This window comes from Fibrobacter sp. UBA2449, assembly GCF_002342555.1.
Classification (GTDB): domain Bacteria; phylum Fibrobacterota; class Fibrobacteria; order Fibrobacterales; family Fibrobacteraceae; genus Fibrobacter.
Window position 1 is genome coordinate 146,343 of record NZ_DDQF01000006.1, and the last position, 57,671, is coordinate 204,013.

50 protein-coding genes (1 of these 50 only partly in view) are annotated in these 57,671 nt (G+C 55.3%); 22 read left to right on the plus strand and 28 right to left on the minus strand.

Features of this window, described 5'->3' with window-relative positions; genetic code table 11:
* Window positions 1-788, minus strand: a 788-nt coding sequence (locus tag B4B27_RS03995; protein WP_290723903.1) for an amino acid ABC transporter substrate-binding protein, incomplete at its 3' end; no start/stop codon positions are given.
* Window positions 789-979: 191 nt separating this feature from the next.
* On the opposite strand from B4B27_RS03995, the gene B4B27_RS04000 reads away from it, so the two are divergent.
* Together B4B27_RS04000 and B4B27_RS04005 are read left to right on the plus strand one after the other, a co-directional pair.
* Window positions 980-1,198 carry a hypothetical protein gene (locus B4B27_RS04000; protein ID WP_072811069.1) on the plus strand — a complete coding sequence of 73 codons (219 nt, stop codon included), beginning with the start codon at window positions 980-982 and terminating at the stop codon, window positions 1,196-1,198.
* Window positions 1,195-1,599 carry a putative toxin-antitoxin system toxin component, PIN family gene (locus B4B27_RS04005; protein ID WP_290723907.1) on the plus strand — a complete coding sequence of 135 codons (405 nt, stop codon included), beginning with the start codon at window positions 1,195-1,197 and terminating at the stop codon, window positions 1,597-1,599. The genes B4B27_RS04000 and B4B27_RS04005 overlap by 4 nt, the downstream gene beginning before the upstream one ends.
* Window positions 1,600-1,772: 173 nt before the next feature.
* Here the strand turns inward: B4B27_RS04005 and B4B27_RS04010 are convergent, their stop codons facing one another.
* Genes B4B27_RS04010 through B4B27_RS04030 form a run of 5 tightly spaced genes read right to left on the minus strand, consistent with a single transcriptional unit; the run spans window position 1,773 to window position 7,882 of the window.
* Window positions 1,773-2,549 carry a succinate dehydrogenase/fumarate reductase iron-sulfur subunit gene (locus B4B27_RS04010; protein ID WP_073054923.1) on the minus strand — a complete coding sequence of 259 codons (777 nt, stop codon included), beginning with the start codon at window positions 2,547-2,549 and terminating at the stop codon, window positions 1,773-1,775.
* Window positions 2,549-4,462 (minus strand): fumarate reductase/succinate dehydrogenase flavoprotein subunit, encoded by a 1,914-nt coding sequence (locus B4B27_RS04015; RefSeq protein WP_073114345.1) that lies wholly within the window; start codon window positions 4,460-4,462, stop codon window positions 2,549-2,551. The genes B4B27_RS04010 and B4B27_RS04015 overlap by 1 nt, the downstream gene beginning before the upstream one ends.
* A 17-nt stretch (window positions 4,463-4,479) precedes the next feature.
* Window positions 4,480-5,322, minus strand: a complete 843-nt coding sequence (locus B4B27_RS04020; RefSeq protein ID WP_290723916.1) for a succinate dehydrogenase cytochrome b subunit — start codon at window positions 5,320-5,322, stop codon at window positions 4,480-4,482.
* 36 nt (window positions 5,323-5,358) lie between these two features.
* Window positions 5,359-5,811 carry a nucleoside-diphosphate kinase gene (ndk, locus tag B4B27_RS04025; protein WP_072797367.1) on the minus strand — a complete coding sequence of 151 codons (453 nt, stop codon included), beginning with the start codon at window positions 5,809-5,811 and terminating at the stop codon, window positions 5,359-5,361.
* A gap of 40 nt (window positions 5,812-5,851) precedes the next feature.
* Window positions 5,852-7,882 (minus strand): peptidyl-prolyl cis-trans isomerase, encoded by a 2,031-nt coding sequence (locus tag B4B27_RS04030; protein ID WP_290723919.1) that lies wholly within the window; start codon window positions 7,880-7,882, stop codon window positions 5,852-5,854.
* Between the two features lie 192 nt (window positions 7,883-8,074).
* On the opposite strand from B4B27_RS04030, the gene B4B27_RS04035 reads away from it, so the two are divergent.
* Entirely contained in the window at window positions 8,075-11,983 is a 3,909-nt protein-coding gene (locus tag B4B27_RS04035) for a hypothetical protein (protein WP_290723921.1), read from the plus strand.
* A complete protein-coding gene (locus B4B27_RS04040) occupies window positions 11,980-13,857 on the plus strand; it encodes a BamA/TamA family outer membrane protein (RefSeq protein ID WP_290723923.1) in 1,878 nt (625 codons plus the stop codon). The genes B4B27_RS04035 and B4B27_RS04040 overlap by 4 nt, the downstream gene beginning before the upstream one ends.
* Window positions 13,858-13,869: 12 nt before the next feature.
* Here B4B27_RS04040 and B4B27_RS04045 read toward each other — a convergent pair whose 3' ends face one another.
* From B4B27_RS04045 to B4B27_RS04085, 9 genes are all read right to left on the minus strand, one after another.
* Entirely contained in the window at window positions 13,870-14,754 is an 885-nt protein-coding gene (locus tag B4B27_RS04045) for an ABC transporter ATP-binding protein (RefSeq protein ID WP_290723925.1), read from the minus strand.
* 16 nt (window positions 14,755-14,770) lie between these two features.
* Window positions 14,771-15,469, minus strand: a complete 699-nt coding sequence (locus B4B27_RS04050; protein WP_290723927.1) for a hypothetical protein — start codon at window positions 15,467-15,469, stop codon at window positions 14,771-14,773.
* 119 nt (window positions 15,470-15,588) lie between these two features.
* A complete protein-coding gene (locus B4B27_RS04055; protein WP_290723929.1) occupies window positions 15,589-16,296 on the minus strand; it encodes a fibrobacter succinogenes major paralogous domain-containing protein in 708 nt (235 codons plus the stop codon).
* A 145-nt stretch (window positions 16,297-16,441) separates the two neighbouring features.
* Complete coding sequence (locus tag B4B27_RS04060; RefSeq protein ID WP_290723931.1) at window positions 16,442-17,080, minus strand: fibrobacter succinogenes major paralogous domain-containing protein; 639 nt, start codon at window positions 17,078-17,080, stop codon at window positions 16,442-16,444.
* Between the two features lie 90 nt (window positions 17,081-17,170).
* Complete coding sequence (locus B4B27_RS04065) at window positions 17,171-17,935, minus strand: fibrobacter succinogenes major paralogous domain-containing protein (RefSeq protein WP_290723933.1); 765 nt, start codon at window positions 17,933-17,935, stop codon at window positions 17,171-17,173.
* 79 nt (window positions 17,936-18,014) lie between these two features.
* Window positions 18,015-18,932, minus strand: coding sequence for a fibrobacter succinogenes major paralogous domain-containing protein (locus B4B27_RS04070; RefSeq protein WP_290723935.1), 918 nt, complete (start codon window positions 18,930-18,932; stop codon window positions 18,015-18,017).
* 14 nt (window positions 18,933-18,946) lie between these two features.
* The gene (locus B4B27_RS04075) at window positions 18,947-19,870 is read right to left on the minus strand and encodes a fibrobacter succinogenes major paralogous domain-containing protein (RefSeq protein WP_290723937.1); all 924 of its coding nucleotides are present in this window, start codon (window positions 19,868-19,870) and stop codon (window positions 18,947-18,949) included.
* Between the two features lie 117 nt (window positions 19,871-19,987).
* Complete coding sequence (gene glyA / locus B4B27_RS04080; RefSeq protein WP_173384296.1) at window positions 19,988-21,271, minus strand: serine hydroxymethyltransferase; 1,284 nt, start codon at window positions 21,269-21,271, stop codon at window positions 19,988-19,990.
* Between the two features lie 106 nt (window positions 21,272-21,377).
* Window positions 21,378-22,934: a hypothetical protein gene (locus B4B27_RS04085; protein ID WP_290723942.1), complete on the minus strand. Its 1,557-nt coding sequence runs from the start codon at window positions 22,932-22,934 to the stop codon at window positions 21,378-21,380.
* Between the two features lie 312 nt (window positions 22,935-23,246).
* On the opposite strand from B4B27_RS04085, the gene B4B27_RS04090 reads away from it, so the two are divergent.
* Genes B4B27_RS04090 through B4B27_RS04145 form a run of 12 tightly spaced genes read left to right on the plus strand, consistent with a single transcriptional unit; the run spans window position 23,247 to window position 36,225 of the window.
* Window positions 23,247-25,388, plus strand: coding sequence for a RelA/SpoT family protein (locus B4B27_RS04090; protein ID WP_173365870.1), 2,142 nt, complete (start codon window positions 23,247-23,249; stop codon window positions 25,386-25,388).
* Complete coding sequence (locus tag B4B27_RS04095; protein ID WP_173382528.1) at window positions 25,385-25,975, plus strand: hypothetical protein; 591 nt, start codon at window positions 25,385-25,387, stop codon at window positions 25,973-25,975. Before B4B27_RS04090 ends, B4B27_RS04095 begins: the two co-directional genes overlap by 4 nt.
* Window positions 25,976-25,984: 9 nt before the next feature.
* Window positions 25,985-26,365 (plus strand): NADH-quinone oxidoreductase subunit A, encoded by a 381-nt coding sequence (locus B4B27_RS04100; RefSeq protein WP_173365872.1) that lies wholly within the window; start codon window positions 25,985-25,987, stop codon window positions 26,363-26,365.
* Window positions 26,356-27,615, plus strand: a complete 1,260-nt coding sequence (gene nuoB, locus B4B27_RS04105) for an NADH-quinone oxidoreductase subunit NuoB (RefSeq protein WP_290723946.1) — start codon at window positions 26,356-26,358, stop codon at window positions 27,613-27,615. The genes B4B27_RS04100 and nuoB overlap by 10 nt, the downstream gene beginning before the upstream one ends.
* A complete protein-coding gene (locus tag B4B27_RS04110; protein WP_173382530.1) occupies window positions 27,612-28,763 on the plus strand; it encodes an NADH-quinone oxidoreductase subunit D in 1,152 nt (383 codons plus the stop codon). The genes nuoB and B4B27_RS04110 overlap by 4 nt, the downstream gene beginning before the upstream one ends.
* A gap of 3 nt (window positions 28,764-28,766) precedes the next feature.
* Window positions 28,767-29,888, plus strand: a complete 1,122-nt coding sequence (locus B4B27_RS04115; protein WP_173382531.1) for a complex I subunit 1/NuoH family protein — start codon at window positions 28,767-28,769, stop codon at window positions 29,886-29,888.
* A 13-nt stretch (window positions 29,889-29,901) separates the two neighbouring features.
* Window positions 29,902-30,375 carry a 4Fe-4S binding protein gene (locus tag B4B27_RS04120; RefSeq protein ID WP_173365876.1) on the plus strand — a complete coding sequence of 158 codons (474 nt, stop codon included), beginning with the start codon at window positions 29,902-29,904 and terminating at the stop codon, window positions 30,373-30,375.
* Window positions 30,375-30,983 carry an NADH-quinone oxidoreductase subunit J gene (locus B4B27_RS04125; RefSeq protein ID WP_290723952.1) on the plus strand — a complete coding sequence of 203 codons (609 nt, stop codon included), beginning with the start codon at window positions 30,375-30,377 and terminating at the stop codon, window positions 30,981-30,983. Before B4B27_RS04120 ends, B4B27_RS04125 begins: the two co-directional genes overlap by 1 nt.
* On the plus strand, window positions 30,980-31,285 hold the full coding sequence (gene nuoK, locus B4B27_RS04130; RefSeq protein ID WP_173365877.1) for an NADH-quinone oxidoreductase subunit NuoK: 306 nt from the start codon (window positions 30,980-30,982) through the stop codon (window positions 31,283-31,285). The genes B4B27_RS04125 and nuoK overlap by 4 nt, the downstream gene beginning before the upstream one ends.
* A complete protein-coding gene (gene nuoL, locus B4B27_RS04135; RefSeq protein ID WP_290723957.1) occupies window positions 31,278-33,233 on the plus strand; it encodes an NADH-quinone oxidoreductase subunit L in 1,956 nt (651 codons plus the stop codon). Before nuoK ends, nuoL begins: the two co-directional genes overlap by 8 nt.
* 7 nt (window positions 33,234-33,240) lie before the next feature.
* Window positions 33,241-34,779: a complex I subunit 4 family protein gene (locus tag B4B27_RS04140; RefSeq protein ID WP_290723960.1), complete on the plus strand. Its 1,539-nt coding sequence runs from the start codon at window positions 33,241-33,243 to the stop codon at window positions 34,777-34,779.
* Between the two features lie 3 nt (window positions 34,780-34,782).
* Window positions 34,783-36,225: an NADH-quinone oxidoreductase subunit N gene (locus B4B27_RS04145; RefSeq protein ID WP_173382534.1), complete on the plus strand. Its 1,443-nt coding sequence runs from the start codon at window positions 34,783-34,785 to the stop codon at window positions 36,223-36,225.
* Window positions 36,226-36,292: 67 nt separating this feature from the next.
* On the opposite strand, the gene B4B27_RS04150 is transcribed toward B4B27_RS04145, so the two are convergent.
* From B4B27_RS04150 to B4B27_RS04165, 4 genes are all read right to left on the minus strand, one after another.
* Window positions 36,293-37,030 carry an FISUMP domain-containing protein gene (locus B4B27_RS04150; protein ID WP_290723964.1) on the minus strand — a complete coding sequence of 246 codons (738 nt, stop codon included), beginning with the start codon at window positions 37,028-37,030 and terminating at the stop codon, window positions 36,293-36,295.
* 47 nt (window positions 37,031-37,077) lie between these two features.
* On the minus strand, window positions 37,078-40,953 hold the full coding sequence (gene purL, locus B4B27_RS04155; protein WP_290723966.1) for a phosphoribosylformylglycinamidine synthase: 3,876 nt from the start codon (window positions 40,951-40,953) through the stop codon (window positions 37,078-37,080).
* A gap of 203 nt (window positions 40,954-41,156) precedes the next feature.
* Window positions 41,157-41,726, minus strand: coding sequence for a hypothetical protein (locus B4B27_RS04160; protein WP_290723969.1), 570 nt, complete (start codon window positions 41,724-41,726; stop codon window positions 41,157-41,159).
* Between the two features lie 12 nt (window positions 41,727-41,738).
* On the minus strand, window positions 41,739-42,293 hold the full coding sequence (locus tag B4B27_RS04165) for a hypothetical protein (RefSeq protein WP_290723971.1): 555 nt from the start codon (window positions 42,291-42,293) through the stop codon (window positions 41,739-41,741).
* A 148-nt stretch (window positions 42,294-42,441) separates the two neighbouring features.
* Here B4B27_RS04165 and B4B27_RS04170 point away from each other — a divergent pair, with 148 nt between their 5' ends.
* The 3 genes from B4B27_RS04170 to B4B27_RS04180 are packed head-to-tail and all read left to right on the plus strand — an operon-like array spanning window position 42,442 to window position 44,702.
* A complete protein-coding gene (locus tag B4B27_RS04170) occupies window positions 42,442-42,948 on the plus strand; it encodes a hypothetical protein (RefSeq protein WP_290723973.1) in 507 nt (168 codons plus the stop codon).
* 15 nt (window positions 42,949-42,963) lie between these two features.
* The gene (locus B4B27_RS04175; protein ID WP_290723975.1) at window positions 42,964-43,953 is read left to right on the plus strand and encodes a glycosyltransferase family 2 protein; all 990 of its coding nucleotides are present in this window, start codon (window positions 42,964-42,966) and stop codon (window positions 43,951-43,953) included.
* Window positions 43,950-44,702, plus strand: a complete 753-nt coding sequence (locus B4B27_RS04180) for a glycosyltransferase family 32 protein (RefSeq protein ID WP_290723977.1) — start codon at window positions 43,950-43,952, stop codon at window positions 44,700-44,702. The genes B4B27_RS04175 and B4B27_RS04180 overlap by 4 nt, the downstream gene beginning before the upstream one ends.
* On the opposite strand, the gene B4B27_RS04185 is transcribed toward B4B27_RS04180, so the two are convergent.
* From B4B27_RS04185 to B4B27_RS04210, 6 genes are read right to left on the minus strand one after another with little or no spacing between them, the layout of a single operon-like run.
* Window positions 44,691-45,656 carry a glycosyltransferase family 2 protein gene (locus tag B4B27_RS04185; protein WP_290723979.1) on the minus strand — a complete coding sequence of 322 codons (966 nt, stop codon included), beginning with the start codon at window positions 45,654-45,656 and terminating at the stop codon, window positions 44,691-44,693. The genes B4B27_RS04180 and B4B27_RS04185 overlap by 12 nt on opposite strands.
* Window positions 45,641-46,909, minus strand: coding sequence for an O-antigen translocase (locus tag B4B27_RS04190; protein ID WP_290723981.1), 1,269 nt, complete (start codon window positions 46,907-46,909; stop codon window positions 45,641-45,643). The genes B4B27_RS04185 and B4B27_RS04190 overlap by 16 nt, the downstream gene beginning before the upstream one ends.
* A 2-nt stretch (window positions 46,910-46,911) precedes the next feature.
* Window positions 46,912-47,514 carry an acyltransferase gene (locus tag B4B27_RS04195; protein WP_290723983.1) on the minus strand — a complete coding sequence of 201 codons (603 nt, stop codon included), beginning with the start codon at window positions 47,512-47,514 and terminating at the stop codon, window positions 46,912-46,914.
* The gene (locus tag B4B27_RS04200; protein WP_290723985.1) at window positions 47,498-48,649 is read right to left on the minus strand and encodes a DegT/DnrJ/EryC1/StrS family aminotransferase; all 1,152 of its coding nucleotides are present in this window, start codon (window positions 48,647-48,649) and stop codon (window positions 47,498-47,500) included. The genes B4B27_RS04195 and B4B27_RS04200 overlap by 17 nt, the downstream gene beginning before the upstream one ends.
* Window positions 48,649-49,083: a sugar 3,4-ketoisomerase gene (locus B4B27_RS04205; RefSeq protein ID WP_173381894.1), complete on the minus strand. Its 435-nt coding sequence runs from the start codon at window positions 49,081-49,083 to the stop codon at window positions 48,649-48,651. Before B4B27_RS04205 ends, B4B27_RS04200 begins: the two co-directional genes overlap by 1 nt.
* Window positions 49,080-49,493, minus strand: a complete 414-nt coding sequence (locus tag B4B27_RS04210; RefSeq protein WP_290723988.1) for a sugar 3,4-ketoisomerase — start codon at window positions 49,491-49,493, stop codon at window positions 49,080-49,082. The genes B4B27_RS04205 and B4B27_RS04210 overlap by 4 nt, the downstream gene beginning before the upstream one ends.
* Window positions 49,494-49,554: 61 nt before the next feature.
* On the opposite strand from B4B27_RS04210, the gene B4B27_RS04215 reads away from it, so the two are divergent.
* Window positions 49,555-50,523, plus strand: coding sequence for a GNAT family N-acetyltransferase (locus B4B27_RS04215; RefSeq protein WP_290723990.1), 969 nt, complete (start codon window positions 49,555-49,557; stop codon window positions 50,521-50,523).
* 25 nt (window positions 50,524-50,548) lie between these two features.
* Here the strand turns inward: B4B27_RS04215 and B4B27_RS04220 are convergent, their stop codons facing one another.
* Window positions 50,549-51,481: a fibrobacter succinogenes major paralogous domain-containing protein gene (locus B4B27_RS04220; protein ID WP_290723992.1), complete on the minus strand. Its 933-nt coding sequence runs from the start codon at window positions 51,479-51,481 to the stop codon at window positions 50,549-50,551.
* 324 nt (window positions 51,482-51,805) lie between these two features.
* Between B4B27_RS04220 and metX the strand changes: the two genes are divergently transcribed.
* Complete coding sequence (metX, locus tag B4B27_RS04225; RefSeq protein WP_290723994.1) at window positions 51,806-53,602, plus strand: homoserine O-acetyltransferase MetX; 1,797 nt, start codon at window positions 51,806-51,808, stop codon at window positions 53,600-53,602.
* 2 nt (window positions 53,603-53,604) lie between these two features.
* The gene (locus tag B4B27_RS04230) at window positions 53,605-54,486 is read left to right on the plus strand and encodes a YicC/YloC family endoribonuclease (RefSeq protein WP_290723996.1); all 882 of its coding nucleotides are present in this window, start codon (window positions 53,605-53,607) and stop codon (window positions 54,484-54,486) included.
* A gap of 68 nt (window positions 54,487-54,554) precedes the next feature.
* On the opposite strand, the gene B4B27_RS04235 is transcribed toward B4B27_RS04230, so the two are convergent.
* Both B4B27_RS04235 and B4B27_RS04240 read right to left on the minus strand, forming a co-directional pair.
* Window positions 54,555-55,415, minus strand: a complete 861-nt coding sequence (locus B4B27_RS04235; RefSeq protein WP_290723998.1) for a hypothetical protein — start codon at window positions 55,413-55,415, stop codon at window positions 54,555-54,557.
* A gap of 2 nt (window positions 55,416-55,417) precedes the next feature.
* Window positions 55,418-57,671, minus strand: the 3' portion of a protein-coding gene (locus B4B27_RS04240) for a C25 family cysteine peptidase (protein ID WP_290724000.1). 1,826 nt of this gene lie beyond the right edge of the window; 2,254 of the gene's 4,080 nt are visible here — the last part of the coding sequence; the start codon falls outside the window, past its right edge — the gene reads right to left on this strand; its stop codon occupies window positions 55,418-55,420.

Consider the following 57,671-nt stretch of genomic DNA (forward strand, 5'->3'; position numbering starts at 1 on the left):
TTGCCGAACCACTTGGCAGAGATTTCGTCGAACTTGCCGTCGGCCTTCATGGCAGCCAGGGTGGAATTCACGGCATCACGCAGGGCCTGGTCCTTCTTGCGGAAACCCACGGCATAGACTTCGTCGGAGAGGCCTTCCTCGAGTACCGTGTAGTCCTTCCCATTCGTCACAATCCAGTACTTGGCCACGATTTCGTCCAGGAACACGGCGTCGACACCGCCCTTGTCCAAATCCATGAGCGCCGTCTGGTTGTCGTCAAACGGGACGATTTCCTTGGCGGCCTTGCCCGCTTCGGAAGCATCCAAAAGCTTCTGGGCGGTAGAGCCGTTCTGCACGGCAATCTTCTTGCCGGCAAGGGCCGCGAGATTTGCAAGAGCCTTGTCCTTCACCGTGAAAATCATGCGGTTCTTGAGGTACGGGTCGCTCAGGTTCATGGCCTTTGCGCGGGCGCTGTCCACGCTCATGCCGTTCCAGATGCAGTCAATCTTGCCGGTGTTCAGTTCCTGTTCCTTCGCATCCCACGAAATCGGCTGCGTCTTGAGCTTCACGCCCAGGCGCGCGCAGACTTCGGTAGCGAGGTCGATATCGAAACCCACGATGTTGTTATCCTTGTCGCGGAAACCCATCGGCGGGAAGGAATCGTCGAGACCGAGCACAAACTCGCCCGCCGCCTTCACCTTGTTCAGGGATTCATCGGCCTGAGTCTTGGATTCCGCCTTCTGGTCGTTGCAGGCAGAAAGAACCGCGGCACATGCAAACGCCGCAAACATCGCTAAAAGCTTTTTCATCTTGAAGTCCTCTTTTTTGATTTACAAGAGAAATATAGAAAAAGGGCCGCATTCTAGTGAATACGGATAATCAAGCAGCCCTTTTATTTAACGCCTGAATGATTCGCTTTTTATTCACCAAAACAGGAGTTTCAAGGCGAATTGGGTTGGCATATCAATTTTGAATAATGTATATTATGGGGGAGGTTTATATGGAAGTTCTGAACCCGACACAGCTACATCTTCTAAAGATGTTCTCTTTCGCCAAGGATTCTGAGTCTTTGGAAGAAATTCGTGTTGCCCTGATGGATGTCTTTGCCAAGAGGGTTGAAAAAGACATGGACGATCTTTGGGATTCCGGCAAATGGGACAATAAAAAGAACGAAGCTGTCTTATGCGAACACTTGCGAACTCCCTATAAAGCAGTATGAGAATTGTTCTCGACACCAATTGCCTTCTAGCCTCTCTTTCCAAAAGAGGGGCTTACTATAATGTTTGGAAAGGTTTGCTAGAAGGAAAATACACTCTTTGCGTATCCAACGAAATTCTTGAAGAATACGAAGAGATTATCGCACAAAAAACCACACCCGTCATTGCACTAAATGTCGTTCAAGCCCTTTTAAATGCACCTTCCGTTGAATTAATCGACGCTTTTTTCAGATTTGAGTTGATTCAAAAAGACCCTGATGATAACAAGTTCGTTGATTGCGCCATCGCAGGAAACGCTACATACGTCGTTTCGAATGACGCTCATTTCGACATCCTTAAAGAAATTGACTTTCCGAAATTAATCTTGAAAAATCTGCAAGAATTTTCTGCAATGCTACAATAAGCAGAATCGTTATACTACGCAAAAAGGGCCGCATCGCTGCGGTCCTTTTTATAATGTTGGTCTGGATCCTTCGACTCCGAGGCTACGCCTCTTCGCTCAGGATGACTTGCTCAAAGGCCTGAAGCCCCACACCTCAAAGGGAGCGAAGCGACCGACCTCATACCTCACACCTCTTAGTCCTTCCCGTACACCTTTTCAGCGTAGGTCACGGTAGCGCCGAGGTATTCGCGGTTCATCTTGGCGATGTAATCCACGGTGATACCCTTCGGGCATGCGGCCTGGCATTCGTAAAGGTTCGTGCAGTTGCCGAAGCCTTCCTTGTCCATCTGGGCGACCATGGCCAAGACGCGCTTCTTCGCCTCGACCTTGCCCTGCGGCAAGAAGCTGAGGTGAGAAACCTTGGCAGATACGAACAACATAGCGGATGCGTTCTTACAGGCGGCCACGCAGGCACCACAACCGATACAGGCGGCAGCGTCGAAGGCGCGGTCGGCATCGGCCTTGGGAACCGGAATCGTGGAAGCTTCAGGAGCGGCACCGGTGTTCACAGAAATGAAACCGCCAGCCTGGATGATGCGGTCGAATGCAGTACGGTCCACGGCGCAGTCACGGATAACCGGGAATGCGGCGGCGCGCCACGGTTCGATCACGATGGTGTCGCCATCCTTGAACTTGCGCATGTGAAGCTGGCAGGTAGTCGTTGCATGGTCAGGACCGTGCGGCATACCGTTGATGACGAGAGAGCACATGCCACAGATACCTTCGCGGCAGTCGTGGTCGAAAGCGAAGCCTTCCTTGCCCTGCTTCATCTGTTCTTCGTTCACAATGTCGAGCATTTCCAAGAAGGACATGTCCGGAGAAACATCGTTGATCTTGACAGTTTCGAACTGTCCCTTGGTCTTGGCATCCTTCTGACGCCAAATCTTCAAAGTCAAATTCAGTCCGCTCATTATTTGTAGCTCCTAGTAGCAAGGTGGACGTTATCAAAGGTAAGAGGTTCCTTGGAGAGTTCCGGTGCGACACCGTCGCCCTTGTACTCCCAGGCACCCACGTAGCAGAAGTTTTCGTCATCGCGCTTTGCTTCGCCTTCCGGAGTCTGGCTTTCTTCACGGAAGTGGCCACCGCAAGATTCTTTACGATGGAGAGCGTCGAGAGTGAGGACTTCGGCGAATTCGAGGAAGTCAGCAACGCGGCCAGCACGTTCGAGGTTCTGGTTGAAGGAACCTTCGGAGCCGAGCACGTTGACGTTTTCCCAGAATTCGGCACGAAGGGCCGGAATCTTCTCGAGGGCGGTCTTGAGGCCGGCCTCGTTACGGGCCATGCCCACGTATTCCCACATGATGTTACCGAGTTCACGATGGATATCGTTGACCGTGCGGTGACCCTTGATGGAGAGGAGCTTGTGGATGCGTTCTTCGGTCTGCTTCTTGCAGTCTTCGAACGCGGCATCGGATTCGGAAACCTTCTCGAGCTTGGTGCCCGCGAAGTAGCCGCCGATGGTGAACGGAATGACGAAGTAACCGTCGGAGAGGCCCTGCATAAGAGCAGAAGCGCCGAGGCGGTTTGCACCGTGGTCGGAGAAGTTGGCTTCACCGAGAACGAAGCAGCCCGGAATCGTGGACATCAGATCGTAGTCCACCCAGAGGCCGCCCATGGTGTAGTGGATGGCCGGGAAGATGCGCATCGGGACCTTGTACGGGTCTTCGTCGGTGATCTTCTCGTACATCTGGAAGAGGTTGCCGTACTTGGCAGACACGCCGGCAACGCCCATACGCTGGATAGCGTCGGCGAAGTCGAGGTAAACGGCCTGCTTGGTGGAACCCACGCCGAGGCCAGCATCGCAGACCTGCTTGGCGTTACGGGAAGCCACGTCACGCGGAACGAGGTTACCGAAGCTCGGGTACTTCTCTTCGAGGTAGTAGTAACGATCTTCTTCCGGAATCTGGTCCGGGCTGCGAGTGTCGCCCGCCTTGCGCGGAACCCAGATACGGCCGTCGTTACGGAGAGATTCACTCATCAAGGTGAGCTTCGACTGCAGGTCGCCGTGGCGAGGAATGCAAGTCGGGTGAATCTGCGTGTAGCAGGGGTTAGCGAACAGGGCGCCGCGCTTGTAGGCACGGAAAGCAGCCGTCACGTTGGAACCCTGGGCGTTGGTAGAAAGGTAATAGACGTTACCGTAACCGCCGGTGCAAAGGCAGACAGCGTCACCCACGTGGCTTTCGAGTTCGCCAGTGATGAGGTTACGGACGATGATACCGCGAGCCTTGCCGTCGATCACGACGAGGTCCATCATTTCGCGGCGGGGGAACATCTTCACCTTACCGGCGGCAACCTGGCGCATGAGGGCCTGGTAGGCACCGAGCAAGAGCTGCTGACCCGTCTGACCACGGGCGTAGAACGTACGGGAAACCTGCGTACCACCGAAGGAGCGGTTGTCGAGGAGGCCACCGTATTCACGACCGAACGGAACACCCTGGGCCACGCACTGGTCGATGATGAGGTTAGAGTTTTCGGCCAAGCGGTGCACGTTGGCTTCGCGAGCGCGGAAGTCACCGCCCTTCACGGTATCGTAGAACAGACGGTAAACGGAGTCGCCGTCGTTCTTGTAGTTCTTGGCAGCGTTGATACCACCCTGGGCGGCAATGGAGTGTGCGCGACGGGGGCTATCCTGGATGCAGAAAGACTTTACGTTGTAACCAAGTTCGGCAAGGGATGCAGCGGCAGAAGCACCGGCAAGGCCAGTACCAACCACGATCACGGTGAACTTACGCTTGTTGGCGGGGTTCACGAGCTTGAGTTCGAACTTGTGCTTGGTCCACTTTTCTTCGATGGAACCACCGGGGATTTTAGAATCAAGAATCATTAGTGGGCTCCTTAAAATTATGCGTTAAAAGAAACTTCGACGGTGCCGACAGAAGGAATCACGAAAGAAGTCTTGGCGGCTTCCTTGGCCTTCTGCTGTTCATACTGCTGCTGGAGTTCATGAGACTTGGTGCGCAGGGCTTCCGTTTCGGGCTGGTTAGCGAGGTAGAAGGCGGCGATAGCGGTGATACCGAAACCGGCAGCAACGACAACACTGTAGATGATGCCGCAGACATCGATAATCGGGGTCCACTTCTGGTGAGCAATGCCCATGGTCTGGAAAGCAGAAGAAATGGCGTGGAACAGGTGCATGCCGATAACGAACATGCTGATCACGTAGAACACAGCCCAGAAGGGGTTGGCGAACATGTCGATAGTGGTGAGCCACATGTCGCGGACGATTTCGCCCTTGTCGTTCAGGTACAGGTAGTGTTCGCCGAACTTGAGCATCATGAGGTGCTGGATGAGGAAGCCGAGGATGAAGAGGCCGGACCAGATCATGGTGAAGGTCGCGAAAGTCTTCTTGCCCTTACGAGCGTTGACTTCGTAGTCGATTCCACCACGGGCCTTCTTGTTCTCGATCTTCAGCGTAACCGCGAGGAAGATATGGAGAGCGAAGCAAGCCACCAGGCCGAGTTCGACGAGATAGATCAGCTTAATCGGGAAGTGGAGCGGATTGAACCCGGTCAGGAACTCGGTGTAGGCGTTGTAGGACGCCTGGGCCGAAGCCTGATCGAAATTCAGAAGCTGGAAGTTACCACACATGTGGCCGAAGATGAACAGGGCGAGTGCCGCACCGGTGCATCCCATGATCTGCTTCTTACCGATGGAGGAGGTAAGATACTTGATGATCCATTGCATTGAGTTGTGTCTCCTTGAGGGGTTTTTGTTTTAAACTTAGAGGACGCAGCAAGCCTTGAGGCTCGGCATTTCGTAAGCGTAGCGTTCGTCTTCCTTGAACCAGAAGTCCAGTTCGCGCTTGGCGGATTCAGGACTGTCGGAGCTGTGCACGACGTTTTCGGTCATGGAAGGGGCAAAATCGTAGCGGAGGGTACCGGGTTCCGCCTTGGCCGGATTGGTTGCACCGTTGATAGCGCGAACCTTGGCAATGGCATTTTCGCCGCCGAGGGCGAGCATCACGGACGGGCCCTTGGTCATGTAGGCTTCGAGTTCCGGGAAGAACGGCTTTTCCACGTGTTCGGCGTAGAAACCGCGAGCATCGGCAGAGGTCATCTGGTGCATCTTCACGGCGCAGACGGAGAGGCCTGCAGCGATGTAACGGTCGATAATGCGCCCAATGAGGCCGGACTTGACGGCATTGGGCTTGATCATTGCAAATGTCATTTCCATAGTAGGTACCCTTTTTTGAAAGTATGAGAAATATAGATAATTATGGTTCTGCCTCGATCTTTTTCATCAGGTCTTCGGCGAGTTTTCCGCCCGACTTGATGTTGTCGACGAGCCAATCGACGGATTCCTTCAGTTCGCTGTTGGGGAAACGCTTCTGGAAATCTTCCAGAACCTCGAGCGCAAGCGTGTCCCTATGCAGGTTTTCGTTCAAAATGAACCCGCGGCTGAAAAGCGCCTTCTCGACATCGGGACTTTCGGGCCACATGTGCAAGAACACTTTGTATTCCATCTCGGCCTGGGCAAACTGCTCGGCTTCGGCCGCCAACTGCGCAATCTGGAAAGTCGCCTTCGCGAACAGGCTATCGTTATTCGGATTGTAATCGCGCACCTTCTTCCACATAGCGATGGCTGCGGAATAATTGTGGGCATTGGAGAGCGAATCCGCATCCTGTTCCATTTTCGCGACATCGGTCGTCGGGGACTTGATGTTGAGAGTCTTTCTCATGACGGTGACCTTCGCGGAATTCCACGATTCCGCGCGCATGCGTTCGATCTTGTCCTTACGGATCCGACGGATATTGTTGCTGAACGCCTGCTTACGCAAGTCGTCCCACGAGCGGTTCTTGTTGGCTTCGTAATTAGAGAAATACTCGTACTTCACGACATTCTGCGGGAACTGCAGGTAATCGCTGATGTCCTGTTTGGACTTCTCGAAGCTCGCCTGGGGATGAATAGGATTGCCGTTCTTTTCAAAGTAGGCCTTGAGCGAATCTTCCGGAAGGATAGACTCATGTTCAAGCATTTCGGAATAATGGGCCGTAATGTAGTTCACGCGCGTCTGATGGACAAACGCCCTGTATTCCCAGGACTGGTCGAGCTTAAGGGCGCGAGCCTCTTCCGCAAAGGAGAAACATTCGGCCAAGCTAGAAACGAGGCGGCTTCTCGTACGGTTAACCTTGGGAATCCCGGGTTCCTCGTCTAGAATCTGGAGGATATCCCTTTCCTTCACCACCGGAGCCCCGTTCCTGGAAACAAGCACGTAATCAGAATCCAAATCCAGATAGCCGAACGACTTCATCTGGTTGATCACCTCGCCCTTCACACGGTCGAACGGCTTGACTTCGGGAGGAATTTCACGAACAAGGTAAAAGACATGTCGACCAGGAGTCCTTGTCGTCGCAAGTACCGGAGAAATCGAGCCTTCGGGCTTTCCCGCGAACGCTGCGGCAAGACCATTTACCATGCCTATCCCATACGGGAACGAGAAGCCATCCTTCACGACTCCCACATAGCCACCGTTCGCGGCAGTCTCCTTGTTCTCGCTATGCTTTGTCGCGATTTCCTTGAACTTTTCCAGACTGGTTACGGGCTTTTTGAACAACTTAGCAAGAGCGGCGGAATCTTCCATCTGCACGTGATAGACTTCGAACGCATGCGCCGTCTTGAATTCTTCCTTATGGGCTTCATAATAACCTTCCGGATTGGGAGGGACAATCTTTTCGACGGTCACCGGAAACTTTTCCCTGATAGCCTGGGATGTCGAATCTATCATGCGGCGTTTGAATTCGCCAAGGAAGAGGAGTGTGTCGTTGTTGGCCGCAGCAAGAGCCTCGGCGGAACGGGAAAGCAGCAAGGCCTCGGCCACCTTCCCACGGACATCCAGGAACTCGACACTGCCCGTAGAATCCGCAAAATCGGCCTTGTGCAGTTCGAAATAGGAACGGAGTTCGGATTCGGGGAACAGTAGACATTCAGTCGCAAAGAAACGCTGGTAGACGACCGTAAGTAGACGTGTTTCTAGGCTCTTCGAATACGCCTTCCACTGCGATTCAAGTTCAGGATGCTCGGCGACCGCCTTGGAGACAAAAGCGGACTTCGCAAAAAGTTCGGATGCGATCCGGTCTACCTGCGGACGCCCCTCTGGGTCAAGCTTCACAGCAAGGTCCAGATCTTCGGCATAAACAGTCTCGTCACCGATCCGTGCAATGACCTCCTCGCTTCCGCCAACATTGTTGCATCCCGCGAGAGCCAGTCCCAAAAGAGCGCTTAAGAAAAGAGCTTTCCTGTTCATTAAATCCTCATAGATTTGCTTGTTTTCGACAAAATATAGTCAAAAACACCCATTGCTAAGGCCAGGCGCCACACGAGAAAAAAACAACAAAAAAGCAGATTTTGCGTAATTCGTTGACAATCAACGACTTAGAGGCGTTCAATCGAAAACTTTCATCAAGGAAATCTCCCTTATTTTCTATAATTATGCGCGTTGAAGAAACCGACTTCGACATTTCCGATAACCGCCGCAATAGTGACGGTGGTTGTAGGCGTTCTTGCCCTGAGCGCCTGGTTTGCGCGTATTGCGCTCATAACCTTCCTATCGAGCCCGCACACCTTCGGCGATGTAGAAATCACCCCCCACGGCTACAAGCTGGGCGGCCTCCTCACCCATTCCTGGGATTCCATCTCCGTCAAGACCGGCGGGAACACCTTCTCCGTCAGCAATCTCGACCTTGACATTACCGTATTCGGCGATTCCAGCAAGGTAAAGCTGAACCTCGGAAGCTTCAAGGCGGATATCCACAGCGGCACCCCCGAAAAAGCGGAAAAATCGGAACCTCCCGAACTATCGTTCCCCGAAAAGGCAAAATTCTACCTTCCCACCGAAATGTCCGTCGGCGAAATCGACATCGACATTGACAAGGGCGAAAAAACGGCCAAGCACTGGCAAGCAAAAGACCTGAGCGTCCGGAGCACAGGAACGCAGGCCGTAAAGGTCAAACTCGACGGCATCCAGGGGGACTTCGTGCAGGGGACCGGAAGCTTGGACGTCGCGGCGGACTTTTCGTCCGAAAACGTAAAGCTGAAAGGCAAGGTCAAGGTCGGAAAGGACGAAGTCAAGCTCGACGCGAGCACCCCGAAAACGAACATGGCAGCCGTAAAAACATCCGTGGAACTTGACGTCGCTGACCCGACCCAATGGATTCCCGTCAAACTTCCGCCCGCAGTCCCTGACATCGGAGCGGCCCATGTGAAGGCAACGGCAAGCCTCGACCCCAAAACGGGAAAACCCCGTTACGACGCCACCGTCCGAACGAGAGTCGGGGCATTCTGGCCGCTCATGGCCTGCAACGTCACGGCACGCATCAAGGGCGACGACCGGGACTACCACGTGGAGGCAGACCTCAACAACGACGAAGGCGGCCACATCAAGCTCGAAGGCGACTTCGACAACAACCTCAACGGAGAACTCCAGGGCCGCGTCGAATACATGAGTTCCGTCTTCGGGCCACAGATGATGCCGCTAGACATGGTCATCCATTCGCTCCACAAGCAGGGCGATATCGTGGACGCGGTCATCGAGACAAGGCAGGGTTCGGCCATCGAGGCGACGATTGACCTAAGCGGCCCCCCGAGCATCAGCTTCACCGGAGACATGTCCCCCTACGAACCGTGGGCGCTGGACTGGAACTTCGGGAACCTCACCCTCAAGAACCGGTTCAACCTCGTGGGGTCATTCAACGGCAGCAAGCTACACGTGAAAGCAAAGATTCCAAATGTCGCCTACGCCTACCACATGAAAGCCGATTCGCTCGAAGTGGAACTCGACCTCGACAAGAACGGCATCGAGTTCACTAACGGCATCATCTACACGGAAAAAGAGACATTCGACTTCTTCGGCGACGTGATGTGGACGCACGAAGAACCGCACACGTCGTGGGACGTCACGCAGCGCCACGGAGGACACGCTTTCGCCTACATCACATGGACCGATTCCATCACCATCCAGGCAAATGCGGACTCCGTCGATATCACGACCATTCCCTTCGCCGATTTCTCCATCAACGGAGACATCTACGGCGAAGTTTCCGGACGCTGGCACCACAACCTGACGGACAATGTCGGATTTCTGGACGTATTCGCCGAAGGCCGTTACGAACCGTTTGACCTGCAAGGGCGAATCCAGGCGCGACAGAACGGCGACACCATCTTCATCGACAACTTCCACGCCATCCAGGACAAGAACATGGTGGAAGCCGAAGCGACATTCGTCCTTCCGAACGATTCGAACCCGGACTTCAAGCCTACCGGCTATCTGCCAGTGCAGGTGCAGCACGCATGGGCGGCGGCAAAGAACTTCAGCATTCCCATCCTGCTCGAAGCAATGAACGACTCCACACTCTCCAGCGGCATGATCACCGGCGACATCGCATACGAAGACAGCCACGGCATGCTCGGGAACATCGACATCACGAACATCGAACTGCGCAAGATATCGAAGGACCTGATCGACATCAACAAGTTGAACATATTCGCCGAAGGCGACAAGGTCGAAGTCAATTCCTACGTAAACATCGGCAAGGGCGGATGGGCTGGCAAATCGCAGATTATCATCAACAACATTTTCCAGGACAAACGCCACGTGACCGTAGACTACAGCACAGACACCGGCGGCGACCTGAACGTCGAAGGCGACATCGACTCCGCCTTCGTATTCACGGGAAAGGCGGCCGTCGCAGGTTCCTGGTTCATTCCCGGCACCACAAGCGAAATCAAGAAGACAGACCTGCAGGCTGACATCACGGCAAACATCAAGGAAGGGCTAAAGGGAATCTCGGCAAAAATCTACAGCGACTCGACATTCTTCCAGCCTCCCAAGATGACAAGGCTCGTCCCCATCAAGTTGCGGGGCTCGCTCGAGAACGGGCTTGTCGAGATAAGCGAACTTTCGACGCACAACCACGAACAGGAAACCATCAACGTTTCCGCAGCCTACAACCTCGACAGCATGACCATCGAGCGGTTCAACATATCGTCCGAACAGTTCAGCCTGAGATCCGGCCCTCATTCCATCATCGTGAGGGACGTGTCCGGAACCGTCGACGACTTCGATAACGAGATGACCATCTCCGTGAACCTTCCCTACATCCAGTACAACTTCTACGACGAGACGTTCGGCGATGGCGAAATCCAAGCTCAGAGCAACCTCGACTTCATCATGCCCCACTCCAAGGGAGACAGGCTGCAGAACAACACCATCGCAGGCAAGCTCGTCGTTGACAAGATGGTCTACCACAAGGCGCTCGAATTCCAGATTACGCCGGCTTCGCTCGACCGCATTCTCAACATGTTCAACAACTTCATCGCCAAGTTGCGTAAATCGGAAATCCAGGAAACAAAGCTTTCGACGGCAAGTCCCATCAACCTCATGATTCACGTGAACGACTCCCAGAGGGACTCCGTCGAAATCGTGACCCCGTTCGCGACCTTCCCCTTCACCTTCGACATCTGGGTGCTCGGCAACACGAACCGTCCGCTATTGCGCGGCGATGTCATCAACGCGAACACCGGATTCATCGGCGTCCAGGAACTCTACGAGTTCGAACTCAACGCCTTCAGAATTTCATGGATGGACGTCCCGTGGCAACATGGCGAAGTCGACGTATCGAGTGCGCAGAACCTCCCCTACTGCGACGACACCGGCAACCGCGAAGGAGAGACGTGCCCCATCAATTTCGACATTACGGGAACCATTACCAACCCGCAGCCGACCCCCAGTTCCAACTGCGGAACCGAGGCTAGTGCGGCGGCCACCTACTACAACATCATTCTCGGATGCATCGCCGACAACAACGACGAATCGACCGACTGGAACAAGATTGCAGGCAAGGCCATCGGCAAGGTGCTGTCTTCGACGGCGAACAAGACCCTCGGCGGCGAATACATCGGCGACATCGACATGAAGGTGATGCTGTTCAACAACAACACCACAAGCGACAAGGACTCGAGCTACTTCAAGTTGCCCATCTCGCTCGACCGCTGGGTCAAGGACCTGAGCCTCATCTTCGGCTACACGCAGGACCAGAGCGAGAACCCGACCTACGACCAGGCGCTCCAATTCGGCGTGAGCTACAAGCTGCCCGTATTCAAGGATTCTACCTACTCGCACAAGAACCATATCGCACCTTCGCTCAACCTGAACGGCCAGCTCATCTCGAAGCAATACCTTACCAATACAGGTACGGGCGGAAACGAAAACCGGCTTGAGAAGAACATCGGTCTCAACTACGGCTACAAGTTCTGGAACCCGTGCCTCCTCGGCATCGGCCATTGCGAGACGGTATCGCCGGGCGAACGCAACAAGCCGCTCGAGAGCAAGCAGGAGGACAAGAAATGAGATTCTTTCTAGGCATCCTTTTGCTATGTGCTACATTCCTTTTCGCCGAAGAAGGCGACAAGCATCCCTGGTACGTGACCCTCGACGGCAACTCGACCTTCTCGAATTTCCAGTTGCAGGAGCAGCTCGAAATTCCCGAAGAATTCGGACAGCTCGACACCATCAAGCAAGACTTCATGATGGGACTTGCGATAGAGAACATCAAGGCCCTCTACTATTCACGCGGGTTCTTCAGCCTCGACCTCAAACTCGAAATCCAGCGCGAATTCATCCGCCCTGACAGCGTGCAGCGCGGCTACATCATTTCGTTGCGCGAAGGCGAACGCTACCATTTCGGCGGGACAACCATCCTTGTCCCGGACAGTTCAAAAATCGAAATCGACAAGAGCGCCCTGCGGACCAACAACAAGGAACGACTTTTCAACCACGACGACATCGCCGAAGACATCCAGCTTATCCAGCAGACCTACCGCAAAGCGGGCTACCTGCACACCTACGTGAGCCCGGCCGAACTCATCGACACCGTCAGGAAGTGCATCATCGTCGAAGTGAGCGTAAACCCTGGAGCGAAGGTCATCATGGGCAACATGATCAGTACGACCCAGAAGGTCACCGACAAGACGAACCGCAGCAAGGAAGCCGGACTTTCCGACACGGCGTGGCTATCGTCCTTGTGGAAAACGCCACAGGGAGAAATCATCGATGGTAACAAGTTCAACTCGTTCAAGAGCAAGTTGCTTTCGACACAGCTATTCACGCAAATCAAGCTGAACGACTCCCTGAGAGCCGACGGACTTTCGGATGTGCACCTCGACGTGACCGAGCGCATTCCCGGAGAAGCGAGATACGGAGTATTCTTCGAAGAAATGTACGGGTTCGGCGCCATCGCGTATGCAAAGCACAAGAACTTCTTCGGAACGTTCAACGAATTCTCGACCTCCTTCCAGATAGCGCAGAACAAGCAGGAAATTTCTCTCGGCTACGCGAACCCGCTCTTGTTCGGGACATCGTTCACGTTCATCCCGACAGCTATCCGACTGGAAGACCGTTTGAGCTTCAACCACGAAAAGATTGCCCCCCCCGCCTACCCCGACAGCATTGAAGAACGTTACGAAATCATCAACCGCGGAGACTTGACCTTCGGCATTACCGACCACATCCGTTTCCGTGGCACCATCGATACCCGATTCGTGAGCAAGAATGGCGAGGACATGTACAAGGTGAAGGGAGAAATCGCACTCACCTTCGACTACACCGATGACTATTTCAACCCCACGAAGGGCATACGTATCGCGCCCACAGTCGGTGCAGGCACCAACCTGAACGCCAACCTGGAAAAGCTGACTGTGATAGGGAACCCCTACACCTATGGCGAAGCGACTGTCAACCTCTACCGTCCGCTGTTCTGGACATTCTACGGAGCATTGAGCGGAAGCGCGGGCAAGTTCTTCGAAACAGCGCTCGAAGACGATGCGCGCGTATTTTACCAGGGTGGCAGCCGTTCGGTGCGTGGTTACCGCTTCCGCAGCATCTATACCAGCTACACTAGCACCGATGACGAAGGGAACGAAATCATCAACACGGGACTTACGCCGATGTATCTTCGAATAAACGAAGAAATCCGCTGGTCGTTCCCGTGGAAAAGCTGGAGCCACTGGCAAATCGTACAGTTCTACGACTGGACGCGCATCATGGACCAGGACAGCGAACAGTTCCCATCCAAGACAAGCGAATCGCTCGGACTCGGGCTCCGTTATCGCTGGCAGTTCCTCACGTTCCGCCTGGATTACGCATTCAAGAAGAACCTGGACAACTGGAACATGGAAAACTTCGCCTGGGGCAGGTTCGCGTTCGACCTATCGCAGACGTTCTAGAATTTTTTGCAATCAGACGGTCTCGCGGTAGAGGCGAGAGAGGCTCGCCTGCGCGGGAGCAACGTCGGCTTCGATTCCGGCGGCTGCAAGAATGTCGCGAATTTTTTCAGGTGTCAGAGTATTGCCGCGGACTTCCACCCGGAACGTCGCGGTTTCGCTCGCGATGTCGGCGACCCGCCCGCTCTTCAAGACGTGCCCGCGGTCGATAATCGCGAAGTCGGTCGCCTCCTCTTCCATCTCGGCGAGGATATGCGAGCACACGATGGCCGTACCGCCTTCCTGCCTGCGCCAGTCCGCAATGAGTTTCCACACCGTCTCGCGCGACATCGGGTCGAGATTCGCCACCGGCTCGTCCAGAATCAAAAGACGCGGCGCAGGAGCCATCGCGCGAAGCAACTGCACCTTCTGGCGGTTCCCGAGCGAAAGCTTGCCCATGCGGGTATCGAGCGGCGGGAGTTCCAGGCTCTTCGCAATGCGGGCAATGCGTTCGCGGGCCGCCTGCTCATTCCACCCGGGAATGCGGGCCGCATAGAACCCCACGAAATAGTCCACGTACTCGTTTATCGAAAGTTTCGGATATACGCCCGGATTCTCGAGCAGTATACCGCAGGCGAGCGGGTCGAGGAACGAACCTCGCGAACCCGAACCTGCAACCCCCTTCGCGCCAGAATGCGTATTAGACCCGCGCACGTCGCCAGCAAGTTCAATCGTGCCCGAGAATTTCGCGAAACGCCCGCACAGCAGGCGGAGTAATGTAGTCTTCCCCGCCCCATTCGGGCCCAGCAGCGCAAAGAAACTCCCCCGCGGGATTTCGAGCGACACGCCCGAAAGCGCGTCCACGCCCGATTTCGGGTAACGGAACGAGACATTCTCGACTTTTACCAGCGGGTTTTCCATCGCGCGCCCCGCAAAACTACTTGCAGAATTCCTTGACCGCCTCGGCCGGGTTCTTGATGAGCGAGAAAGCGTCCTTCGTCTGGCGCACCGCCTCCATCTGCACCTTCTCGGATGCACGCTGCAGGTACTGGATGCAACGCCAGTCCGTACGCACGGCGGCAAGCTGCACCGGCTCTGTACGGTCCTTGATGCTCACGAACTCAAAAGCATGGTAGTCCTGCTTCACCGCGGCAATCACGATGGCTGCCGACGGGCGCACGATATCTTGCAGGGCATGCCAGTCGCGTTCCACGAGCGCCGCCTGGATCTTTTCGCCCATGAAGGGCACAGCCTTTACGGCTTCGGCACTCGCGCGCACCGCCTCGGCCCACAGGTCCTCGCCCGCGTTGTCAATCTTCTTCACGATTTTCCAGTCGCTGCGCACCGCGGCCTTGAGAAGTTCCGGGTTCGTCACGAACTTGAGGATATTCGGGTCGCCGTTCACCGCGGCAAGGAGCGCGGGCTCGTCAAGCGCGTTGAGCGCCACCTTCAAATCTTCGCAAAGGCCGTTCTTGATGTAGAGAATCGCCTGCACGTTCTGTGCAAACGCAGCCTTCTGCGCGGCAACAGTCGGGTTCTCGATAAGACTGATTGCATACCAGTTGAGGCCAATCGCCTCGAACTGCTGTTCTTCGGTCGGGTTCTCGATCTTCTTGATTTCAGTCCAGGACTGCATAAAACCTCTTGTTTATGCGGTAAAGATAGTAAACTAGTCCTGGCGCTACTACGTAGCGCAGACACTGCGCCTCGGAAATGGTCGCTCAAGTAAACTTGGCGACCGCTTCACTCGGCTTGTTAGTCTTTAAGACAGCGGACCGAGAACCCGTAGTTATTGTAATCGTCACTGGACATGCCCGCAGCATAGTCGGCGTTGAAGTCCAAGAACGCACTATACGGACCGTTATTGATTTCAGTAGAACTCACAGTAGAACTCCGGAAGAACGTGTGGGCGCCCGCGTAGAGATATCCCCCACCCTTAACCCTGTAGCCAGCAGGGAGCGCCGAGAACCCGAATGCATCCGAGCCTTTGCCACCGGATGTGGACTTGAGCATTTTGCCTGCGGTCGCTTGTCCACCAACAGCAGTGATCAACGTTTCCCATTCGGCCTTGCTAGGCAAATGCCAGCCGTCGGGGCAAACATCAACCACAGCATCCCAAGTGTATAGTCGGCCATACTTTTCGCAAAACTCGACAGAATCCTTGTAGCAGAAGCTAGAGTCCGTTTCATAGTTGAGGTTCTGCGCCATCCACCACTGGCCGCCGATTTTAACGGTCTTGTAAGTCTGGCCGTCGCGGTCATCCGCCAACTCGCTGTATTCACAATTGTCTTCCTTTTCGGTCTTACAACCGACGACAGAATCCGAAGACTTCGCAGAACTGCTGGATTTGGCACGGGAAGAAGACGAGCCGTCCGAAGGACGGGTCGAGAAATCGCTATCATCGTCACCGCAAGCGACAAGCATCGCCGCACAAGCAAGAATTCCAAGCCAAAGGGAACGCATATTTTCTCCTATTGTTTACTTGAAATATAAGAAAAGGCCCCCCGGCTTTGAACCGAGGGCCAATTTACTTTAGCCTATTTGGTCAAAAAAGGTATTTTAGACACCACATTATACATTGACAGAATGATAAAAAGCCCCGGCGGAATTAGTCTCTAACGCAACGGACAGACAACCCGAATTCCTTGAAGGTTCCGTTCAGGACCGCAGTCTTAGTGGGGCTGACCAAGAGCAATTTGTACGCTTCAGCGTTATTGGCGAACTCGCTATTGACCTCAGTAGAGCTCCAGAACTCCGCATAGAAGCCTTCGTAGTTGTAATACACTTCCTTGATGCCCGCAGGCAACGCAGTAAAGGAATAATCATCCGTTCCGTTGCTGCTTATACTCAAGTCACTCAAGTTTTTCAATCCATCTTTGGACTTGATGTGTGCAGGCATCGCTAAGGCCAAGCCAAAGGCCAAGCCTTTCGCACTGCTTTTCCATCCGCTAGTGGACTTGAGCTTGGTGCCTGCTCCCATCCATTTTTTTTCATTTTCCTTATCCTGTGTTCCGCCCACGGCCCTAAACAGGGTCTCGAACTCAGCCTTGCTGGGAAGGTGCCAATCGGTGGGGCATGCACTTCTTGCCGCATTCCACGAATAAAGCCTTCCGTATTTCTGGCAGTTTGACTCTTCGTCTTTAAAGCACCAACTGCTATCCGTTTTGAAATAGAGGTTCTCCGCCATCCAAACCTGTTCACCAATTTTCACGGTTCTGTAGGTTTGACCATCGCGGGAATCAGTCATCGTTCCTACCTCAGAATTGGAGTCACAAGCGTTTATCGCAAACGACAACGCAAGCAAAGCAAAAATAGCAAAAGAACGCTTCATAGAAACTTAATCCTTGACGCAACGAACAGAAAATCCGTAGTCCTTGTTGTCGTCGTACAGGTACGCACCGTCGTAGTTGCAGACCAAGTACATGCGGTACGCGCTGTAGCTACCGTTCTCAGTAGAACTCCAGAACCTCGCGTAGTAGCCCTCGTAGTCGTAATCCCCATCGTAGTTCCTGAGGCCAGCAGGCAACGCGGAAAAGCCGAAAGCATCGGTGCCGTTGCCACCATTGGTCCAGCCGCTAGTGGACCTGAGCATCTTGCCCGCTGTTGATTGACCACCAACTGCGGTGAACAAAGTCTCAAACTCGGCTCTTGTTGGCAGGTGCCAACCCTCGGGGCATACGCCTCGCACTGGATAGGTCGGCAAGCACGTCTCGCCAAAGCCACAGCCCTTGCCGTTTGTGGTCCATGTTCCAACGCTGTCCATGGCTGCACTCCACAGATACAGACGACCATATTTGGTGCAATACTCCGAAGAATCGTTGTAGCAGAAGCTGCTAGAATCCAATGTTTTCGTCGGCTGCAAATAGGCGAAATTCAAATTTTCCGCCATCCAGGTCTGCGTACCGATTTTTACAGTCTTGTAAGTCTGTCCATCACGGGAGTCGGTCATGGTTCCAGTGGACACGCTTGTCGTGCTAGAGCTCGACGTGACGCTGGACGAAGACTCCTTCCCGTCCGGGCGCGAGATAAAATCGCTGTCGTCGTCACCGCAGGCAGCAAGCATCATCGTGCTAACAAGAATTCCAAGCCAAAAGTATCGCATATCTCCTCCAGAATACAATCTAATAATAGCTTATTTTTCAAAAAAAAAGTTATCAAAAGCATGCAATAAAATGGCGAGATTAGTCCTGGAGGCAACGAACTGAATACCCGTTGTCCTTGTAGATGTTGAGCAGGCCCGCATAGTCGTAGTTGTTGTGCAAGTACATGTAGTACGCGCTGCTACCGTACTCAGTAGAACTCCAGAACTTCGCGTTGTAGCCCTCGTAGTCGTAATCCCCACCGTAGTTCCTGAGGCCAGCAGGCAACGCCGAGAAGGAATAGGAATCCGTACCGTTGCCGCTACTGTTCCAGCCGCTTGTGGACTTGAGCATTTTACCCGCCATACTGGAACCACCGACTGCAGTGAACAGTGTTTCGAACTCGGCTTTTGTCGGCAGGTGCCAGCCCTCAGGGCATACCCCACGTACCGGATAGGTCGGTGAGCACTTCTTGCTATCGCCACAGCCCTTGCCGTTTGTAGACCATGTTCCCGCGCTGTCCATGACTGCACTCCACAGATACAGACGACCATATTTATTGCAATACTCCGACGAATCGTTGTAGCAGAAGCTGCTAGAATCCAATGCTTTCGTCGGCAGCAAATAGGCGTAATTCAAATTTTCCGCCATCCAGGTCTGCGTGCCGATGGTGACCGTCTTGTAGGTTTGACCGTCGCGGTCGTCCACCAACTCTCCGTATTCGCAGTTGTCTTCCGTTTCGGTTTTGCATGGAATCGCCAAAGTCACAGAACTAGAAGAAGACTTCGCCGAACTGCTACTGGACTTAGTACTGCTACTAGACACACTTGTCTCGCTACTGCTGGACTTTTTATCTGTGCTGGAACTAGACGATGGACTGGATCCTTCGCTACTGCTCAGGATGACGTCAGAAGACGAAGATTCCTTCCCGTCTGGGCGCGAGATAAAATCGCTGTCGTCGTCACCGCAGGCGACAAGCATCGCCGCACAAGCAAGGATTCCAAGCCAAAGGGAGCGCATATTTCCTCCTAAAGTTAGTCCTTGACGCAACGGACGGAGAAAGCGTAGTTCTTGAAGTCATTGTCAATGCGCGCACAGTCGTTGCTATAGATCAAGAACGTGTTGCACGCACGGCCGCTACCGCGCTCTGAAGAACTCCAGAAGAGCGCGTAGTTGTCTTCGCCGTAGTAATTGCCATTGTAGTCCCTGCCGCCGGCGGGCAACGCGGAAAAACCGAAAGCGTCAGTGCCGTTGCCGCTACTATCCCAGCCGCTAGTAGACTTGAGTACCTCGCCCGCTGTACTGGAAACGCCTACCGCCGTAAATAACGTATTCCATTCCGTGTAAGTCGGCAGGTGCCAACCCTCGGGACAAACACCACGTACCGGATATGTCGGCGAGCACATCTTGTTATAGCCGCAATCCTTGCCGTTTGTGCTCCACATACCAACACTATCCATGGCAGCAGCCCAGGTGTAAAGGCGACCATACTTGGCACAGTTGGCAGGGTCGTTGCCGTAGCACCAGCTAGTGGAATCGGAGAAATTGCCGCTAAAGTTATAAGGAACGCCATTATATGTGTAGTTCAAATTCTCTGCCATCCAAGTCTGCGTACCGATTTTTACAGTCTTGTACGTTTGACCGTCACGGGAGTCAGTCAGAGTCCCTCCAGCGGGCTCAGGGACCTTGCTAGATGAAGATTCTACTTTCTCTGAACTACCGGATTTAGAGTCACTGGATCCTTCGCTATTGCTCAGGATGACGTCCTTCGTAGAACTGCTGGACGCAGCGGAACTACTCGATTTTACACTGCTGCTAGTCCATTCGGCAGGCTCAGGGACCTTGCTTGAGGAAGATTCCTTCCCATCCGAAGGCCGGGTCGCGAAATCGCTATCATCGTCACCGCAGGCGACAAACATCGCCGCACACGCAAGAATTCCAAGCCAAAGGGAACGCATATTTTCTCCTGTTATTTACTTGAAATATAAGAAAAAGCCCCCGGCTTTGAACCGAGGGCGGTTGCGAGAGCGAGTGAGAAACCGGAGGTTTCAATGCCCTATATGACGAACGAGCGGTTACTTATAAAGCGGATGCTTCTTGCAGAGAGCCACGATTTCTTCGCGGATCTTGGCGAGAGCGGCATCGTCGTCCTTAGCCTGGATGGCGCGGTCGATAATGCGAGCCACTTCGCGGGTGTCTTCTTCGTCGAAGCCACGAGTCGTGATAGCGGCAGTACCGAGACGCACACCGGACGGATCCATCGGCTTGCGCGGATCGAACGGGATGGTGGAACGGCTGCAGGAGATGCCGACCTTTTCCATGGCCACTTCGGCTTCCTTACCGGAAACGCCCTTGGAGGTCATGTCCACCACGATGAGGTGGTTGTCGGTGCCATCGCTGATGACCTTGTAGCCGAGCTTCTGCATTTCGGCGCACATAGCCTGAGCGTTCTTGATAACGTTCTTTGCATAGACCTGGAATTCCGGCTGGAGAGCTTCGAGGAATGCAACAGCCTTACCGGCGTTGATGTGGTCATGCGGACCACCCTGCATGCCCGGGAACACGCCCTTGTCGATTTCCTTGGCCAAAGAAACTTCCTTGAGTTCACCCTTTACCATCTTCTGGATGGTGCGGTCCTTGCACATGATGATAGCGGAACGCGGGCCACGGAGAGTCTTGTGGGTCGTGGTGGTCACGATGTCGAAGTACGGCACCGGAGAATCGATTGCCTTACCGGCGATGAGGCCAGCGACGTGAGAAATGTCGGCCATGGTGAGGGCGCCGACTTCGTCGGCGATTTCCTTGAAGCGCTTCCAGTCGAGGTTACGGCTGTAGGCAGAGAAACCGGCGAGGATCATCTTCGGCTTTTCGCGGAGGGCGATTTCACGGACCTTGTCCATGTCGATGCGGCCCGTTTCCTTGTCGACTTCGTACTGCACGAAGTTGTAGAGCATGCCGGAGAAGTTCACCGGATGGCCGTGAGAAAGGTGTCCACCGTGGTCGAGCTTGAGGCCGAGGACCTTGTCGCCCGGTTTGAGGACGGCGAAGTACACGGCGGCGTTGGCCGGAGAACCGGACAGCGGCTGGATGTTCACGTGGTCGCAACCAAAGAGTTTCTTGCAACGTTCGATGGCGAGCGCTTCCATCTTGTCGATCACTTCGTTACCACCGTAGTAGCGCTTGCCCACGTAGCCTTCGCTGTACTTGTTGGTCAGCACGGAGCCCATGGCTTCCATGACGGCCTTGGAGGTGTAGTTTTCGGAAGCGATGAGTTCGATGCCGTATTCCTGGCGTTCGGCTTCTTCCTGGATGATGTTGTAGATTTCCGGATCGGTCTGTTGCAGTGTAGATTTGAGCATTTCGCTACTCCTTGAATTGTACGGCGCAAATATAGAAAAAGACGGAGCCGGTTGCCCAGCCCCGTCCGATTTTATCAGGAGTATTTTGATAAAAAGAACAGAAGAACTACCTCAAAGCAGGAGTTTCCCAGTCAATCCATTCAGACTTGTTGAAGTTGATGGTCTGGGTATTCTTGCTGTAGTCGATCTTGCCCGTCTTGGCGTCCTTGCCGAGCAGGAACTTGTTGATGAAGTCCTTGACCTCGTCGAACTGTCCGTTGGGGAGCTGGCAGTGACCGTGACCGCCTTCCTGGCTGTAGGTGTAGTTTTCCGTCACGCCGAGAGCCTTGTAGGTTTCGAGAGAAGCCTGGCCGCAGTAATTCGACGGCACTTCGCCAAGCCATTCCTGACCAGCGTTATCGATGATGAGAAGCGGACGCGGGGCGACCATGCTCACGAGCATGTGCTGGTCGAACGGGAGGGTGTTTTCCCTGCCGTCATAGCTCTTGAAGGAAGAAATCATCCACTTGCCTTCGGAACCGGCGCTGTTCAGACCCTGCACGAACTGCTTGCCCTTCTGCCTGTTGACCTGAGCGCCCACGCGCCAGAGGGAAGCGCCACCGGAACCGGATTCCTGCGGGATGGTAAGAGCGATACGTTCATCGAATGCACCCACGGCAAGCGTACCCTTGCCCCAGCGGGAGCAACCCGTCATGGCGAGGTGGTGCACGTCGATACCGGCTTCAGGAGTCTTTTCGAGAGCGTCGATGATTCGGCTTACGCCCCAGGCCCATGCGATGATGGTGCCGTACTTGTCCGTATTGCCGCCATAGATGTTGAAGAACATACCGCCACCGCTTTCAGGAGCGACGTTATCCGGATTGAACGTAATCATGGCGATATCGAGGCCGTTCGTTGCATTGCCGAGGCTTCCGCATCCACCCATCATGCCGCCGCCAAACCCGATGAGAGCCGGCTTCGGCTTGTCCTTGGTGCCCGCATTCGAAATGTTCACAGAGAAGCTGCCGGACTTGCCCTTGTCGGTCACCTTGATGGTGAGCTTTCCGCCGGAGTAGGAGCCTTCGACCTTTTCGGGATTGCGCGGTTTTTGGCCGAACATGAGCTTTTCAAGCATCGCGCCGATTTCTTCGCGGCGGCACTTCCATTCGTCCTTCGTGGAAATGCGCTTGCCGTCGAGGCCCATGAACGGGTCGGGCAGTTTCGCGTTGTTCACGCTCGTCGGGATGTTGCCAATCTGGCATTCGCTGCGGTGGTCTTCCACGAAGGAAGGCGATTCCGGCTGTGCGGCCGCGCTGCTGCTAGACACCACAAGTTCTGCCGAAGAACTAAAGAAATGATGATGCGAAGAACTGGAAGAAACCACGACAGCCGAAGACGGCGGCGGAAGCGCCACAGACGACGAACTCTCCGTCGGCGGCAAAAGTCCCTCGCTCGAAAGCGGCGGGTCCTCGATGACATGCCCTTCTTCTAAGGTCTCGTGGCTTATTTCAAAGATCGGAAGCGAAGAAGAAGACCCCAAAAGGGAATCCCCTGCAGACGAGAGACCGCCCTGATCCCCTAGACATTCCGGAGTTGTACATTCCACGGGCGAAGTGTCTTCCCCGCAGGCCCAAATTCCGAATGCGACGAGCGCAAACGGGAACATATATTTCCACTTTTTCATAACCATCCCCAAAGTTTAAAGTCGCCCATTCGACTTTATCCGGGCTCTAATAAAATAAATTCCCCTCGGGTAAAAAAGTTCCGGTTTTTTCATAAAGCGTTGTTCGCATTTACAACAAAATCGTGACGCGGGTCATAGTCACAACCATGTTTTTTTGGCAAGGGGTCGCACTTAAAAAAAATATTACAATGGAGAATATAGGCGAGCCGACAGCGATCGCCTTGCGCCCGTTCTCGGAAATGCAACGTTATTTTTGGCTTATTTTCCGCTAATTTCCGTTTTTGGGCCCCATTATATAATAAATTGTAAGCGATGAACAAGGCAAACTTTACTCCCAACGAGGAACACATCATCCAGGTGCTCCTCAAGAAGAACGGGAAGCTCGACGAGAGCATCCTGCGTAAAGCTATTGCCTTCATCGCCGACGCGCACGACGGGCAGTACCGCAAGAGCGGAATGCCCTACACCGAGCACCCGTTCGAGGTCGCGAAGATCCTCGCCGAACTGCAGCAGGACCAGCCGACGGTCCTTGCAGGCCTGTTGCACGACGTGGTGGAAGACACTCCGCACACGCTTGCAGAAATCGCAGCGGAATTCGGCGACGACACGGCGTTCATGGTGGACGCAGTCACCAAGATTACCGCGGCACAGGAAGAGAACAAGACCGCGCAGAAGGCGGAGACCTACCGCAAGCTTATCACCGCGATGGCGAAAGACCCGCGCGTCATCATGATCAAGATCGCAGACCGCATCCACAACATGCGGACGATGCGCTACATGAAGCCCGAGAAGCGCAGGGCCATCGCGCAAGAGACCTTGGACATCTACGTGCCCCTCACCCACAGGTTCGGTCTCTACAAGCTGAAAACCGAGCTCGAGGACCTGAGCTTCAAGTACGTAAATCCCGACGAATACCAGAAGATTGTCGACGCCCTTATCGAGAACAAGGCCAAGCGAGAAAAGTACGTGCAGTCCGTCATCGGGCCTCTGCAAATCAAGATGGCGCTCGAGGATTTCGACTGCACCATCCAGGGCCGCACCAAGAATATCTACAGCATCTACAACAAGATGATCAGTCGCGACTGCCAGTTCGAGGACATCTTCGACATCTTCGCGATCCGCATCATCGTGGAAACCATCCCCGAATGCTACCTCGCACTCGGCTACGTCCATAACCTGTGGACCCCGCTCCAGAGCCGCTTCAAGGACTACATCGCGACCCCGAAGCCGAACCTCTACCAGAGCATCCACACCACGGTCATCGGACCCGAGAACAAGATGGTCGAAGTCCAGATACGCACGAAGGACATGGACTTGACCGCCGAGAAAGGTTTCGCCGCGCACTGGGCCTACAAGCTCGAAACGCAACACGAGGGCGAAGAACTCGCCTGGCTCAACCACATGGTGAAGTTGCAGTCTGAAATTTCGGACTCCAAGGAATACCTCGACTTCCTTAAGGTCGACCTTAAGCCCGAGGGCATGACGGTGTTTACCCCGAAGGGCAACTCCATCGAGCTTCCCGAAGGCGCCATCGTCCTCGACTTCGCGTTCGCCGTCCACACGGAGCTCGGACTCCATTGCATCGGCGCCCGCATCAACGAAGAGGTGGTCAGCCTCGACCACGTGGTGACGCACGGGGCCACCATCCAGGTGCTCAAGAGCCCGAGCCAGGAACCAAGCCCCGAATGGCTCGACATCGTAAAGACCGTAAAGGCGAAGCAGGAACTGCGCCGCTGGATGAAGACCAGCATCACCAAGCAGGCTCGAAGCCTCGGCAAGGAAATTTGGACACGCGAACTGCGCCTTGCAAAAATCGAGAAGGACAAGCGACCTTCCGAGATGGACATCTGCAAGTACTTCGGCACTTTCAACCTCGACGACTTCTTCGAACGCATCGGCCAGGGCGAACTCCCACTCCAGGACATCCACCGGTTCATCACGGGCGGTTCGTCGCTTCCCAAGGAAATGGCGCTCCGGTTCTTCCCCACTTTCGGAAAAGACAAGAAAAACGACGTCCGCGACGAGATGCCGCTCCAGATTGGCCAGGAAACAAGCCTCGTCATCCACTTCGCCGACTGCTGCGCCCCTATCCCGGGCGACAAGATCGTGGGCGTCCTCAGGCCGCAGATGGGTATCGAAGTCCACAACATCACCTGCCCGTGCCTCAAGGACCTGCCGAGCGACCAGCAGATCGCGGTGGAATGGAGCGCCGACGTGACGCAGCCGTTCACCACGCACCTCACCATCGACACGGACAACCGCAAGAACATCACACTAGACATCTTGCAGGAACTGAAATATTCCGACCTCTCGCTCGACCGCATGAGCGTTGCAAGCGCGCAATCCTCCGGACGCATCCGCATGGAATTCAAGGCGTTCCGCAAGGAGCAGGTCGACGCCATCGTCACGAAAATTAAACAGATTTCGGGAGTCCGGGAGGTGTCCAAGGCATGATTACCCCGCTGCACCATAGCGACTACACGCTCAAGAACCGCGCCTTCAGCTGCCGCATGCGCAACCGCTACTACGAGGAAGTCTACTATGCGTTCCGAGCAGTGATGCCGCTCGACTCGAAGGGAAACATCGACGGGTCGGCCATGAACGCCGAATGGTTCAAGAACCTCGCTCAGGAAATCAAGAGACTCGACCACGTGCTCATGACATGTCTCGAATATTCGCAGGCAGCCGTATTCTACGGCAAGGCGGACATCGCGACACTCTACTCCAAGGACAAGCGCTGGGGCATTCTGCAAGAAGAAATCTTCCTCGTGCACTTCTTGCAGGAACTGCTTTCCACCACGCGCTATATCATCGCGCGTCTCGAAACCGACCACATGTTGCAGCGCTGGAGCGGTTCCATGCAGGACATGAAGGCGAAGCCCATGAGCTCCGGATTCGTGAGTTCCATCCAGGAAAAGCTTACCGCCATGTCGGAGGCGACCATCGACGAGTTCAAGGACCTCTTCAAGCATATCATCGACCGTTTCCAGATCGGCAACCAGCTTTTCGGGACCGTGCAGGAACTGCAGAATTTCTATTAAGGACAACCCATGTCTGAATACATAATACTCTCCATTTTCCTTTTTCTTGGTGCGTTTATCGCGGCCGCGGCGACTGTCGTCGGTCTCCTGCTAGGCTACCGCACGAAGAATACGAAAAACAAGATGGCCCCCTACGAATGCGGCATGGAGACCATCGGAAACGCCCGCATCCAGTTCAAGGTGGGCTACTACCTCTTCGCGCTCCTCTTCCTGGTCTTTGACATCGAAGCCCTGTTTCTCTTCCCCGTGATGATGAACTTCAGGGAAATCATGGCTGGCCACACAGCGCTTTCACCGGTGATTGTCATCGCCGACCTCGCCATTTTCATGGCTATCCTCGTTTCGGGCCTCGCATACGCCTGGAAAAAAGGAATCCTCAAATGGGAATAATCAATTTCGCACCCAAGATACTCGACCCGATTCCCGGCGGCAAGTATGTCGTGAACGCTATCGACTACGTTGTCAACTGGGCACGGGCAAATTCTATTTGGCCCCTCACCTACGGCACGAGCTGCTGCGCCATCGAGATGATGTCGAGTTCCATGGCCCGCTACGACATCGCGCGTTTCGGTTCCGAAGTGTTCCGCGCATCGCCGCGCCAGGCAGACCTCTTCATTCTAGCAGGTACAATCACCCGCCGCATGGCCCCCGCCATCCAGATGCTCTGGGAACAGATTCCCGGCCCCAAGTACGCCATCGCGATGGGCGCATGCACTATCAGCGGCGGACCGTTCATCTATGACAACTACGCCGTCGTCCGCGGAGCGCAGAACCTGATTCCGGTCGACGTGTTCGTTCCCGGATGCCCGCCGCGTCCCGAAGCGCTTTTCCACGGGCTACTCACCCTACGCGAAAAGATTCTCAAGGAGACCTGCCGCAACCCCTGGCACGAAGGCCAGCCGAAAGACGTCTCCACCATGGACCGCTACCGCGAGGCCGCGAAGACATGGGCCGCCCTCGAAGAGATGAAGGACGAGGAGATGGCCGAGGCCCGTGCGAAGTTCAAGGAAGAACATCCCGACTACAAGTCGAGCTTCAAGCCCATCCGCGTAAAGAAAGAAGACTTCCCCGAAGTAGAACGCAAGCCGTTCCGCAGGGTGGGCCTCACGCAGCTCGAGCTCTACCAGAAACTGCACGACAAGTTCCCCGGCATCACCTTCCACACCCACAGCGAAGATCCCATTGAGACGGTGCTTGCAAACGCGCCCGCCGACAGGCCGCTCGAAGTGATGGTGGAACCCGAGGACTATGTAGCCGTGACCGAATTCGTGAAAAACGATCCTGAATTCAAGATGGACTTCCTGATTGACGTGACAGCCATCGACTACGACGACCATTTCGACCTGGTGACACAGCTCCGGAGCCTACAAATCGGACACAAGATATTCCTCTGCGTGCAGCTGAAAAAGGACTTCAGCATTCCGGAAGAAAAGCGCGCGACATCGCTCCTGGCGAGCGTGCCTACAGTAAGCCATCTCTATCCCGCCGCAGAATTCAAGGAACGCGAAGTCTACGACATGTTCGGAATCAACTTCGAAGGCCACCCCGACCAGCGCCGCATATTCCTTGACAAGGATTTTGTCGGGTTCCCCCTGCGCAAGGACTTTACGCACCCGGAAATGATCAGGAGGCCCGTATGATCCAGCCACGTTTCTCGAACTTGCCTCCCGGATTCCGCATCCAGCGCGAAACCAATACCGAAGAATTCTTTATCAACATGGGGCCGCAGCACCCGAGTACGCACGGCGCACTCCGCCTTGCGCTACGCATGGACGGCGAAACCATCGTTGAACTTGTACCGCATTTCGGTTACATCCACCGCGGCATGGAAAAGCAGGCGGAATCGATGAGCTACCTACAGTACATCGCGCTTTCCGACCGCCAGGACTACCTCACCGCCATCCAGAACAACCTGGGTGTCGTCATCGCGCTCGAAAAGGGCATGAACGTGGGCGTCCCCGAAAAGGGCGAATACATCCGCGTGATGCTACAGGAACTGGGCCGCATCGCATCTCACCTCGTGTTCTACGGCTGCTTCGGCGGCGACCTCGGCGGACAGACATGCCTCCTCTTCGGGTTCAAGGAACGCGAGATGATTCACGACATCCTGGAAGAAGTGACAGGATCGCGCCTCACTACAAACTTCTTCAGGCCGGGCGGAAGCCGTTACGACGTGCCCGACACGTTCATTCCGCGCGTAAAAGCCTTCCTCGACCATCTCGAAGACGCCATGCGCGACTACGAGCGCTTCCTCTCGAAAAACATCATCGTGCTCGAAAGAAGCATCGGCATCGGAGTCCTCTCCAAGGAAGACGCCATCGCCTACGGATGCTCGGGGCCGGTACTGCGTGCAAGCGGAGTCGAATTCGACGTCCGCCGCGCGAACCCCTACAGCATCTACGACCAGTTCGACTTCGACATTCCCGTGTTCCATAACGGGGACTGCTACGACCGCTACAAAATCCGCATTGCCGAAATCCACGAATCCATGAAGATCCTGAGGCAGTGCATCGACAAGTTCCCGAAGGACGGTCCGTGGAGATCCAAGGAAAAGCCGGTGCGACTCCCCGTGGGCCGCTACTACAGCGAAATCGAAACGGCAAAGGGACTCTATGCGACCTACGTGGTCGCAGCCACCACCGGCGAGAAGCCCTACCGCATCCACACGCGAGGGCCCAGTTTCCCGCATATCGCCGCGCTCAACAAGATGGTGCAAGGCCACAAGGTTTCGGACCTCGTTACCATCATGGCGACCCTCGACCCCGTGATTCCCGAAATTGACAGGTAGTTTATGTTCGTTCCCTCCATTACAAACCCCGTCGGCGACTTTGTCCGCGAAATGGTCCCCAGGCTCGCGGAATACCTGCCCGCTAGCATCCAAAGCGATACGCTCAACAGCATCGTCGCCTTCCTGGTGAATGCGCTCATCTGCGTCATCGCCGTCTGCGCGGTAAACATCGGTTCTGCCCCGATCCTCATCTACATGGAACGCAAGGTGTGCGCCCACGTGCAATGCCGCCTCGGCCCCATGCGTCTCGGCTGGCACGGAACCATCCAGACCATCGCCGACGTGCTCAAGATGCTCTTCAAGGAAGTGTATGCCCCGAGCGGTGCAGACAAATTGATGTTCTACCTCGCCCCGCTCATCGTCCTTATCGCCCCCTTCATCGTATGCGCGCTCATCCCCTTCGGCCGCGACCTCGTCGTTGCGGACGTCTCGATGGGAATCCCGCTCATCATCGCGGTGAACGGATTCGGCGTGTTGGGTATCTTGCTCGGCGGCTGGAGCAGCAACAACAAGTACTCCCTGCTCGGCGCCCTCCGCAGCGGCGCCCAGATGATCAGCTACGAAATCTCGTTCACGATGATCCTCCTGTTCGTCGTAATGATTTCGGGTTCCACGAACCTCATGAGCATCACGCTCGGCCAAGAAGGCACCATTTCCGACTGGTGGATCTTCAAGATTCCCGTCCTCGGCATCATCGCCTTCATCCTCTTCTTCATTTCTTCGACCGCCGAGATGAACCGCGCGCCCTTTGATATCGCCGAAGCGGAGCAGGAACTCACGGGCGGATACCACACGGAATACAACGGCACGCCGTTCGCCATGTTCTACCTCGCCGAATACATCGCGCTCGTCACGAACTCGGCTCTTGCCACCACGTGCTTCCTCGGCGGATTTTTACCGCCCTGCATCGGAGTCGCGTTCGTGGACAACTATCTCAACATGGTCCCCGGCGTCGTGTGGTTCTTCGCGAAAGTCTTCTTCATGATCTGGTGCTACATGATGGTCCGCTGGACGTTCGTGCGTCCGCGCGTCGACCAGCTCATGGATTTCGAATGGAAGTTTTTGTTGCCCGTGAACCTCGTGCTGCTCATTGCCGGCGCGGCATACATCGTGGTCTGTGGTTAGGCGGGAGTTTGCTATGCAAGAGAATATTACCTTACTACAATATTTCAAGCGCTACTTCAAGCGTTGCATCACGGGGCCGTGGAGCCTCATGTGCGGGCTTTCCGTTTCGCTCAAGTATTTCTTCGACCCGAGGCGCATCGTCACCGAACAGTACCCCGAGAACAGGAAGACTCTTCGGATGCATCCGCGCTACCGCGGACGCCTCGAAATGATCGAGGATGCAGACGGGAACAACCATTGTACCGCCTGCGGCATGTGCGAACGCGCCTGCCCGAACGCATCCATCAACGTGCTCTCGACCAAGAATATCGCGGGCAAGAAGGTGCTGGGCCGCTACGTGTACCACTTCGCGAGCTGCACCCAGTGCGGGCTCTGCGTCGAAGCCTGTCCGTTCGGCGCCATCCGAATGAACCAGGATTTCGAGGTCGCAACGACGGACCCGAATACTCTCGAAATGATCTTGAACAAGAAGGAGGGACAAGGCTAATGTTCCCGAACCTGAATTTGCCCGGCCTGCAGTTGCCGGACCTTCCGCTTGCCTTCCCCATGGGAGGCATGGACATCGCGTTCTACGTGGTCGCAGCCGTAATGCTCTTTACCGCCGTCTGCACCGTTGCCGTGAAGAATATTCTGCAGAGCGCCGTGTTCCTGATTTTCAGCTTTGTCGCGACAGCCATCCTCTACCTGCTCTTGCATGCGGAATTCATCGCACTTGCGCAGGTGATGGTCTACGTGGGTGGTGTCGTCATCTTCGTGGTGTTCACCATCCTGTTGACAAGCCACTTGGGCGAAGACGCCTTCGCCACAAAAATCCCGCGCGTATTTGCCGCATTCGCGCTTTCCATCGCTTTTGTACTCGTGATGGTCAAGTGCATCTTGCCGACGCCCGAACTTGCAAGCGGCGCCGTCAGTTCCCCGGAAAACTACTCCGGGCTTGAACCCATCGCGATGAGGCTTCTCGGTTACGGACCCGACGGATTCATTATCCCGTTCGAGGTGGTGAGCATCCTTCTTCTAATGACGCTCATCTGCGCCATCACTGTCGCACGCAAGAGCAAGGACGAAGTCGAAAAAGAAAAGGCGGTGCAACAATGAACTTGATGAACTGCCTGATTCTTGCCTTCCTGCTGTTCGGTATCGGAGTCTGGGGCCTCATGCGCAGGCGTCATCTCATCGGCATGCTCATTTCCATCGAGCTCATGCTGAACGCAGCAAACATCAACTTTATCAGTTTTGCCTACTTTACCGCGCACGATGCAACGGCAGGTGCGCTCTTCAGCATTTTCGTCATCGCCGTGACAGCCTGCGAAATGGCAATCGCGCTTGCCATCATCGTCACCATGTACCGTCGCCACAAGAGCCTTGACGCCGACCAGTTGAGGGACCTCCATGATTAACGACATCACCCTCTCCTACCTCATTTTCCTACTCCCGCTTCTGACATTTGTCGTAAACGGGCTTTTCCTCGGCAACCGAAACGCGAAGGCCGCGGCCGCATTCGCCATCGCATGCAACGGCATTGCCGCGGCATCGGCCATCACGGTCGCCATCCACTACTTCACCTCGACATACGCCCCGCAGAAGGCGACGCTCTTCGAGTTCAACTTCCTCCCGTTCGCAGGCGACCTCGTCGCAAAAATCGGGATGCTCGTGGATCCGCTCTCGGTGATGATGCTCGTGGTCGTCACGTTCATCAGCTTCATGGTGAACATCTACAGTCTGGGCTACATGCGAGAGGACCGCGCGATGGGCAGATTCTTCGCCCTGCTTTCGCTGTTCAGCTTCAGCATGCTCGGGCTCGTCGTTGCGACCAACCTCTTCCAGATGTTCATCTTCTGGGAGCTCGTGGGCGTTTCCAGCTACCTGCTCATCGGTTTCTGGTACCACAAGCCCTCCGCGGTAAGCGCCTCGAAGCAGGCGTTCATCCTCACGCGATTCGCCGACAGTTTCTTCCTGCTCGGCATCGTGCTCGTAAGCTACGTAGTCGGGAGTTTCGATTTCTCGACCATCAACTCGCTTTCGCTCTCCGACTTCCGCTCGGGAACAATCAACCTCGGGCTCATCGAGATGTCGCAGGCAAGCGCGCTCATCCTCGGTTCAATCCTCATCTTTACCGGCGGCTGGGGCAAGTCGGCCATGTTCCCGATGCACATCTGGCTCCCGAACGCGATGGAAGGCCCGACTCCCGTCTCCTCCATCATCCACAGCGCAACGATGGTGGTCGCAGGCGTATACCTGGTCGCCCGACTCTTCCCGTTCTTCGCTGCATGCGGGGATTCACTCACGCTCATCATGTGGGTAGGCGCCTTCACGATGGTGTTTGCCGCCGTCATAGCCTGCACGCAAAAGGATATCAAGCGAATCCTCGCCTACTCCACGCTATCGCAGCTCGGCTACATGATGTTCGCTCTCGGAGCATGCAAGATCGGCCAGGCCGTGTTCACCACGGGCTGGACGGCATCGACCTTCCACATCTTCACGCACGCCTTCTTCAAGTGCAGCCTGTTCCTTATCGCGGGCAGCCTCATCCACCAGGTGCATACGAACGACCTCGATGCGATGGGTGGACTCTGCAAGAAGATGCCAGTCACCTACATCTGCACCCTCATTTCCGTGCTCGCGATTTCGGGAATTCCGCCGTTCTCCGGTTTCTTCTCGAAGGACGAAATCATCCTTGCCGCCTTCCAGGGCCAACATTATGCGGTATTTGCGCTTGCCCTCCTCACGAGCGGGCTCACCACGTTCTACATGTTCCGCCTGTTCTTCCTCGCCTTCCACGGAGAACCGCGCCATGAGGGCGTTCGCGCAGGCCATGTGCACGAAGATTTTGCGATGACGCTCCCCATTGTCGTATTGGCCGTTCCCGCACTCCTGAGCGGTCTCCTCGGCAAGGGACTCTTCGAAAAGTACTTCACGCCGGGAAATCTGCACGTTCCCGTGATGCTCAAGCTCGCCCATGCGGAGTGGATACCGTTTGTCGCCGTAGCAGTCGCCATTATCGCACTCCTTATCGCCTGGTTCCTCTATGCAAGTCCGAAGGCGAAAATAGAACGCGCGCTCGACGAGACAAACCGCAGCGGCATCTACAAGGTCATCTACCACAAGTTCTATTTCGACGAGATGTACTACACCGTCGTACGCCAGTTCATTTTCGGCGGCATCGCACGGGTGGCACGCGCCTTCAACGATTACGTCATCGAAGGCCTGCTCGCGTTTTCCGTCTGGTTCATCCACAAGCTGGGCGACCTTGTGCGCACGGCACAGGCGGGCTATCTCCCCTTCTACCTCGGCACACTGATTGTGGGCGTTCTCCTCTGGCGTTTCTTCGGCCAGCTTCCCCTGTAGGTGCAATATGGATACAATACTTTTTAACCTCATCTGGGTCATCCCGCTCGTCACGGTTTTCGCCTGCATTCCCATTCCGGCGGCTCGCGAAAGGTTGCTCCGCGGAATCCACACCGCCTCCGCGACCCTCGTTCTCGGCATCGTCTGCTACCTCACCTTCCGCGTCTACGCCATAGGAAGCGTTTCCGCAAACGAAGTCGCGGCACCGCTCCTGCTTCGGTTCTTTACTGACATTCCCTGGCTTTCGATGTTCAATGCCCACTATATAGTGGGGGCCGACGGCCTCAACATGCTGCTGCTCGCGCTCACCGCGTTCATCGTATGGGCAGGAGTCCTCGTAAGCTACAGGATCAAGGGCAACCAGAAGGTATTCTTCGCGCTCATCCAGATTCTTGCAACGAGTGTCTACGGCGTATACATGAGCTTCGACCTCGTGCTGTTCTTCGTATTCTACGAGATGGAAGCGCTCTGCATGTACCTGATGATCGCCTGCTACGGCAGCGGCAAGCGCGACTACGGTGGCAAGAAGCTCACCTTGACGCTCGCGTTCGGATCTTCCATGATTCTCGCGACCCTCTTCGGACTCTACTTCGAAGGCGGCGTAAACAGCTGGAGTATCATGGAGCTTTCCAAGGTGACACTCCCGATGGAATTCCAGATGTGGGCCTTCCCGCTCATGTTCATGGGATTCGCCGTATCGAGTTCCCTGTTCCCATTCCACTTCTGGAGTCCGGACGGCCACTCCGCCGCCCCGACGGCCGTCTCCATGCTCGCCGCCGGCGTGATGATGAAGATGGGAGCCTACGGATGTCTCCGCGTCGCCATGTTCCTCATGCCCGAAGCGGCAAAGATTTGGCTCCCCTACGTGGTGGCGCTCCTCATCTTCAACGTGGTCCTCGGCCCCTTCATCGCGCTCCGCCACAAGGATCTCAAGTACATCACCGCCTACAGTTCCATCAGCCACCTGGGCCTCATCTTCTTGGGCCTTGCGGCACTTACGCCGGTCGGCCTGCGCGGCGCCAGCCTCCAGATGATTTCGCACGGATTCCTCACGGGCCTCTTCTTCGCGACCATCGGCATGATCTACGAACGCACGCACACCCGCGACATCACGCAGATGGGCGGCATCATGCGCAAGATGCCCTTCCTCGGCGTCGGTTTCGTACTCGCAGGCTTTGCGGGCCTCGGACTGCCGGGATTCAGCGGGTTTATCGCCGAAAGCACTATCTTCATCGGCGCCTTCCAACAGGATTCAACCCTCACGCGCATCGTCACGATTCTCGCTATACTCTCCATTACGACGACCGCTGTCTACATCCTGCAGACGGCTAACCGCATGCTCCACGGCCCGCTCCCGCAAAAATACGAGAGTCTCACCGACGGATGCTTCCGCGAAAAGCTCGTCATCGTCGTGCTTGTCGCATGCCTCCTGTTCATCGGCATTTGCCCCGGCTGGATTTCCGACATGCTCGACTGGAGTATCGCCCCGATATTTGCAAAGATTTCTGCAGCCACCCAGCCCGTCATCGGCGGGATTGGAGGTTAAACCATGTTCGATTTTTCAACGTCACACTTTCTTATTCCCGACCTGCTGTTGCTGATTTTCCCGTTCATCGTCATCGGGAGCCGCCTCTTCTGCAACGCGCAATCCAAGATGCCCTGGCGTATCGCAAATTTCGGTTTCATCGCCATTTTCATCTTGCTGAACTTCATCCCGCTTGCTAGCGGCGAAGGCCGGTTCTTCATCAGCAACTGGCGTATCGACGACTTCGGCGTACTCATGCGCGAGGTGCTCCTCGTGAGCGCCATTCTCGGCATGTGGTTTGCAAAGGACTACTTCGAGCACGGAGCCGACGGCAAACCGCAGATGCACCAGATTGCAGAATTCATCGGAGCCATCGCATTCGCGACCTTCGGCGGCGTGACCGTCGTTTCGGCATGCGACATGCTCACCTTCTTCCTCGGCCTCGAAATCGCGACCATCCCGATGTATGCGCTCACCGCCTGGAACAAGAAGGACCAGCTCGGAAGCGAAGCGGCCACCAAGTATATCCTGATGGGTTCCGTCGCCACCGCTTTCGAACTGTTTGGATTCAGCTACCTCTACGGTTTCGCAGGCTCTCTCCACTTTAGCGAAATCCAGACCGCCGTGGCATCTGGCACAAGCCCGCTCCTTTGGGTTGCCGTACTCTTCCTCTTCTGCGGAATCGGATTCAAGCTCACGCTGTTCCCCTTCTACACCTGGGCCCCGGACGTCTACGAAGGCGCGCCGACTCCCGTCACAGCAGTCCTTTCCGTCACCTCGAAGGCAACCGCCATCGCATTCCTCGTGGTGCTCGTTTTCGGCCCCCTCGCCCCCATCCAGGAACAGATAGCACCGCTCATTGCGCTCCTGGCCGGCACCACGCTCTTCGTGGGTAACCTTGGCGCCCTGAAGCAGAGCAGACTCCGCAGGTTCATGGCCTACAGTTCCATTGCACAGGCGGGCTACATCATGGTCGCCCTCCTCGGCCCTGCCGCCACGGCAAAAACGGCCATCATCTACTACCTGTTCGTCTACGCGGTCTCGAACTACCTCGCATTCTTCGTGTTCGGCATCATCGGGCACCACCGCGAAGAGACTTTCGCTTCGTTGCGCGGTCTTTCGAAGCAGAACCCAAGCCTCGCCATCTCGCTTGCGATTTCGATGTTCAGCCTCGCCGGCATTCCGCCACTTGCGGGATTCTTCGGCAAATTTCACCTGTTCTACAGCGGAGCCTCTACCGGCCACTACATGCTGGTCGCCTTCGCCGTCTTGAACAACGTTCTCGCTCTGTTCTACTACATACAGCTTATCAAGAGCGCCTGGGTCGACGAGCCCGACGGACACCTTACACCGCTACGCCTCACGCGTCGTCAACGCGCAGTCATCGTGGCACTCAGCATCGCCGTCGTAGCGCTCGGATTCCTGCCGTTCCTGAGCAACAACATCGTCGCGGGATTCAGCTTCTAGAATTCCAGCAACAAATTACACCAGCCGCAGGAGTACACCTTCTGCGGTTTGTTTTTTTCCGTAGCGGTTATTCGTCCGCGACACAGCGGACATTGAGCTCGTTTTCCTTGTATTCTTCATCGGGGTACATATACGAGGTGTCCCTATAGTATTCCCTAAGGACGTAGCTCCTTGCAGACCTGGCATTCAACTGCGAGGTGCTCCAGAATTTCGCAGTCACCCCGCGATCCAGGAAGTTTCCGCTCATGAACCTGAAACCCGACGGATATATATTAAAATGCGATTCGTTCGTCCCGTTTTCCCTTTTCCATCCGTAGGTCGATTTTAAGGCCCGGGTTGCAAGCGAGCCAGCCTTGCTTTTGACATAATAGAGCATTTCCTTCCATTCGGCATCGCTTGGGATATGCCAGCCTTCGGGACAGACACCACGAATATAGGGCTTGGCCAACAATTTGCATTCCGAAATGTTGCATTTCGATTCAACGCCCATCGCAGACGCCCATGTATAGAAGCGACCGCCTTCTTCCTTGCAGTTTAATTCTTCACCGTTGAAACATTCGCTATCGGGACTGCGGTACCTCAAGTTCTCCGCCATCCAGGCCTTCTTGTTGATAACGGCAATCTCGTATTTCCGGCCGTCGCGCTTATCCGTAAAATAACGTTCCCATTTGCTTGCTTTGGGTGCGGCGCTCTCCACGCTGTCCTTTTTCGGAACTTTCGCATCGCTAGCCTTTTGGAATGGGGATTTTTCCCACGGATTGTCATTGCTGTCAAATGACGCAGAAGCGCCAAAAGCCGACAGCATGACAAAAAAGGCTATAGCTTTCAAGCGGGACATGCTTCCCCGAAGAATTACCCAACAAAGATACGGCCGTTGCGGAACAACTGCATCCACGGGCCGTCTTCGCCCCAGTCCGCCGGGTGCCAGGAGTACTGGCAGGTACGGAACACGCGTTCGGGGTGCGGCATCATCACGAGGGCGCGACCGTCTTCGGAGCAGAGGCCGTTGATGCCGAACGGAGAGCCATTGGGGTTCAGCGGGTAGCGTTCGGTGTATTCGTGCTTGCCGTCCACGTAACGCAGCGCCACGAGACCGGTCTTCAGGCAGGCTTCGGCGGCTTCGCGGCTAGCGAATTCCGCGCGGCCTTCGCCGTGTGCGACCGCAATCGGGAGCACGGAGCCTGCCATGCCCTTGAGGAGCACGGCCGGGGTGTCTTCGACCTTGAGCGTGCAGAAGCGGGCTTCGAAGCGTTCGGAGAGGTTCTGCACAAAGCGCGGCCAGTGCTTGGCACCCGGAATCAAGTCCTTGAGGTTGGAGACCATCTGGCAGCCGTTGCAGACGCCGAGCGTGAAGGTGTCCTTGCGGTTGAAGTAAGCCTCGAATTCGGCACGGGCCTTCGGGTTGAAGAGGATGCTCTTCGCCCAGCCTTCGCCAGCACCGAGAACGTCACCGTAGCTGAAGCCACCGCAAGCCACGAGACCGTTGAAGTCCTTGAGGCTTACGCGGCCTTCGAGAATGTCAGTCATGTGAACGTCGATGGATTCGAAGCCGGCCTTCTGGAAGGCGGCAGCCATTTCGAGTTCGCCGTTCACGCCCTGTTCACGGAGGATTGCCATCTTCGGGCGGCTTGCGTAGTCCTTCACGACCTTCGCACCCGCCGCCACGTCGAAGGTGACCTTCGGCGTGATACCCGGATTGTCCTGTTCCAGCTTGAGCTTGTATTCGCTTTCGGCACAATCCGGGTTATCGCGGAGGGCCGCGATGCGGCGGGTCGTGTCGCTCCAGATGGCGCGCAGATCCGAGAGGCCTTCGGCGTAGTCGCCGATGACCAAGTTGTAAGAATCGTTGAGCGTTGCAATTTCAGAAACCGTATCGCCGAGACCAGCGGCAGCAAATGCGTCGCGCACAGCCGCAAGGTCGGCATTCTTCACCTGGAGCACGGCACCCAGTTCTTCGTTGAAGAGGGCGTCGATGAGGTTTCCCTTGAGGGCTTCGGCCTTCACCGTCACGCCCACATGGCCGGCGAACGCCATTTCGGCAAGCGTCGTGTAGAGGCCACCATCGCTCTTGTCGTGGTAGGCCATAATCTTGCCTGCCGCATTGAGCTTCTGGATGGTTTCGAAGAAGGCACGGAGTTCCTTAGCGCTATCGACATCCGGAGCCTTATCGCCGAGGTTGCAGTAAACCTGGGCTGCGATGGAAGCGCCCATGCGGTTCTTACCGCGAGCGAGGTCCACGAGAACGAGCGTAGAATCCTTATCTTGCAAGAGCTGCGGGGTGAGCGTCTTGCGCACGTCGGCGCACGGAGCAAAGGCACTGATAACGAGCGAAATCGGAGCGGTCACGCGGTGGCTACCCTGAGCGTCAGACCACACGGTGCTCATGCTCATGGAGTCCTTACCCACCGGAATCGTAATGCCGAGATCCGGACAGAGTTCCATACCGATAGACTTCACGGCTTCGTAGAGGTCGGCGCCGTCGCCTTCGTAGTTCGGCGTGGCCATCCAGTTTGCGGACAAGTTCACGCGGCCCATATCAGGCACGCAAGCGGCAGCCATGTTCGTGAGGGATTCAGCCACCGTCATGCGGGCAGCGGCCGCCGGAGAAATCAAGGCAACCGGGGCGCGTTCGCCCATACTCATCACTTCACCTTCGTACGAGTCGAGCGTTGCGCTTGTCACGGCGCAGTCGGCGACAGGCACCTGCCACGGACCAACCATCTGGTCGCGGCAAATCATACCCGTCACGCTACGGTCACCGATAGAAATGAGGAACGTCTTGTCGGCGACGGTCGGGTTTGCAAGCACGCGGTGTGCCACATCCTTAATGGAAACGTCAGCCGGAACCACCGTGGAGTTCAGCGGACGCTTCTGGCTCTTTTCGTTACGGATCATGCGGGGCGGCTTACCGAGGAGCACGCCCAGCGGCATGTCAATCGGAGTCGTGCCGAAGTGTTTGTCGGTAAGCGTCAAGTGCTTTTCGGGGATGGCCTCGCCCACCACGGCATACGGGCAACGTTCACGCTTACAAATCGCGTCGAACACATCGAGTTTGTCGCCGGCGATTGCAATCACATAGCGTTCCTGGGATTCGTTACTCCAGATTTCGAACGGGCTCATACCCGGTTCATCGTTCGGCACGTTACGGAGTTCAAACTTACCGCCGAGGCCGCCATCGTTCACGAGTTCCGGGAAGGCGTTCGAAAGTCCACCTGCACCCACGTCGTGAATGAACGTAATCGGGTTTTCTTCGTCCATCGCCCAGCAGCGGTCAATGACTTCCTGGCAGCGGCGTTCCATTTCGGGGTTTTCACGCTGCACAGACGCGAAGTCCAAAGATTCATTACCGGCACCGTTCTGCACGGAGCTAGCAGCACCACCACCGAGACCAATGAGCATCGCCGGACCGCCGAGCACAATCAGGTGGTCACCCGGATCGATGTGGCCCTTTTCGATATGTTCATGCTTGATGTTACCGAGACCACCGGCCAACATGATCGGCTTGTGGTAACCGCGGACTTCCTTGCCGTTCTGGGCATCGACTTCCTGTTCGAAAGTACGGAAGTAACCGAGGATGTTCGGACGGCCGTATTCGTTGTTGAACGCAGCGCCACCGAGCGGGCCTTCGATCATGATGTCGAGGGCCGACGCAATGCGGGACGGGCTTCCGAAGTCCTTTTCCCAAGGCTGGACTGCACCCGGCAGTTTCAAGTTCGAAACGCTGAAGCCCGTGAGACCGGCCTTCGGCTTGGAACCCTTACCCGTGGCACCTTCGTCACGGATTTCGCCACCACTACCAGTAGCGGCACCCGGGAACGGAGAAATCGCCGTCGGGTGGTTGTGGGTTTCGACCTTCATCAAGATATCGACTTCTTCGTTGTGGAAGTCGTACTTGTTCGTACGCGGGTCAGCGTAGAAGCGGCCGGCGGTAGCGCCCTTCATCACGGCGGCGTTGTCCTTGTAGGCGCTGAAGATGTTCGAGTTGTGGAGCTGGTAGGTGTTCTTGATCATCTGGAACAGGGACTTGTCCTGTTTGACGCCGTCGATGGTCCATTCGGCACCGAACACCTTGTGGCGGCAGTGCTCCGAGTTGGCCTGCGCGAACATGTAGAGTTCCACGTCGGTCGGATTGCGCTTGAGCTCGGTGAAGTTCTTCACCAGGTAATCGATTTCGTCGGAGCTCAGAGCGAGGCCCATTTCCTTGTCAGCCTTCACGAGGGCGTCGCGGCCTTCGGTAAGCACCGGAATCACGTTCAGCGGACGCGGTTCTTCCTTGCTGAACAAGACTTCGAGCGAGGCGGTGTCGGCGAAAACGGCCTGGGTCATGCGGTCGTGAATCTTGGCGGAGATTTTCTCACGGGCGCCAGCCGGTGCAGCACCTTCAAACTTTACATAGTATGCAATAGCGCGTTCGATGCGCTTGATTGCCGGGAGGCCGCAAATGTGAGCGATATCGGTAGCCTTCGAGCTCCACGGGCTAATAGTACCCGGACGCGGGCACACCACGAAGAGTTCGCCTTCGAGAGCCTTGGGTTCGCGGGCCGGACCGTAGTGCAGCACCTTCTTGAGCGTTTCAGTTTCTGCATCGGAAAGTTCGGCGGACAGGTCCACCACATGCAGGAATTCAGCATAGACGGAAGCGACAGAGAGCCCCGCAGCCTTGAAATCGGAAGAAAGTTTCTGGAGACGGAAATCCGACAGAGCCGGCGTACCACGAAGAATGAGCATTATAAACCTCGGTTTAAATTTTACGCCGTAAATTTAGAAAAAACATGCGGGAGGGGACCCAGCTCGGAGTTGCGAAGGCCGCACGGTCCCCTCCCTGCACCCTCCCCTTCCTTGGCCAACGCTTTATTATCTTCCATAAAAAATAACACGACCCTTTTTAGAGTCGTGTTTCATTTTTCCGTATCTTATTAAGTGTCAAGCGATTAGCGCTTTTTACCCTTCTTGCCTTTCTTGCCCCTGTCGGCCTTTGCAGGCTTTGCGGGAGCCGGGGCTTCTTCGACAGCTTCGTCGCCCTCTTCTTCCTCGCCTTCCACTTCTTCTTCCTGAGCGGCAACGAATTCACCGTAAAGCGCGCTCACGTCGATAGAATTGAGGCCCGAAAGGGTCTTGAGTTCAGTCTTCTTGTCGACATCGACCTTGTCAAAACTGGAGATGATGAAGTAGGCGCTCGTGGCCTCGAAACGGCGAGTCTTGTTCGCGATGCTGTTGGCACCCTTCGTGGTCGGGAAGTACTTGGCTTCGAGCTTCGCCATATCCTGGGAAGTCTTCACCGTCTGCTTCGCTTCGCTGGCCAACGCCCACACAAGCTTGTTCACGTCGGCAGAATTGTTCACGCGGCTCAAGATTTCAGTGGCAGCGTCGTAGTTCGCCTTCGTTGTCGTATTATAGTGTTCGGTCGCCTGGCCTACATAGTTGCCTTTCTGCATAAGGACCAGCGCCGCGACAGCGACAACCAGGATGGACAAAACAATGGCAATGTTCTTACTATTCATCCTATACTCTCCTTATTCGAAATGGTAGGGGGCCGCTTTCGCAACCGTGAAGTTTTCAGCAAAATTGTATTCGACGAGGGCCTTGTAGTCGCTCTCCTTGAGCTTGCCCTTGACAAACGTAAACTTGACGACGCAGTTCTTGCCACAGGCAACTTCCTTCACGCCGCCTTCGTCCTTCAAGAGGAACTGTTCGGCAAGGCCGACCGCGCTGATGTCGCTCTGGACCTTATCCGGAATGCTTGCCGCCGTGTACATGTACGAGAGCTGCTTCACGCGGGCACCCGTATCCTCAAAAATCTTCTTCACGTTGGCATCGAATGCCGCCTCGGTATTCGCACCCGCGATAGTCGCGTAGACAAGTTTCCAAGCCATGCCGTACTGGTCCATCGACTTCCACTGTTCCTGGAGTGTCGTATTCACGGCCGCCTTGTAGGCACCGACCTGTTCCTTGACCGTTGTCTGTGCCTGCTCGTTGAGCTGACCCTTGAACACGAACATCACGACCACGAGGGCCACGATGAGCACGCCATCGACAATGGCCAGAATCTTGAACTTTTGCTTATTCATAGATAATCCTTCGAATTAGAATTGATTTAATATGATTAATAAGAAAATAATACTTAATTTGAAAAAAGCAAGCAAATTTATAGAAAAATTTGCACCCCAAAAGGCGAAATAAGGCAAGGAACGCACTTTTTTGTATATTTTTCATAGAATGACAGAAAGCAACGAAACAAAAAAACTGCCGTCGCAGATCATTTTTGAAAACCTGAAGGAACTCCTCCGGGCAAAGAACGCCGCCCACGAATCCATCTTCAAGTTCCACTGGAAAAAGATGTGGCCGTTCAACCGTATCTGGCCACAGGTGGACTTCGAGCGCATCGTACGCCTGATGAGCGAAATTCGCAAGAACATCATCGCGCAACAGAACCTCGTCATCGAAGCCAAGGAAAAGTCCAAGCCTTTCGAAAACGTATTCCTGGACGCCGTTCCCGCCTATCTCAAAAGTCTCGATGAAAGCTGCAAGGGGCTTGCCGACATCGCACAGTGGAAGCAGGACATGCTGTACAAAAAAATTCGCAAGCAGGCAAAGCTGGTCCGAGACACGCGCGACTACAACACGCTCCTAAAGACCTACGAGAAGCAACAGGGGGACTTGGTCCGGGCCGGAGCCATCGTGCAGATGGGCTGGGGCGAAGTCGTGCAGAATCTCCCAAAATAGGATTCGGGCCCGCCCATGCCTGCGATAAGCGTCATCATCCCGGTTTTCAATACTGAGCCCTTCCTCGCGAACTGCCTTGCGAGCATATACGGGCAGACGTTCCGGAATTTCGAAGCGATCGTAGTCGACGACGGTTCCACGGACGGGAGCGCATCCATAGCCAAGGCTATCGCCGAAAAAGACTTACGCTTCCGCATCGTCACACAGGAAAACAAGGGGCTCTCGGAAGCGCGCAACGCAGGAATCGAAGCCGCGCAGGGCGACTGGATAACCTTCGTGGACAGCGACGACATGCTCGCCCCAAACTTTCTGCAGGCTCTCTTCGATGCAATCATGCAAACCGGTGCGGACATCGCCTGCAGCGGCAAACTCCATTTCGGGGATATCCCGCAGAAAGCGGGCTCAATTTCGACGCTACGGGCGCATTACGGATTCAGTCCCCACTCCGGGAACTGCATCCGGCTCTCCCCCACGAGGGCGCTTTCAAATGCATTGTACCAGAACGACCGCCCCGACTATTCCGCATGGAACAAACTTTATGCGGCCAGCCTCTGGAAAGGCCGACGGTTTCCGCCAGGAAAATTCTTCGAAGACATGGCTACAATCCCACAGGTCCTTCTGGATGCAAGACTTGTCGCATTCGTGCCTGATCCCCTCTATCACAACCGCAGACATTCCTCAAGCATCCTCGCCACCTCTTACAACCGGAAAAAGGCGGAGCTCCTGGATATCGCGGAGGCGGTATGCAGCCAGGTCAAAGGCAAGGGAGCGAGGCTCGAAAGAGCAGCAAGGAGCAACCTCTTCAGCGCAAGCTGCAGCATCCTAATGCGCACGGAAGACACGCCCGAATTCGCCGACTACCGCGAACGCGCATGGAATCACATCAAGGATTTGCGGATGGGAACATTGTTCAACCCGAGAACCCGGCTCCGCAACAAGACCGCCGCACTGATTTCCTTTGCCGGAAAGACGACGCTCGTAAGGGCACTACGGAGGCACGGATGATTCCGAAGAAGATTCATTTCTGCTGGTTTTCCGGCGAACCCTACCCCGAAAGCGTACAACGTTGTCTTGATAGCTGGCAGAAGTTCCTGCCCGATTTCGAGTTCATCAAGTGGAATGCAGAAAAAGCACAAGCCACAGGCATCCCCTGGGTGCTGGAGGCGCTCGGACAAAAGAAATGGGCATTCGCGGCCGATGCCGTTCGGCTCTACGCCCTCTACAACGAAGGCGGTTTCTACCTCGATACCGACGTGGAAGTTTTGCGTCCACTCGACCCGCTGCTGAACCGCCCGAATGCTTTCGGCTACGAAAACGGTTCCAGGCGCATCGAGGCGGCGGCCATGGGATGCGAGGCGGGATGCGAACCGATAAAGACTGCTCTCGAATTCTACCGCCACACGCACTTCGAATACCGCGAATCGGGCGTAGACGACATGGTGCTCCCGAAAATTTTGGCGGACGCATTTGAGAAATTCCCCAATACCGAAATCCTGCCCGAAAGCGCGTTTTCGCCCAAGAGCTACATCGACGGGAAAATCCGCACGACCGGCGACACCTACTGCATCCACCATTTCGACAGCGCATGGCGACCGGAATCGGTCCGCAAGGGGATTCGGCGCAGGCAAAAGCTGTTCGCCACCTTTCCCCGCCCTATTGCAAAAGCGCTTTCCCTTCCGCTTTCGCTGTGGACGAACCTCGCGACCCTCGGGGTGCGCGGGACTCTCAAAAAGATTTTCAGATTACCGCTTTAGCAAAAAGCGCGGAATGAAGAGCTTGGGGAAGCGCTTGAAGAACGGGAGCGAGAACGACCAGAGCTGCGGTAGCCTGCGAAGGGCCTCCTTCTTGTCGCAATAGGCAAGCATCGAAAACCAGTGCGACTTCCAGGTGTTCACGGCCTGCCGGTACAGCGGATGCGAAGAATACTTGTCGATGACCTTGAGCGTATTTTCGTACAGCCAGTTCTTCTTGCCCGAAATATTCGTCGAATGGATTCGATAGTAGCAACAGATTGTATCGAGAACAGGGACGGGTTCGTATAGCGAAAGGAACTTCAGCATCATCTGGAAATCCTCGATGACGAATTCCGCATTGTAGCCGCCCAGGTCGCGGAACACCCTGCAGTCAATCATTTCCGAACAGCCGTGGAGTTCCTTTTTCCCGAGAAACACCTCGGCGAACGTCACCTCGGGAATTCCCGAAGTGTATCGCGGATCCGGAGCCGATTCGAGCTTGCCATCGGCATCCATATTGATGACCTGGCCAAAGCAGATGGGGTTGCCGGGATGCGATTCCAGGTAGTCGCTCTGGAGCCTGAGACGATCCGGAGGCATGATGTCGTCGGAAGCAAAGCTGCAAAAATACTTGCCTCGCGCCATGGACAAGAGTTCGTTCATGGTCGGGACAAGACCCTTGTTCGGACGGTTTACGTAGGTAAACTTGAGTTCGGCCTGCAGGCGTTCGAGAATTTCGGGAGACCTGTCAGAACTGCCGTCGTCAATAACAATGAGTTCAAACGGCACGCCCTTCTGCGCCATCACGGAGCGCACCGAAGCCTCCACGTACTTTTCGTGGTTGTAGCAGGCCATCAGCACCGACACGAGCGGCGGCATTTCGCGTTGTTCCGTTTCGGCGCCCTGCACAAAAGCCTTCACGTAAACGTTCTCGTCTATCTTTTCGGCAAACATGTTCGTTATGGAGTATTCCATTTGAGCCTCCCGACCGTTATGGCGAGAACGACCAGCGTCACAAAGTTTTCGAGCGCATAGGCAAGCATCGGGCCTTGCAGTTCAAACAACCTGATTCCAACGAAGGTTCCCACGGCAAAGAGAAGGTTCGCCCCCACCTCGATAACGAGGAAAGCCTTCGTTTCGCGGCGAGCCACCAGCACCATGCCAAAGCACCAGCCTCCCGAACGGAACAGGTCGCCCAGCAACTGAATCGGCATAAAATCCGCCGCAGGCGCATACGCTCCCGAAAGGAGAATCGCGACGACAAGGCTACGTCCAAAGTAAAGCGCGATGCAGAACAGGAGCGTAAAGCCCATCATGCGCAGGAAAATCGGATAGAATTCCCTGCGGAATGCATCATGCGTCATGTTACGGCTAATACGCGGCAAGACAAGCACCCCGAGGATTGCCGAGAAGATGGACGCAAAGAAGTCCGATATCTTGTAGACGCCCTGCCAGATGCCAGCGGCATTCCAGCCGAGTTCAGAACCCACGAGCGAACGCACAACCATAAGGACGAGCGGCGCGACAATCATCGGCACAAGTCCCATCATGGCATACGACCACCAGGGCTTGCGAACATCCAGAACCGATTCCCTGAAGGTCTTGATGTTGAATCCTGCACGTGCCGCCACGCGGGCTGCAAAAATTCCTGCGACAATCGACTGCGTCGCGATGATGGAAAGCACAGAAAGGCGACCGGAATAGAGGAAGAACGCGACCCAGAGCATCTGGAAAAGCGACGCGACTATCTGGATGAGCGCCCAGCGCTTCACGAGCCCAAGGCCGTTCATCACCGCAGAGCATATCGCGACCATGTTGGTAGCAAGCATTCCTGGAAGCGCAAAGAGGATGGCCGCCTGCGCAAGGCGCGGATGCACCCCCGGCAGCAACGATTCAAGCGGGGCCACGAAGCAGAAGATGACGGCGACGACGCATGTAAAAATCGTTGCAAAGGTCGTGAGCCGGAATCCGCCACGCCAAATGCCGTGCAGGTTTCTGAGGTTATCCTTGTTCTGTGCGGTAAGGCTCACCCAGCCGTTCTGCATCGCAAGGCTCGATGTCGCCTGCCCGATGCTCATCCAGTTCATGAACTGCCCGACACACGCGAATGCGGCAGGCGGCAAGAACACGGCCAAAAGCTTGTTGATGACAAAGGCACGGAGCGTATTGAATAGCGTCACCGAACCCGAGCCGAAGAACAGTTTCCATATTTTAGAGGAATGGTCCACCGTCAGCCGCCTACTTTTTTTGGAGACTGCACGCTGTCTATTTCGCGAATGACACGCGCGGGGACACCACCGATGACGACGTTCGCCGGGAACTCGCCCGAAACGACCGCACCCGCCGCGACAACGGAATTTTCACCAATCGACGTTCCCTTGAGAATGGTCACGCGGTCGCCAATCCACACATTGTCCGCAAGCGTCACCTTGCCCATCTTGGGATTCCCTCCGATGCGTCTCGACGGGTCGATTTCGTGAAAGTCGCTATCCATCAAGGTCACCGAAGATCCAATGAGCACATTGTCGCCGATTTCGATCCCCTCGCCTTCGGAAACGGCGGTAAAGTGGTTGCAAATCTGGCAGTTCCTGCCGATTACGATTTTTGAATCCTTGTTGCGCACGTTCAAGAACTCGTAAGATGTCCAGTAATCCGCATCCTCGATAAACCCGAACGAGGTTCCCTCCCCCACGACGATACGGCCCTTACCTTCGCAAAGTACGGGAGCAATGGAGCGGAACTCACCTTCGGGCTTCGCTGTCGAAATGCTCCTGAAAAAGAGCACCCACGAAGTCCGCAACAGCTTGCGGATGATTCTAACGAACAAATTCATTCATCGCTCCAATAATTTCGGAAACTTCGCCGTCCGTAAGGACCTGCGACACGGGGATGCTCAACACGGTCTCGGCAATCTTCTCCGCAATCGGGAATTTCGGATTCGCGGGAAGCAAGAAGTTTTCACCCTCCGGCCCGGCCGCGTAGGCCTGCTGCAAATGCGGAGGAATCGGGTAAAAGATAAGCGTCCCGATACCGCGGGCCTCGAGATGTCCCTGCAAGGCATCGCGGGTCGCCCGGTCAGGCGTGCGTACCGTAAACACATGCCACACATGCTCCCGCGGGTCTGCCGGAATTCCGGGCAATCGCACCAGCGGGTTCCTGATTTCGCGCACGTAGCGGGCCGCAATTTCGCGGCGGCGTGCGTTCAAAGCATCAAGATGCGGGAGTTTCGCGAGCAAGAAGGCAGCCTGAATTTCGTCGAGGCGGGAATTGACGCCGCGATACTCGTTCACATACTTCTGTTCGGAACCGTAATTGCCGAGCATCCGCACCACGCGGGCGAGTTCGGCATCGTCGGTCAAAACCAAGCCCGCATCGCCGAGCGCCCCGAGATTTTTCGTCGGGTAGAAACTGTAAGCGACCGCGGCGCTTTTTGAACCGGCGGACGTAGCGTCCGAACCAAGCCGTGCACCATGCGACTGCGCCGCGTCCTCAAAAACAAGGAGATTGCGCGTCTTGGCAAATTCGCTAATTGCCTTCATGTCGGCCAAGCGCCCATACAGGTGCACCGCGAGAATCCCGCGCGTCTTTTCCGTGCAGGCATCCGCAAGCCGTTGCGGGTCGATGTTGAAAGTATTCTCATCGGGCTCCACGAGCACGGGCACAAGCCCTGCCGCATTCACCGCAAGTACCGTCGCGATGTAGGTATCCGCGGGCACAAGGATTTCGCTACCCGGAGCCAGGCGGCCAAGTTCGACGGATGCCCGAAGCATGAGCGTGAGGGCATCGAGCCCGTTCCCGACACCCACCCCGTGCGCAAAGCCGGAGTAGGCGGCAAATTCCTTCTCGAAGCGATCGCAATAGGATCCGCGGATATACCAGCCCGATTCCACGACCGCCGAGGCAGCGTCCTTCAAAGCGTCCATGTAGGGAGCATTCACCTGTTTCAGGTCAAGGAAAGGAATCTTCATTACCGCTCCTTCTTGAACTTGAGGTATTCGCCGTAATCGCGCCAGTAGTCGCTCTCGTCAAACTCGTGCGAAGTGAGCACCAGGCAAATGGAGCCCGAAGAGAACCCGAGTTCCTCGGCCCACACTCCGGGCGGAATGTGCAGCCCGAAATACGGACGGTCAAGGCGGTAGACCTTCTCGTTCTCGCCGTCGGAAACCTTGATATCGAAAGCGCCGCTCGCCGCGACCAGCAGCTGGTGGCATTCCTTATGCGCGTGTCCACCGCGCGTCACGCCGCCGGGAATATCGTACAGGTAAAAAACTCGCTTGATATCGAAGGGTATCTCCTTCGAATTCTGGATAGGCGTAAGGCTACCCGAACGCTCGCTTATCCTCGGGAGTTCAATGAGCGAGCACATGTCGATGCGGGCTTTCTTCAAATCCTGCTCGTTCATTTGCGTACCTCGCGGATAAACTCGTCAAAATCACGGATGTAATCCTCCTCGGAAAAATCCGCCGAAGAAACGACTAGCGCAAGCGAATTGGTCGAGAAATTGTCGAGGGTGCGCCAGTGCATCGGGGGCAGGTAGAGCCCGTAGTACGAGCGCGAAAGGGAATAGCGCTTTTCTTCTACACCGTCGTGCACCACCACGTCGAAGCTGCCCGAAAGCGCGACGATGAATTCCTTTTCTGTCTTGAAAGCGTGGCTCCCGCGCAGGCAACCGCCCGGCACGTCGTAAATCCAGTAGGTGCGCCGGATTTCGAACGGGACATGCTTCCCCGATTCCAAAAAGCTCAAGTTCCCGCGTTCGTCGAGGAACTTGGGCAACTGGATGATTTGCGCTTTTTCTTCAAAATTCGGCATATTATGAAAGTAATATACAATTTTTTATGTTCTGCAGGCGGTAGATTTGTATCTTTAAGGCATGTTCAGTGTTTTGCCGTACGATTCGCACCTCGAGGCGCGTTGGGACCGGTTCGTGATGAACGAATCGGTAAACGGCACTTTTTTGCAGACAAGGCGATTCCTGAACTACCATCCGCAAGGGCGATTCAAGGACGCATCGTTCATGCTGGAATCGAGCGGAATCATCGTCGCAGCCTTCCCCGGCAACCTGACGGATGCGGGAGAATGGATTTCGCACCAGGGTTCCACCTTCGGCGGCCCCGTCATCGCGAAGCATTACTACACCGCGGAACGCATCGCAAGCATCGTCGAATTTGCGGAAAATTATCTGAAAGGCATCTGCAAAAGTGTCCGGATGCGCCCGACATCGAGCCTCTTCGCCCTGGATTCGACGGCACTCCTCGAATACACCCTGGAGCACCGCGGTTATACAAGGCAGACCGAACTGAGCGCCTTCTGCACGCTCGACCCAAACAAAGACCCCTTCGAAACCTGCAAGGATTCCTGCCGTTCGGTATTTCGCAAGTCGATTCCGCACAATCTCGAATACCGAGAAGTGACAGACGCGGAACTGCCCGAATTCTACAAGCACCTCTGCATTTCGAAAGCGAAGTTCAACGTGAAGCCCGTCCACACGCTCGACGAGCTTCTCGACCTCAAGCACAACCGCATCGCAGACGAGGTAAAATTCCGCGCCCTATGGAAAGGCGGGACGTTTGTCGCGGGAATGATGATGTTTGATTTCAAGCAAACTAACGTCCGACATGCGCAGTATATCGCCCCGAACGTAGAAATCCGTGACTTCCAGCCCTCAACCGCCATTTACATAAGCGTCATGCGCGAAGCCGCGAAAGACGGGATCAAGAAATTCTCGTGGGGAATTTCGACCGAAGATTGCGGCGAATACCTGAATCTTCCCCTGTTCAAATTCAAGGAATCGTTCGGAGCCAAGGCCTCGCTGAACCTTATTTACAGCAAAGATTTCTAGATCATAGCATGAATCGGTGCACCACTCAGTCCTTCAAACAGCGGACCGAGAACCCGAAATTCGGCCTCAAAATGAGCAGCGCTGCACTAGTGTTTGCATTATTCAAATACGCAGTGAACGTCTGCTCGGTAAGACGATTGTTAGAACTCCAGAAGGCCATGGAGATGCCCTCACTTTTAAAACTCCCCTCGCCATACACGCCAGCAGGCAACGCTGCAAACGAATAGGAATCCGAGCCATTTCCATCGTCGTTCCAACCGCTTACAGATTTGAGCATATCGCCTGCGGAAGATGAGCCTCCAACATCATTGAATAGCGTGCGAAATTCCGTCGTGTCGGGCAGATGCCAACCCTCAGGGCAAATACCACGCACCGGGTATTTCTGGAAGCATATTTTTCCATAGCCGCAGCCCATGCCATTCGTGCTCCACAAACCAGCGCTGTCCATCGCAGCCGCCCACGTATAAAGGCGACCGTACTTGTCGCAATATTCTGCAGAATCGTTATAGCACCAGCTCGTGGAATCGGAGGTGTAGTCCCCATCGCTATAAGGAACGCCAACGAATGCGTAATTCAGGTTCTCTGCCATCCACCACTGATTACCAATCTTTACCGTCTTGTAAGACTGGCCATCGCGAGAATCGATCAAGGTTCCCTCAATTACAGTCGATGGGTCTACGTATCCCTCGGAAAGACTGCTACTAGATTTCACGCTGCTGCTTGTCATGGCGGCCGGAGCCTGCCCCGAGCTTGACGAATGGGAGCCGCCATCTCCTTGACTGCTACTCGACTTCGGCGTAACGCTGGAAGAAGAATTCGCAGAACAGCTAGACTCTATCGACGACGATAAAACGCTGGATGAAATTTCCTTCGTGTCCGGGCGCGAAATCAAATCGCTTTCATCGTCACTGCAGGCGACAAGCATCACGAACACAAGCAGAACGAACAAGTTTTTCATAAAGCGCATTTTTCCTCCTTAATGTTTCTTTTGCCTTTAAAAAAAGCACGCCATTTTTGCCCTGGGGCATATAAGACACGGCAAAACGGGCAATTTATATGCCCCTCACACGCACATAGGCGCACAACCGCATCCGTTTTGTCACGCACAAACTAATAAAGGGCATATAGATTCAGCAAAAAAAGGGGGAATTTATACGCCCCGATGGCAAATCAGCCCCAAAATTCGCCCGCACCAGCCATAAAACTTACCCTCGCCGGCCAAAAAACGCCTTCTAGAAGTGCGGCGGCCACCGTTCATCCACAAATTGCTATATTTATGCATATGAGTGAATATTTGCATAAATCCAGCATCGGCCCCGTGGAGCCGAAAGACTTCGTCAAGGACTATGGCGAGGCCGGTTTTGCGCTGGAAAACGGAAAGACGCTCCCCGCGCTCAACATCCGTTACGAGACTTACGGCAAGCTGAACGCCGCTGCTGACAACGCGGTGTGGGTCTGCTCGCCCCTGACCGCCGACGCACACGCCGCCGGCTGGTACACCGAAAGCGACAAGAAGCCCGGCTGGTGGGACGAACTCATCGGCCCCGGCAAGGCTATCGACACGGACCGCTTCTTCGTGGTCTGCAGCAACATTTTGGGCGGTTGCAAGGGCACTACGGGCCCCGCAAGCGTGAACCCGCGTACGGGCAAGCCTTACGGCAGTACCTTCCCCACCATTACGATAGGCGACATGGTGCACGCCCAGAAGGAACTCGCCGACGGCCTCGGCATCAAGGAATTCTACTGCGTCATGGGCGGTTCGATGGGCGGCTTCCAGGCGATGAAGTGGGCCATCTACTACCCCGAGCAAGTCAAGCGAATCGTGATTATCGCAAGTTCGCCGCGCTTCTCGAGCCAGGCGCTCGGATTCGAAGTCGTGGCACGCGACGTGATTACGCAGGATCCGAACTACAACAACGGCGATTTCTACGGTGAAGGTGTCGCAAAACCCGACGTGGGCCTCGCGAATGCCCGCAAACTTGCGCACATCACCTACCTCAGCGCCATCGGCATGGAGCAGAAGTTCAAGCGCGCGCAGGCACAGGAGAACAGGAACCACGCCGTCACGTATTCCACGCCGTTCGACCTGAACCTACCTATCGAAAGCTACCTGCGCTACCAGGGCAAAAAGTTCGTAGACCGCTTTGACGCGAACAGCTACCTGCACATCGCGCACGCGACCGACGCTTTTGACCTCGAAACCGAATACGGCAGCATCGAGAACGCCTTCAAGGACATCAAGGCCGAAGTGCTGAACGTGAACCTCTCCACCGACTGGCTGTTCCCGCCGCACGAAAGCCGCCGCATCACGAGCGCGCTCCTGAACGTGGGCAAGAAGGTGACGAGCCTCGAACTGGACACGCAGTTCGGGCACGACGGATTCCTTATCGAAGTGGGCGAACTCGGCAAGGCCGTAGGCCGCTTCCTCGATTCAAAGATTATCCCGCAGCAAGGCACGCAGGCCGTTCCCGTTTTCCACGAAGAGAGCGACTTCAAGCTGCTCGGCAAGCTCGTGAAGGAAGACAGCCACGTGCTCGACCTCGGTTGCGGTAGCGGCGACCTGCTCGACTTCCTCATCCAGAAGAAGAACGTCACCGGATTCGGCATCGAGAAGAACATCACCGGCATTCTGGACTGCCTCGAGAAGGACGTGCAGGTCATCCAGCGCGACCTCGACGACAAGGGAATCTCGGACCTGAAGAACGGAAGCTTCGACTACGCGATTATCAACCGCACCATCCAGGAAATCCGCGACCCCGTGGCACTCCTGAACGAACTGTTGCGCGTCGCAAAAAAGGCCATCGTCACGTTCCCGAATTTCGGGCACTGGACCACCCGCGGAAGCCTCATGCTCCACGGACGCATGCCCAAGTCCAAGGAACTGCCGTACGAATGGTACGACACGCCGAACATCCGCCTCCTCACGGTGAAGGACTTCTACACGCTCTGCAAAAAGGAAGGGTTCAAGATAGAGAACATCAACTTCCAGAGTGACCACACGCTGAGCAAAGTCCTCTCCGCGCTCGGGCTCAAGAACTTTGGCGCAGAACACGTGATTGCCACTATTTCGAAGGTTTAGACATGTCGATTATTTCCATGACCGGATTCGGAAAGAGCGAATCCACATTGAACGGAACCACCTGCGTTATCGAAGTGCGCAGCGTGAACAGCCGTTTCCTCGAAATTTCAAGCAAGATTCCTAAAAACTTCGCCTACCTCGAAAACGACCTGAAGGCCCAAATCAAGGACAAGCTGGCCCGCGGCTCGGTGAACCTCTCCATCACACTCGGCGAAGGAAATGTCGGGAACATTCCCGTATGCTATAACGAAACGGCGGTAAGCAAGTTCGTGGAAATCACCAAGGCCATGCAGGCCAAGTACGGCATCGCGGGCGAAATCAAGCTTGAACACATCCTCGCGATTCCCGAAGTTTTGCAGTTTACCGATGCCGGCGCCGACAACGAGGCCTGGGAAAAGCACCTGAAAGCGGAACTCGACAAGGCGCTGGACGGCGTTATCGCCATGCGCGAAAAGGAAGGCGCGAATCTCGCGGCCGACCTCACAAAACGCGTTGCCCACCTGGAAGACGTGCTCGCGAAAATCGAGGTGCTGGACCCGCAGCGAATCGAGACATGGAAGGTCAAGTTCCGCGAACGCATCGACAGCCTGATGAAGGATAGCGAAATCGACGACGTGCGCCTTCTGCAAGAAGCCTGCATCATGGCAGACAAGCTCGACATCCACGAAGAAATCACACGGTTCCACAGCCACAACAAACTGTTCCTAGACGCGCTCAAGAAGGGCGGCGCGCAGGGCAAGAACCTCGGGTTTATTCTTCAGGAAATGGGCCGCGAGGCGAATACCCTCGGAACAAAGTGCCAGAGTGCAGAGATTGCAGCACTTGCCATCGAACTCAAGAACGAAATCGAGTGCATTAGGGAGCAGAGCTTAAACATCGCATAAGGCTCGGTCATAGAAGATGCCCGCCTAAGCGGGCATGACATTACGCAGGCGCGCTTCGTTAGCGCGCTTTATTTTTTGGAAGACTTCTTCTTGTCCTTCATCTCGACGCGGCGGCTACCCGCACGCAGGCGTTCCCACGGGCAGAAAGCCATCGTTCCGAACGTAAATCCGAAAAACCAGATTGCAAAAGCGACCCAGAGAATCACAGCACCGGCTATTTCCTTGCCCGAGGCATTCCCCATGTCGACCGTGACGGCCGCAAGCGAGAGCAGGCTAGAAACACAAACCGGCAGGAACATCTTCTTGCCAGCCTTCACGAGGGCTCCCGCCTGAGGCGATCCTTCAGAAAGTTCCTTGCCAGCAACAAGCGCAAATGCCACGACGTTTGCAAACCCGACCACGCTCAGAACTGCCCAGACAAGCCACGCATTGCCGGGAATCAGCGGCAACCACGCCACAAAGCCGGTCATCAAGGCCCACGAAAGCGCAAACGGGAAAAGCGCGCAGGCGACACTCCACTTCGCAAACAGCAAAAGCAGAAGCGCAACTCCGGCAAAAGCACCGTAGAAAGGCAACTGCATTCCCTCGGCCCCATCAAGGAAGCCTAGCGATGCAATCAGCGCAACCGCGGCCACCACGGAACCGAGACCGCCACGGATTCCGCCAAAGACAAAAGAAAGGACAAACATCGCAATAGCGGCGACACACAGGTACTGCGCCGAATTCCAGAAAGCGCCAACACCATCCAGATTCGCAAGCCACATGCCCATGCCTTCGGATGCAGCAATCGGAAGCGTATTGACCGCCTGCCAATCCTTCGCCAATAAGGTGACCGTCAAAACAACCATCAGAACCACGAAAATCAACCTGAAGCGAAGCATCAGTTCCAAAAATTTCTGCACCTTGCCCGGTTTCTCTCTCAAATCCATATTTACCTCGAAATCAAAAGTTTCTGTTTCTTAGTCCACGTCTTTTTCTTGAAGCTGTTCGTCGCGGCGACCTCGCTTCGCACAACATAATGATACAGGCCGTTGGCCAGAAGCCGCCCGTGGTTATCCTTGCCGTCCCAGTGCGTCACGCCCGAAACGGCATCCTTCAGCACTTTTACCAGACGGCCATGCTGGTTATAGATAAAGATATCCACCGTAGATTCGCGATCCACTGCAAGATTCTTGAAGTAGAACGTAGTCCCCTTCTTCCCTACCGGATTGGGAACGTTGAATACGTCGGCAAGGCCCGCCTTCATGTCGTCGGTGATTTCCAGGTTCACCGTCTTTTTCGCGATATTTCCCAGCACATCCTGCGCCTGGACTGTAAACACGTATTTCCCAGCAGGGTACGAAGCCGATGCGAACTCCTTGCGGAGAACCGCGCGTCTCGAATTCTGTTCCATGAACGGGAACGGATGGTAGGGAGCCTCGACGCCCCTCAATTCAAACATGATTCCTTCATCGGCCTGCTCACGGAAATCAAGCCCAGTCGAATCCTCGACCACCACCTGGAGGCACGCCGGGGACTGCATTTTTACCGTCTCACCATCGGCATAGGACGCCTCGGAACCCTTTCTGAAGCAGGACTGGACATGAATCGTCGGGGGGACCGCATCATGAATGGAATCGGCATATGCCGAAAAGCCGAACACACCGATTCCCCCAATCCTGAGCCTTCCTATCGGGGCCTCATTTTTCGAGTAGGCCCAGGCGCTGAACTCTACAGCCGTATCGCCAAATGCAATCTTCCGGGGCAAAACAAATTCCGTTTCGAAGCGGCCGCCCGCCACGGGAATCTGTTCTGAATAAATCAGGGAGCCCTCGTACAAGACATCCAGCGTGTCATTTTCCGAGTCGTAGCCCTTGTAAAGGCGCTTGTTCCTGGAACCTTCGCGCAACGACAAGGATATGTTTCCATCCGACATTCCACGGACAGATCCACTGAGGCGCATTTTGTCAAGCGCCTTGAGCGTATCTATCTTCTGGTCAAGCGACACCTTGAAATCCGTCTTGAGCATCTGAATCACCGGTTCGCCAAAAAGGATGTAATGTTCGTTGTTATAACGTTGCGAAGTATACTGAAGCGGATCCTCTTTTTCCCAGCGCACCTTCTTTGCCTTGACAAAGGCGTCACCGATGGTAATTCCAGGGTTCGCAAGCAAATTCAGAACAAAGTTTTTGCCCAACAGTTCGTTGTAGACACCATAAGTCTCGCGGGCCGCCCCCACCGAAGCAATCGACCCCGCCCCGGGAGCAATCAGGAATTCTTCGGACAGCGAGCGCTTGCCTCCTTCGTCAAAACGTCCCACCGCGCAGGAGAACGAATTGAGAATCGTGTAGCGTCCCTTGTTGTTGACTCTCGAAAGGTAGCTCGGCTTAAGAAGGCCTTCGCCTGCCCAGTCCGTCTTGGATCCATGCCCGAAATAGGTTGTGAGGAGCGCCCCCTGATTCAGGATGTTAATGAAATCCTGAGAAGCCTGCCGCTTCTGCCCAGCCGCATCCACATCGTAATCCAGCAGGTAGACCTTTTTCTGGCTCCAGCGGAATCCAATTTCATCAGTCAGCGCATTGATCATCCTCGACACGCCTTCCTGCTTGTTCGTATGGTCCATGTGGTCGTCGAACACGCCATTCTTCGCATCATCGGCCGTGAGCAACAACGTATTGCGCCATTCCGAATGGTCAAAGACGCCCACTTTTTCGTATTCCTTCGCCTTTTCAATATAGGCGGAAAGTTCGACGGTCGACATCACCGGCATGCGTCCGACAGAAAGGTCCAGGTCGTAAGAACCGAAACGCACCATTTCGCCAGAATCAAGAGCCGCAAAGAAATCCTCCGTCACGGCGTCTTCCATCTCGAAAGGCGGGATAAAGTTCTTGCCGAGTTTGCCCGTAAATCCACGGTAATCGTAATGACCGTACCCGAGAAGCAGCACGTATTTCAGGTCCTCACACACGGAATAGGCGTAGGCGATATAGTTGCGAATCGCCACAGGCGAAAGCGAACCGCCCGTATATTGCCGATAAACGTCATCGACATTGATGACCGTCGTCGCAAAAGACGTTCCCGCCTCGCCTCCCGAACGGAACTCACCCAACGACACGGCGCCATCCAGAAATTCCGGGGCCGATATGATGAGGTACTCCGTCTTGGAGTTTATTTTCGAAATATCCTTCAAAACGCCATCAGGCACG

Coding starts and splice junctions, on each gene's coding strand:
- B4B27_RS04215 (WP_290723990.1), top strand. CDS start 49,555: ATGTTCAGTGTTTTGCCGTACGATTCGCACCTCGAGGCGCGTTGGGAC.
- B4B27_RS04125 (WP_290723952.1), top strand. CDS start 30,375: ATGTTCCCGAACCTGAATTTGCCCGGCCTGCAGTTGCCGGACCTTCCG.
- B4B27_RS04175 (WP_290723975.1), top strand. CDS start 42,964: ATGCCTGCGATAAGCGTCATCATCCCGGTTTTCAATACTGAGCCCTTC.
- nuoL (WP_290723957.1), top strand. CDS start 31,278: ATGATTAACGACATCACCCTCTCCTACCTCATTTTCCTACTCCCGCTT.
- B4B27_RS04115 (WP_173382531.1), top strand. CDS start 28,767: ATGTTCGTTCCCTCCATTACAAACCCCGTCGGCGACTTTGTCCGCGAA.
- B4B27_RS04180 (WP_290723977.1), top strand. CDS start 43,950: ATGATTCCGAAGAAGATTCATTTCTGCTGGTTTTCCGGCGAACCCTAC.
- B4B27_RS04095 (WP_173382528.1), top strand. CDS start 25,385: ATGATTACCCCGCTGCACCATAGCGACTACACGCTCAAGAACCGCGCC.
- B4B27_RS04150 (WP_290723964.1), bottom strand. CDS start 37,030: ATGCTGTCGGCTTTTGGCGCTTCTGCGTCATTTGACAGCAATGACAAT.
- B4B27_RS04205 (WP_173381894.1), bottom strand. CDS start 49,083: ATGAACGAGCAGGATTTGAAGAAAGCCCGCATCGACATGTGCTCGCTC.
- ndk (WP_072797367.1), bottom strand. CDS start 5,811: ATGGAAATGACATTTGCAATGATCAAGCCCAATGCCGTCAAGTCCGGC.
- B4B27_RS04230 (WP_290723996.1), top strand. CDS start 53,605: ATGTCGATTATTTCCATGACCGGATTCGGAAAGAGCGAATCCACATTG.
- B4B27_RS04060 (WP_290723931.1), bottom strand. CDS start 17,080: ATGACTGATTCCCGCGATGGTCAAACCTACAGAACCGTGAAAATTGGT.
- B4B27_RS04100 (WP_173365872.1), top strand. CDS start 25,985: ATGTCTGAATACATAATACTCTCCATTTTCCTTTTTCTTGGTGCGTTT.
- metX (WP_290723994.1), top strand. CDS start 51,806: ATGAGTGAATATTTGCATAAATCCAGCATCGGCCCCGTGGAGCCGAAA.
- B4B27_RS04030 (WP_290723919.1), bottom strand. CDS start 7,882: ATGAACAGGAAAGCTCTTTTCTTAAGCGCTCTTTTGGGACTGGCTCTC.
- B4B27_RS04085 (WP_290723942.1), bottom strand. CDS start 22,934: ATGAAAAAGTGGAAATATATGTTCCCGTTTGCGCTCGTCGCATTCGGA.
- B4B27_RS04165 (WP_290723971.1), bottom strand. CDS start 42,293: ATGAATAAGCAAAAGTTCAAGATTCTGGCCATTGTCGATGGCGTGCTC.
- B4B27_RS04170 (WP_290723973.1), top strand. CDS start 42,442: ATGACAGAAAGCAACGAAACAAAAAAACTGCCGTCGCAGATCATTTTT.
- glyA (WP_173384296.1), bottom strand. CDS start 21,271: ATGCTCAAATCTACACTGCAACAGACCGATCCGGAAATCTACAACATC.
- B4B27_RS04120 (WP_173365876.1), top strand. CDS start 29,902: ATGCAAGAGAATATTACCTTACTACAATATTTCAAGCGCTACTTCAAG.
- B4B27_RS04055 (WP_290723929.1), bottom strand. CDS start 16,296: ATGCGTTCCCTTTGGCTTGGAATTCTTGCTTGTGCGGCGATGCTTGTC.
- B4B27_RS04140 (WP_290723960.1), top strand. CDS start 33,241: ATGGATACAATACTTTTTAACCTCATCTGGGTCATCCCGCTCGTCACG.
- B4B27_RS04160 (WP_290723969.1), bottom strand. CDS start 41,726: ATGAATAGTAAGAACATTGCCATTGTTTTGTCCATCCTGGTTGTCGCT.
- B4B27_RS04075 (WP_290723937.1), bottom strand. CDS start 19,870: ATGCGTTCCCTTTGGCTTGGAATTCTTGCGTGTGCGGCGATGTTTGTC.
- nuoK (WP_173365877.1), top strand. CDS start 30,980: ATGAACTTGATGAACTGCCTGATTCTTGCCTTCCTGCTGTTCGGTATC.
- purL (WP_290723966.1), bottom strand. CDS start 40,953: ATGCTCATTCTTCGTGGTACGCCGGCTCTGTCGGATTTCCGTCTCCAG.
- B4B27_RS04050 (WP_290723927.1), bottom strand. CDS start 15,469: ATGCAGTCCTGGACTGAAATCAAGAAGATCGAGAACCCGACCGAAGAA.
- B4B27_RS04200 (WP_290723985.1), bottom strand. CDS start 48,649: ATGAAGATTCCTTTCCTTGACCTGAAACAGGTGAATGCTCCCTACATG.
- B4B27_RS04020 (WP_290723916.1), bottom strand. CDS start 5,322: ATGCAATGGATCATCAAGTATCTTACCTCCTCCATCGGTAAGAAGCAG.
- B4B27_RS04090 (WP_173365870.1), top strand. CDS start 23,247: ATGAACAAGGCAAACTTTACTCCCAACGAGGAACACATCATCCAGGTG.
- B4B27_RS04070 (WP_290723935.1), bottom strand. CDS start 18,932: ATGCGCTCCCTTTGGCTTGGAATCCTTGCTTGTGCGGCGATGCTTGTC.
- nuoB (WP_290723946.1), top strand. CDS start 26,356: ATGGGAATAATCAATTTCGCACCCAAGATACTCGACCCGATTCCCGGC.
- B4B27_RS04015 (WP_073114345.1), bottom strand. CDS start 4,462: ATGATTCTTGATTCTAAAATCCCCGGTGGTTCCATCGAAGAAAAGTGG.
- B4B27_RS04000 (WP_072811069.1), top strand. CDS start 980: ATGGAAGTTCTGAACCCGACACAGCTACATCTTCTAAAGATGTTCTCT.
- B4B27_RS04065 (WP_290723933.1), bottom strand. CDS start 17,935: ATGCGATACTTTTGGCTTGGAATTCTTGTTAGCACGATGATGCTTGCT.
- B4B27_RS04010 (WP_073054923.1), bottom strand. CDS start 2,549: ATGAGCGGACTGAATTTGACTTTGAAGATTTGGCGTCAGAAGGATGCC.
- B4B27_RS04195 (WP_290723983.1), bottom strand. CDS start 47,514: ATGAATTTGTTCGTTAGAATCATCCGCAAGCTGTTGCGGACTTCGTGG.
- B4B27_RS04110 (WP_173382530.1), top strand. CDS start 27,612: ATGATCCAGCCACGTTTCTCGAACTTGCCTCCCGGATTCCGCATCCAG.
- B4B27_RS04235 (WP_290723998.1), bottom strand. CDS start 55,415: ATGGATTTGAGAGAGAAACCGGGCAAGGTGCAGAAATTTTTGGAACTG.
- B4B27_RS04005 (WP_290723907.1), top strand. CDS start 1,195: ATGAGAATTGTTCTCGACACCAATTGCCTTCTAGCCTCTCTTTCCAAA.
- B4B27_RS04220 (WP_290723992.1), bottom strand. CDS start 51,481: ATGAAAAACTTGTTCGTTCTGCTTGTGTTCGTGATGCTTGTCGCCTGC.
- B4B27_RS04210 (WP_290723988.1), bottom strand. CDS start 49,493: ATGCCGAATTTTGAAGAAAAAGCGCAAATCATCCAGTTGCCCAAGTTC.
- B4B27_RS04185 (WP_290723979.1), bottom strand. CDS start 45,656: ATGGAATACTCCATAACGAACATGTTTGCCGAAAAGATAGACGAGAAC.
- B4B27_RS04145 (WP_173382534.1), top strand. CDS start 34,783: ATGTTCGATTTTTCAACGTCACACTTTCTTATTCCCGACCTGCTGTTG.
- B4B27_RS04045 (WP_290723925.1), bottom strand. CDS start 14,754: ATGGAAAACCCGCTGGTAAAAGTCGAGAATGTCTCGTTCCGTTACCCG.
- B4B27_RS04040 (WP_290723923.1), top strand. CDS start 11,980: ATGAGATTCTTTCTAGGCATCCTTTTGCTATGTGCTACATTCCTTTTC.